Below are 57,671 nucleotides of genomic sequence, written 5' to 3' on the forward strand. Positions count from 1 at the left end.
TACAAACCAGAATAAAACCAAGATAAAAAGTGAATTACCTCTTCTTTAGAGGAAAATAGCCGAGCGTTTGATGACCTAAATGCAATTTGAAATAGCGAAAGGAATGCACCATTGAAAAAATTTTTTTATTATTTATTCACTGTTTTATTTACCCTTATCCATTTTAAAGTGACAGGGTTTGCTGCATGTACCCTCTTCAATTCATCGGGTCAAATGATAAACGCAAACCATGATTTTTTAGCAATGTTACTTGCATCCAATCCATGTCCCGCCAATGTTTTTGAATTTCGGCAAATGATTAAAAACTCGAAATTAGGATTGAAAACGACCATGGTAGCAAACCGAGGTTTTCACAATCCTAATCAAGGAAGTTTTAGTTTGTTTGAAATGGTGTTCGGGGAATTTAAAACATTGGATAATCAACTAAGCATTAACCCGGGTGATGTTTTCTTTGGACATTTTACATCAATCAATACAGAGGGTGATTTGATCGCAGATCAAAACAAAGAATTAAACTCCCTTATGATTGAGGCCTTGGCTTGGGATCACCGAAAAGAAGTTTTTAATTTCTATGAATTGCGTGGGACTGGTTCTGGTAGCCAATGGTTTTATCGAGGAGATTCCCATGATATTGTAGCGGATAATGAATTGCTTCATCGACAGAAAGACCCCAATAACCCTAAATTCGGGAGTAGACTTCGTTGCTCTGGCTGCCATGGAGCCGGTGGTCCGATTATGAAAGAGTTGGATACTCCTCATAATGATTGGTGGGAACCCAATAGAGGTTTGGATTTTGGAGGACGAAAACCGAATCTTGCTTTAAAGGAAATTATGCAAAATTTGGTTTCTTCGGAAGCTTTGGCTAAAAACGTTCTCATTGGAGTTAAAAAATTAGAACCAAGTAAGGCATTACATCAGATACAAACCCATTCTTTTCAAGAGTTAATTCGTCCTTTGTTTTGTCCTGTAGAACTCAACTTAATGTCTGATGTTTTTCCAAATGACTTAGTTCAATCTGAAATTAGTATTCCGGCTGAGTTTTTCGTTGATTCAAGATTTTTGAAAGCCGAAGAAAAGCAAACAATAAGCATTTCGCGAACATTTTATCAAATGGCTTTAAATAATGTAGGCAGTTATTTTCCAGAAACCGCTTTGAATGATGCAGATCATGCCTGGCTTACCCCAGTTAAAGCGAAATCCGACCAAATTGCAATCGATAATTTAATCCAAAGACGTCTAATAGATAAAAAATTTGTATTTGATGTTTTAGACGTAGATAGTACAAATCCCATCTTTTCTTATGAACGTTGTGCCCTATTGAGATTTGTTCCGAATACTATTACTTCAGATTGGAAAGCATCCTTCATGAAAAATCTCGCTCAATCTCAGGATTCTGCTGCTAAAAAACTTCTAAAAAACCTCAACTCACCGCAGCAAGATGCTGAGTTTTATAGGCAGAAAACTAGAAATTTTCTCCACCATTGTCAAGTGAGGGCACAAACGGATGAATATGTTTTAAAACTATATCAATTACTAATGCAAAGAAGGGCCGAGGTACGTACCTCGGAAATTTCTAAGAATCCTCTGGGACAAATATTAGAGCCAGGATTTCGCATTATTTTTCCAGAAAGCATGGGAATGCCTCCTTCAGAGCCGTTGAAGCTGGACACAAATTGTGAATTCGTTGAGGAGAAAGGGTAAATTACTGATTTTTATGCGCTCCATTCACATTTGCGGAGGAGGCTTGTTGGTGCATCTTGTTCAAACTTGAGGAGGAGTCTTTACCAATACTCCAATAAAGTCCTAAATATCCTAGTAAATGCTCTTGACCGGCAATACTGTGGCCTACTGAAAATTGCAAGGCAAAATTCTTCGTGAAATTATAGATTCCCCCTGCGTTTAAAATGAGAGAGGCTGCCCCATCAAAAGTCATAGCTTCTTCATAAAAAACCTCGCCACCCAATGTCAGATTGTCTTTCACTTCTTTTTGTAAGAGCAAATTGGCATAAAAAAAAATGAAGCATACCTGGTGCTGAATTATAGACATAACCCCCTCCACCATAGGTTGTCCATTTTCCCCAGCTTTTTTGCGCCAAAATAGGAATTTTGAACCAAGGTATTCCATTTCCTAAGTTTTGATCGGCATTTCCAGTCGGGATCCAAAGAACAGGTGCAGTCCCTATTTGAGGCATTGTCTTTGTTTCTTCAATAAACTGGAATTTTACTCCCAACTGCATATCTCCAAATCCCTTGGAGAAGGGAGCTGCATCCGGTAAAGCCATTGCATAGGGCAATATGATATCGAGTTCTACTCTTTTAAAAATTCCGTAATTGACTTGTATGGTTGGAGCATAGAGATAAGGTTCTAAAAAAAGATCATTGTTTAAGTCCAATGCTGAAAAAAGAAAAAGTTCCCATTTTTTTTGTTCCAAAATTACAGGATCATCTGTAAGAAAGGGCGCTCCAGCCTGAGCTGATGGACCTATTAAAAATAAAATAAGGCCGATAACCTGATGTTTCTTATTTTTAATATAGGAATTTTTAAGCAATAAGCGCATTAAATAATTCGTTCCGCTGCTTTTATTTTTATTACTTTTAATAGTAACTATTAGGTTGAAAGTGTCAACTTAAATACTTTCTTCATCATTTCTCTTTGAGAATAATAATTAGAAGATTGATTTTGGAAAATATTGGGAATAAGGCCTAATATAAATAACTATATATCTCCTATTTTATAAAAAATAAGTAATAAACTGATACAAGTAATTGAATATTTATTATAAAAAATTTTGCTTTATTTATAATAAAACATAAGGAAATTTTGCATGGAAAAAGCAAATGTTTTCAATAATCAGATGATAATCATTGGATTTGGGTGTATTGGCCAGGCTTTATTACCCTTACTTATGAACCAATTGAATATTCAACCTGCACAGATCACTATCATAACAGATGGCGAAGAATCCATGCACTTGGCTCAAGAATTCGGAGTCAATTTTCTTATTCAAAGAATTACCCGCAATAATTATATTGAAATTCTTGGGGGGCAAATTCAACCTGGGGATTTTGTTATCGATGTTTCAATTACTCTTTCCAGCTCTAACCTGTTGAATTTATGTGACCTGAAGGGGGCGATGTACATCAATGCTTCTACTGAACGATGGGGCGAAGAATTTATATTGGAAGATATGCCTCCAGACTCTCGCACGAATTATCTTTTACGAGAAGAGATACTCAAATTAAAAGGTAAAACCTCTAAAACCGCTATTCTAACCCATGGTGCTAATCCTGGTTTGGTATCACATTTTGTCAAACAAGCTTTATTAAATATAGCCAAGGACAATCAGCTCGAAATTGATGTGCCTGAAACACGTACTGAATGGGCCCAATTGGCTTATTCACTGGATATAAAAGCCATCCATGTTGCCGAACATGATACTCAAAATGCCTTGCCCTTTAAGACCGTGAATGAATTTGTTAATACTTGGTCTATCCAAGGATTTATTGAGGAGATAAGACAGCCTGTTGAGATTGGCTGGGGAAGCCATGAGCTTCATTTACCTGAGGGAGCGAAATCACACACAGTTGGACCAAAGTGTACCATTTATCTTGAGCGTCCAAGCGCCAGTGTTAAAATCAGATCATGGACACCTAGTTTTGGGGCTTATCAGGGTTTTCTTATCACCCACCCAGAAACAACCTCCATTACTCAATATTTAACTCTGACTAAAGATTCAGATGTAATTTATAGACCTACTGTACTCTATGCATATTGCCCATGCCCAGATGCAGTTCTTTCTGTTTACGAACTTTGCGCAAGGGAATGGATTCCTCAAGAAAAAAGCCGTTTAATTGTTGAGGAAGTAAAGCAGGGGATGGATGAATTGGGTGTATTGTTGATGGGGAATCGGAAAGGGGCTTATTGGTATGGTTCCACCTTATCTATTGAAGAAGCACGCACCTTAGCACCACATAATAATGCGACTAGTTTACAGGTTGTAGCAGGCCTGTTTGCTGGTATTGTTTGGGCATTGAGGCATCCAAACAAAGGCATTGTTGAACCTGAAGAGATGGATTTTGAACAAATTATGGAAGTGGCATTACCCTATCTTGGTCGAGTACAAGGATACTATACGGATTGGACTCCGCTACAAAATAGGGGGTGGTTGTATTCTGAAAAATTGAATCACAATGATCCTTGGCAATTTACAAATATGCAGGCCTGAACTTATTAGGAAAATATTTGTGTAGAAAGTCTTGATAAAATTATAAGTTACTATCTCTTCTCTCTGGATTAATACCTCAATTAATTGTAACCTTAATGCGATGTCCGATTGGCATTAATTTAATTTTTAAATGATTTAAATTAGGAAAAATATGGTTATATACGAAGTTAATTTAGCCATTCAGGGAGAAATATACCCCCAGTTTCAATTGTGGTTAAAAAGCCATGTCAAAGAAATGCTCCAGATCCCAGGATTTATTCAAGCCAGTATTTTAAAACCCGAAAATGAAACAGCTGCTGATCAAGAAAAATTAACCGTTCAGTACCACGTGGAAAATAGGGAATTTTTAAATGTTTATTTTACTGAATTTGCAAGTAAGATGCGTGAAGAAGGGATAAAGAATTTTAATGACAAGTTTTCTGCACAAAGAAGAATTTTTGAGGTTCAGAGCAATATTTTAAAATAAAAAAGACACCTTTGTACTTTTTGAAACTCAAGAGTTCCGTTAAGTTATAAAAAGTAACATTGCCTGGAGTCGATGTAAAAATTTGCCTCTGGAGTATGTTTTCAGATAGCCTTTCAGCTTGCAGGAATGATTGTATCAAACTTGCAGGTATGATTTTATAAAGTCCTTCGGATTAATATAGGATATAGAATGAGACAGATTATTAAATTGGGATTTATATTAGGTTTGGTCGCAAGTCACAATGCTTTTAGTACCGACAGAGTCGAAGGGCTTTATTTTGGATTGCTGGCACAACTTAGCCATCCCTCAAGTCAAGATTTAAATTTTACCATTAATGGGATCACCTCATTGGGAACAATACAATTGCAACCAATAGGGGGAGGGATGGGTGCTTCACTGGGCTGGCGAATACGAAATTTTCGAGTAGAAGCTGAAACCCTTTTTAATTTTAATAATTATGGATCCATGCAGGTGGGTTCTTGTAAACTCATAAGTCCACAAGTATTAGGTCCTGAAGGAGTATGCGATCCATTTTTTGTGGAAACAGGTTTAGGCTTTAAAGGATATACTATAGGGGCTTATGAATTTATAAATGGTTTCTATGATTTTATATCCTCGGATCCTGATAAGAATTTTTTCCCCTATATCGGCGTAGGTATCGGTGGCGCCTATCTGTCTAACACTGCTATATTCCATAGTAACAGCCAATGTATTTCTTTAAATACTTGCTCTCCAATCATCGACAATGCAAATTTCAGTTCCTCAAGCACTGGTTTCGCAGCACAAGGAATTCTTGGCTTTAATTATTTTCTTGATGATTTTACGAGTATTGGCCTCGATGTACGCTATTCTTCAACATTTAATTTCAACAAGAATAATAATACTACGACGACTACTTCAAATAATTCTGCAAGTAATTTTGGGATAGCTACCATCAATCTGACTGGAAATTTCGCGCTCGCCAAGGCTGATTGATTTTAAAGGTACTCAAAAAATTTCGGCCGCGCCCTGGCGCGGTCTTTGTCGCAGTAGTTTAATTAAAAGATTTCATAGAACTGATTCCTAGCAAATCACTTACTGGATATTTCAAAATAAGTTAATTTGATTCTATAGTTTAATATAAATTACTTATGTTTTCTTTTAGGGAAAGATTATGGCCTTAAGATATGATGTAATTGTTTTGGGAGGCGGGAAAGGAGGTAAAACTTTGGCTGTTGATTTAGCCAAATCCGGTCTACGCGTCGTCATGGTAGAAGACAATCAAATTGGAGGTACATGTATCAATGTCGCCTGTATTCCTACAAAAACGCTCGTACAATCTGCCAAAATTGCGCATTATTGCCGCACAGCAAGCAAATATGGCATTGAAGCCACTTTAAACCCAGTTGATTTCAAAGCGGTTCGTGCCCGCAAAGAGTCCGTAGTAAACGTCATGCGAGAAGCAAATTTAAAACAATTTTTAGATTCAGGTATGGATTTTATGCTGGGTCGTGGGCACTTTGTTGGACCCAAGACAATAGAAGTGAAGTTAACTTCACCAAGGGACAACCAAAATATATTGGAAATTACTGCCGATAAAATTTTTATAAATACTGGAGCATTACCGTTTATACCTCCTATTCCGGGGCTCGATAAAATAAAATATCACACGAATGATAGTTTAATGAATGTTGAGCAAGTGCCGAAACATTTACTTATTGTGGGCGGCGGATATATTGGCTTGGAGTTTGCCCAACTATTTCATCGCTTAGGATCAGAAGTTACTGTGATCGAAGCGGATAACAGATTTTTGGGACGTGAGGATAGAGACATCGCGGAGCAGGTATTCGATGCTTTGAACCAGGAAGGCATCCATTTTGCTCTCAATACTAAAATTACGAGTATTCAAGAAGATCATGGCGATATTGTCATTAACGTCAATCAGAATGGAAAGATGAAAACTATCCAAGGAAGTGACGTCCTTCTTGCTGTTGGACGAACTGCGAATACTGCAACATTAAATTTAGATAAAACGGGAGTGGAACTTGACGAACGTGGTTTTATTAAGGTCAATGAATATCTGGAAACAACATCTGAAGGCATTTGGGCTTTAGGAGATGTCAAAGGAGGGGCTCAATTTACCCATTTATCTTTAGATGATTATCGAATTGTAAAGCATAACCTTGAAAACCCTCAGAACAAACAATCAGCGCAATCCCGGCTAATCCCTTATACAGTATTCCTTGATCCGGAGTTGGCACGAATTGGGATGACTGAAGCACAAGCCAACACTTTAGGTTATTCGATTAAAATTGCAAAAATACCAGCCGCAGCGATCCCCAGGGCTAAAACCCAAGGGGAGACCACGGGTGTTTTGAAAGCCATCATTGATGCAAAAACAGATCAAATTTTAGGGGTGTCAATTTTCTGTGCTGAGGCCGGTGAAATTCTCGGGGCCATTCAATTGGCTATGGAATTAGGTATGTCTTATAAGCAATTACGGGATGTCATGTTTGCTCATCCAACCTTAGTTGAAGGCATAAATCTTTGGTTTGCAGCAGTGACAAATAACCACTGATCTGGATTATTTGAATGACTAAATAATGCGCAAATAGTTATAAATTATTGCACCCATTCCGTCCATCCAAGACCCGAAAGCAGGGTCTTTTTTGTTCTTAATTTGAAAAAATTGTATAAATAAAGATTAATAAGACTTCAGATTATACCAAAAATGACAAAAAGTGTTGATTTCAATTTCATCTTATGTAAACCTTGCGCACATGAGTAGGAAATTAATTTATATAATAATCAGCATTAGTTGTCTTACATTCGGGGTTGTAGGGGTGTCACTGTATCAGCATTCGAGTGACGCGAAATTCCTAAAGCTTATGAATGAGGTGATTCAAACTGAATCAGCACGAAATACAACTGAAAAAAATACTAACTCACCTGTGCGTGCTGGAAAAATAGCAAACACCGTCCATAGGAGCGCTGGAAATGTCATTACTTTAGCGCATCAAAGTGCTACAAAAATAGCAACCACAGCACCTAAAGGAACAAATCAAATCACATTAAGAAAGTACTATCGGCCAAAGTTCAGCCCAAGAGAAGTGATTTTAAAAAGCAGAAATATTGCTTTAACCAAAGTTTCTTTTGAAGAGTTGCCTGGATGGGATACAGCAGATGTTAAAAAATCGTTACTTGCCTTTCAAAAATCATGTGACACTTTTTTAAAGCAATCCCCATCGCATACAATTAGAACCCAGCATATCAAATTAAAAACTAAAGATTGGCATCCAGCTTGCAAAGCGGCTATAGCCTTAGAAGAAATTTCAGAGGATTCCGCCAAAGCGTTTTTTGAAAAATGGTTTCATCCAATTGAATTTACACAGAAGAAACCCGTCAATGGCTTATTTACCGGCTATTACATGCCTAAAATAAAAGGCACCTTAACCAAAAGCGCCCAATACAATACCCCCATCTATGGATTACCTAAAGGCAAATATTCCACTTCGTTCACTCGCGAGCAAATAGATAATGGCGCGCTACAGAAAAAAGCTCCTGTTATTGCATGGATCCATAGTCCTGCGGAACGATTGTTTCTAGAAATAGAAGGTTCAGGGGTGATTCAACTGCCTAATGGCGAAAACAAATATGTCAGTTATGCAGGAGAGAATGGTGCTCCCTATACATCTATTGCCAAGGTGATGATAAATAAAGGCATTATGACCCGACATAATGCATCCAAAACTGCGATAATCCGCTATTTAGAGAATCATCCTGAAAAAGCAAAGACAATAATTCAAAAAAATAAATCTTTTGTGTTCTTTGAGGACATGGGAGAACCTATGGCTCTAGGTGCTCAGGGGATGGCGTTAACTCCTGGTTATTCTTTAGCAGTAGATAAGAAATGGATTCCTTTAGGAGCCCCCCTCTGGCTAGATACGAAACGCCCTGCCAAAAATCAATCTAGCGAGAAACAATTCCAGCGTCTTATGATAGCCCAAGATACCGGCGGAGCCATACGGGGATTTATGCGGGGTGATATTTATTGGGGCTCAGGAAAGTTTGCTGCGTTTCTTGGAGAACACATGAAAAATAAAGGACATTATTGGTTGCTTTTGCCTAAAAATATCTTAAATCGGTTGGCAAAATAACAAACTAGGATGAACGAATTAACCATTATTAAGCAGGCTTGGTTGATCCTATCCATCACTCATAGATGGATGCTAAGGATATTCACAACCAGGACAAAGCGCGCAGTCTTTCACTGCTTTCTGGCTATAAGCTTTCGAATGAACTCATATGTTACGGAATAATTTCATAAACAAATTAAATCGGTATCAAAAGATGCTTATACATTGGGGAATACTGTTCTCAATTAACCTTTTTAAAATCAAGCGAATTTTTATTTTAAAAAATAAAGTTTTAGAACTTCTTATCTAATCATAATTTTTTATAAATACCTTAAATATCCACAAATCCATCCTTTAAGTAAGGTTTTATTTAACTAGACAAGACCTTTCTCGTTTACTTTATTATGATACAATTTAAAAACTGTTTATAAATGAATAGTATTAAAACAAAGGGAAGATGAAACTCCATTTAAGGATAAAACAAAATGCTGTTTTTTTATCTTAATAAAATTAATTCCGATCATGATTTAATTTATATAATTATTCGAACAATAATTATTTATTTTTATGCAATTTTTTTGATCCGCTTTGCTAATACACGATTTAATATAAAAACTTCATTCGATTTTGTTCTGGTTATTATATTAGGTTCTGTAGTAAGTCGGGCCATAAATGGTTCATCTACGCTTTTGCAATCAATGGTAGGTAGCGGAGTATTAATACTCTTACACTGGCTCATTGCCTATTGGACTTTTAAAAGTCATCGTGCGGGTAAAATGTTGAAAGGCGAATCTACAAGAGTCATTTGTAACGGTAAAGTAGATTGGGAGGTTTTACGCAAAAATCAAATTACCATAGATGATATAATGGAGAGTATAAGAGAAACAATTCATCATGACACATTGGATAATATCAAGGAAGCACGTCTTGAAAGAACTGGAAAATTAAGCTTTGTTTTGCAAAAGTAATCCTTTCAATAGCTTATATCAAATAATACCGTTATGTCTGTATTAATTAAGTAGTTAGTTCTGAGTGAGATCCCTGGCATTGGATGTGAGTGTGGTCATTGAGATATTACAAAAATAAGGTCAAAGCTGCGGAACCTTGCGGTACATTGTTTTCAGTTCGACACCTGCTTCCCCCCAATTATGGCTGACTATAAAGGAAGATTTTTTTTACCTTCGGGAAGTGGCGGTCCAGAGTTGAGAGTATAAACAATAAGTAAAACACAAAAGGCCAATAAGGAAAAATAAAAAAGAATTCTGGCGATTACCCTTAGTGTAGGATTGGTTCCTTTAAAACGGTAAAAAGCCATTAAAATAGCGATAGCAAAAAAAACTAAAGCGCCTATAAGCATGATTATTCCTTTAAAGGAGTGCACTCTCTTTAAAAGAGTACGATGAGATATTCCTTTTCCTCACTAAAAATCATCTTAAGTGTAGCTTAAAAACAGGAAATTGCTTCATCAAAAAGTAACCAGTTAATTAAAATTGGATGAATCTAAAAGCGAATAAAATTCTGAAAATTCCATTCGCTGTTTTTGATTCATTCGAATTATAGACAGTCTTTTCATCCAAATTTGTTTAATTACTAACTTGATTCTACTTCGGGTTGCCTTCAAAGCAATCATCCATAAATAAGCAACATAGGCGCACCCACGGGTCTTGCAATCTACATCCAACCAATTTAGCGCACTTTTAAATAATCTCAACTCCTCTTTCTTTAATAAATAAGCAGTTCTACTATTGGATTTGATTAAGTTGTTTTTTCTTAGATAGCTTGAAATGAGATAATGAAATTGAGCGGAATCCCTTCTGTGTCTCCCGTAAGCTAATGTGACTGATTTAAAATATATTTCTAGAGAATTGCCATTTGATTTTTGTTCCAGTTCATGGAGTATGGTCCAAACGTCTTTTTTCAAATCCGTGATAATAAGTTCTTGAGGTGGAATGAGATATTCTAATGTGTCATTTAATAACATGTATTGAATGACAGGAAACCGACTTTTCCCTTTAATAAGCCATCTTAAAGCAGCACGATTAGCCATATAATTGTGTGTTCCTAAATTTTGATTTGTTGTTCAACAAGTATTATGTGAATTGTTTTTAAGGTTTTTTTACCAGTACTATATAATTTTAGCACGAATAGTTTAAATTAAAGCCACCAAATCAGCCTTAATTAAAAGGTTTGATTTAATAATCCACGAGAATTGGTCTAAAATTATACAGTGCCCACCCATTCTTTTATAATTAACTGTATTAGCAGTCATTTTGCAGTAACTTAGAATAATTAGGAGCTAAAAATGGCGCGATCAATTTGGAAAGGAGATATTTCATTTGGATTAGTTTCGATACCGGTTTCGTTATTTTCTACAGAAGAAAATAATGAAATCCATTTTCATTTATTGAATTCTAAAACAAATTCTCGAGTTCGTTACCAACGTGTCGACGAGGAAACGGGTAAAGAAGTACCTTGGAACGATATTGTTAAAGGCTATGAGTATGATAAAGGCAATTACATCATCGTTAATGAAGAAGCCTTTGAAAAAGCAAGCCCAGAACTCTTTAAAACCATAGACATTGAAGAATTTGTGGACAGCAAAGAAATTGACAGCTTGTACTATTCAAAACCTTATTATTTAGTTCCAGAAGGGAAAAACAAAAAAGCCTACGTACTTTTAAGAGAAGCATTAAAAAAAACAAACAAAGTAGGCGTTGCAAAAACCATACTACGTACAAAAGAATATTTAAGCATTATTCTTCCTCATAACCATACGCTCCTCCTTTATTTAATTCATTTTAAAGATGAACTCCGTGCAGAAGAGGAACTTAATGTCCCGACAGAGGGTATAAAAAATTTTAAAATTTCCGATAAAGAAGTAAAAATGGCTGTCGATCTCATTAATGATATGAGTACAAAATGGGAACCAGAAAAATACCATAATGAATACCGGGAAACACTCCAAAAATGGTTGGATGACCAGATTCATGAATTAACCCAAAAAGGTAAAAAAGTGACTAAAGCGGTTCGAAGTCACGATGCTGTCGTTGATTTTGTGTCACTATTAAAAGAGAGCATGAAGAAGAAAAAATTAAAGCAAGCACCGGCACCTAAAAAAAGGACGCAAGCTAAAAAATAAGGAGAAGGGCGATGGGGTTATCACAATATTATAAAAAAAGAGATTTTAAAAAGACACCAGAGCCAAAAGGAAAATTGCACCAAGAGCACTCTCGTCTTTATATTATTCAAAAACATGCCGCAAGTCACCTCCATTATGATTTTCGTCTGGAATTACATGGGGTGTTAAAAAGCTGGGCAATACCTAAAGGACCTTGCCTTGACCCTCATGTCAAACGTTTGGCGATGCATGTAGAGGATCATCCAGTAGAATACGGTTCATTTGAAGGAATTATTCCTAAAGGAGAATACGGGGGTGGTACCGTCATGCTCTGGGATAAAGGCACTTGGGAACCTTTAGATGAAAATGCTTATAAGGCTTATGAAAAAGGTCATTTACGATTCAAAATCCACGGTGAAAAATTAAACGGCCGTTGGGATTTAATTCGCTTTAAAGATGAGAAGCATTGGTTTTTAATCAAGTATCAAGATGAATACGCAGAAAGTGAAGAGAATTATGATATTACCCGTGCGCAAACTAAAAGTGTTGTTTCAAACTACAGCATGGATGAGATCGCAGAAAACTATACTCATGTTTGGCGAGACTCAGGGGCGCAGCCGGTTAAATCTAAAAAACCAAAAAAGAAAGCGATTAAGAAACCTACCATTATATTACCTGAAGGATTAGATAAATCGAATTTCCCCAAGTTCATTCCCCCCCAACTTGCAACCTTAGTGGATAAGCCGCCAGAGGGTGCTCAATGGGCACATGAGATCAAATTCGATGGATATCGAATTTTAGCTTTTAAAAATGATGAAAAGGTCGAATTAAAATCGCGCAATAATAAGGATTGGACTGCTGATTTACAACCCATTGCGGATGCGGTCCGGCAATTACCTTTCAAGCAAATTATTGTGGATGGTGAGGTGGTTGTTTTGGATGACAGAGGACGTTCTAATTTTCAACTTCTCCAAAATTCATTAAAAAATGGGAAGCAAGCACCATTTACTTATTTTCTCTTTGATTTACTTTATTTTGAAGGCTATGACCTGCGTAAGCTCCCATTATTAGAGCGCAAAGCAATTTTAAAAAATGTTTTAACAGCTGAGGTCCCTCACCTCCATTACAGTGATCATATTGTAAAAGAAGGGAAGGAACTTTATGAGTATTCTTGCGATTCTGCCTTGGAAGGGATTATTTCCAAACGTATTGATGGAATCTACCAATCAAAAAGAAGTAGAGATTGGTTAAAAATTAAGTGCATCAACCGTCAAGAATTTGTAATTGGCGGCTATTCTCTGCCCAAAGGGGGGCGCAGTCATTTCGGATCTTTATTTCTTGGTGTGTATGATAAAAAAGGTAAGCTTAATTATGCAGGTAACGTGGGTACAGGATTTAATGAGCGTTCATTAAATGAAATTTATCAACTTTTGTTAGATAAGGAAACTCAATCCAATCCGTTTACCTCTAAACCACCTGGTTCTAATAAAGCACATTGGGTAAGGCCTGAGCTGGTATGTGAAGTAGAGTTTACAGAATGGACTAAAGATGATCATTTGCGTCACCCTAGTTTTAAGGGGATGCGTCTTGATAAAAAAGCAACGGAAGTAGTCCGTGAATTGGAGATACCTTTAGAAGAGGCAAAGGAAGAAAAAGAGAATTTGCCTGAACCAAAGTCAAAATCAAATATTGTACTCACTAATCCTGACAAGATTCTTTATCCTGAGGATGGTATTACAAAAAGCAACTTACTTGATTATTATGAAGCAGTCGCTGATTACATTCTTCCTTATTTAAGATTAAGACCTTTAACCCTGGTGCGCTGCCCTTCCGACTATAATCGATGTTTTTACCAACGCCATTACAATAAAAGCACACAAAAAGATCTTTTACCAATTGAAGATCCCATGGATGAAGATCATGAACGCTATATTTATTTAAATAATAAAGATGGATTATTTGGCTTAGTGCAAATGGGTGTTTTAGAAATACATCCTTGGGGAAGTACCATTCAGCATCTGGAACAGCCCGATATTATTATTATTGATTTAGATCCAGCTCCTGATGTACCTTGGTCAAGAGTGGTTCAAGGAGCGAAGGAAGTGCGTGATTATTTAGCGCAATATGAGTTGACCTCTTTTGTTAAGAGCACGGGAGGAAAGGGATTGCATGTTGTTGTTCCTATTATTCCGGAATACGATTGGGAAGAAGTCAAAGAATTTACTCATGTATTTGTACAATTTTTAGAAAAATTAAAACCCAAGGAATACATCAGCACAATGACAAAATCCAAAAGGAGTAAAAAAATCTTTGTAGATTATTTAAGAAATCAACGAACTGCGACTGCTGTAGGAGTCTATTCTACTCGTGCCAGGCTACATGCACCGGTATCTACCCCGCTTTCCTGGGATGAATTGGGCGACGATATAGAAGACAACAGTTACACCATTAAAACCTTGCCCAAACGTCTGGAGCAGTTAAGAGAAGACCCCTGGAAAGATTTCTGGACCGTCAAGCAATCCTTAAGGCTCGATAAATTAGAATGAGTGAATGAATGCACACCTTTATCCCATCCTCTAGATAAAGGCATCCTGTCTCTTATCAAGGGTGAAAACCATCCTCAGAGGTGGTGTCGGAATCCAGTTTTTCGGATAATTCGGATTTGTACTTATCAATTACTTCTTTTTTATTTTGGGCATTGAGCACTTGGGAAGTAACGCCATATCCTGTTTTTGTGGCACTATAAGCCAAACTGACTCCTTTAGTTGTTGTACTAAATGCATGACTCACTGCGCCAATTTTAGCAGCAGTAGAAACAACTGGACCAACACCAGCAAATAGGACATTAGTGGCATATAAACTGGTATTGATTATCTCATTAGGCGTGGGCTGCGCTCCATATTTTATAAAATTATAAATCATGGTCCCTATATTTTTGAATGCTAAAGGGGTGCTAATTCCTAATGACGTCATGGATGCAATGAAGGCAATTGGCGCCATAACTGGTGTTAAAACTGGAATAAAAGAAAGCGCGGTAGCACCAACGGCAATAAGGGAAACAGCCAGCCCTAACCTACCTCCATATTTCTCGCAATGATTCACAAAAGTAGAATAACTTCTGGATGGTTTATTCGCATATTTAAAATTCAAATCATTGGCTTGATAATAAAAATGTTGTACTTTTTCCAAATCAGACAAGCTGTCTTTTAGCTTGGTTTTTTCTCCTTCAATTTGTGTCAATTTCATCACTTGGTTTAAATCCGTCTTTATTTCATTTAAACCATCAATAAATTTTCTTCTTCTTATTAAAGTATCTCGCTTAGAGTATGCATCTTTTTGTATTCCTTCCTCTTCAATCAGACCTTCCAGCTTTTTTATTTTTTCCTGAAGATCAGGGTATGCTTTTTTGATTTTATCCAAAAAATGAAAACTCGCTGATTGGGCAAATAATAATTGGCCAAACAAAATGGTACTTTCAACTAATTGTTTTTTTTCCTTTTTTACTTCAGGTGGATCATCATTCTTATCAATTTCTTCATAAATCTGTTTTACATATTCTAATTGATTTGTTTCTACCGCAAATTTTGTCGTGGGAGTAAATGCACGCAATGGTTTTGCGATAATTTCTGGCCCAAAAATAAATTCACCGTTTTCTACAAACTTTTCCGTAACAAAATCTTGCCCTTGAAACAGTCTGCCCAATTGTCCTTTTACCCTAAGTGAAATATCCTTACAATCCTGATGCGACAAAAGAATTTTCATGGGGAACTCAGCAAATAAAGAGATATTGATAATTATAGATGAATTAAGACAACGTCCAAAATGTTAAGGGCAATTCATTTAGACTAGCGGACAAACTATATTCTTTCTGTTATTGGTATATACCTTGACTACATCAATATTTTGCTGTGCTGTCGCTAGCAGGAAAAGTATCTTTTAATGCTTTATCGAGCTCTTTATCCGCTGCTTTTTTATTCCTTTGTTTGAGAGCCGATTTCCCTTTTTTAGATCTACTCATAGCGATCTCCTTATAAATGAAAACAGAATAGTGCGTTTTAATTATTTAGGAATACACTAATATAAGTATAGCCTGTAATAAGTAATTCGATACCAGCATTATTCTTTTTTTAAAAACCTAATTCATGGGTGATTTTAATAAAGTAATCCTATATTCCATTAACATATTTTGCTACATGTAAGTAATTTTAGAGGTATCTGTGAAGGTGTCGAAACATACAAGAGCCGGATCATTAAGAAAAATGGCTAAAGACTAGCATTGCAGACTCAGAAAGTTACGAATCAAAAATATTCACAAAATAAATTTTATGTTACAAAAAACATGCAGTTTTGCAGTTTTGTTTCTCTTTTTATACTGTATTTTCCTTCTTTTTGTAGCAATGATTTTAAATATCCTTTATAAGCATCACTCTTTAATTTGCCTATCCTGCATACCGGTGTTTTCAGGTTTTTGAAGCTGCGTATTAGGGTATCGCTCATGAAAAAATTCAATATCTGTTTGGAGACATGTATATGAAACCAGAAGAGTTTTTAGAGAAGATCAATGAATTACTTAATGCCATTAATCTTCTCGCGCCCACCACAAAAAATAATTTGGTAAATCAATTAAAAATTTTTCAGATGCAATTGCTTGATCCTTCCTACGATACAATTGATGAAAAAGTTGTTCAACAATCTATGATTCTCGGTGAGAGGTTACTCAACAATTTACATTTCGCTCAGGAAGCAGTGAAATATACTTCCGATAGAATGAAATCCACCAATTATGACTTTTATGACATCAAAAACAACACGGAATTGGAACGGTACCGGTTTCAATTTAATAATCTCGATGTAAAAAACCTATTTGGTTTTTTTCAGAGAAGAAGGGAAGAAATCGCCAAAAATTCCCCACCCGCTTTAGACTTTGAACAAAGTGCATATCGTAGAAGCACAGGTATCAATATGTCACAATGGTATCGACATGCGCATACCCCGCCTCGCGGCAAAAAATGGGGTAACTGCACGGAGCAATCTAATATTTCGTTTGTTTACTTATATACTCGTGTGCGAGAAATAATAAGCGCAGGCAAGGCTTCTCCAATTCGTTCCCTCCAACGTATTGACGTGGATAATAAACAGGGCGGTCACTGTTATATTTTAATAGATGGCATGAATGAACCGTTATTTCAGATTAAGAAAAATTTTACAGAAAATGAGCATCTAGAACTCATTTCATCCTTGCAACATACAGAAGTCATTGTCGATCCATGGAATACTGCGCACCCTTTTTACCCTGCTGCAGACATATTACAGTATCTTCCTGAGTGCGGATTTGAAGGCAACATGAATGTTGAATTTGGGTTGGGATGTGCCGATCATGAGGGCTCACCCAGAAGGAAAATCACCTGTAAAATGTGACATCAAGTGAAAACAGTAATGTAGATCAGAATACCACCAAACAGGGAGGTTTGCCCTATCGTTATGTTGTTTAAATCATTTAAAGGTTAACCCTGAATTTTAAAGCCGTTTAAAGAACATCTCGATGTCTCTTTATCTATGATCCGGACATTAATTTTTAAAATATCTATAATAAAAGTAATAAAAAGTGAATAATTTTTGGAAGGATCTAATGGTATGTGGGGTATTGTAGGTGGAATTGCTCATACTCGCAGGGAAACACATGGGATTCCAAGTGTGGAAAACGCCCATCCTCATATAGCGGGGAATCAAATAGCATTGGTTCACAACGGAATTATTGAAAACCATAGGCAAATTCTCCCTCAATTTGAAGAAACATCTTGTCTTATCTCATCGCAGACAGATTCTGAGCTGATTAGCCATCTTTTTTATCTAAAATTCAAAGGAAAAATGTGGACCGGCCAAGGAACCTGGCAAAATCAGTCACTGTAGAATAAGATCGTTTGGAGCAAAAGATGAAGTCATCAAAAAAATATTTTGGTACTGATGGAATCCGTGCACGTGTGGGTGAATTTCCTATTACTATCGAATTTTTACCAAAATTGGGATGGGCTATAGGACGAGTATTAGGTGCTGAACCAGGCGCCAAAGTAGTCATTGGAAAAGATACACGAATTTCTGGATATATGATTGAATCCGCACTGCAGGCCGGCCTTTTGGCGGCGGGAACGCGTGTTTTCCTGTTAGGGCCTATACCCACATCAGCAATTGCTTATTTTACACGGACCTTACGCGCCAATGTAGGAATAGTAATTAGTGCATCTCATAATTCTTACGAAGACAACGGCCTCAAATTTTTTTCTAAGGAGGGGTACAAACTCTCTGATGAAATAGAAAATAAAATCGAAAACCAATTGGATCGCCCTATAGACAACATATTATCTAAAAATTTAGGAAAAGCTCAGCGCGTTCATGACGCAGCAGGTCGTTACATTGAATTTTGTAAGAGTTCAGTGCCGCATCACACTTCTTTTAAAAATATCAAAGTAGTTGTTGATTGTGCCAATGGCGCAACTTATCACATTGCTCCCAATGTGTTTATGGAGCTGGATGCGAATGTTATTCCGATTAATACAACACCAAATGGAATGAATATCAATCTTCATTGTGGCTCCATCTATCCTGAGGCTGTGCGGTATGCCGTACTCCATAATAATGCTGACATCGGAATTGCTTTCGATGGTGACGGGGACAGGGTCATTATGGTGGATGATAAAGGAGAGATTCTAGATGGAGATGATATTCTCTATATCCTTGTAAAGGAGTTGTTGCATAGAAAGAAGGCTTTTGGGGGTGTGGTAGGTACTTATATGAGTAATGTAGGATTGGAAATTGCTTTAGGCGATTTGCAAGTTCCTTTTACACGTGTACCAGTAGGAGATCAAAATATCATACATGCTTTGAGAGAAAAAAAATGGGAGTTAGGCGGTGAACCATCAGGGCATATTATTTATTTAGGCACCAATACGACTGGGGATGGCATTATCGCAGCATTGCAAGTGTTGCAATTTATGTTAATTACCGGGAAATCGTTGCATGAGTTAAAACAAGGTTTAAAAAAATATCCTCAAAAAGTCGTGAAGATTCCTTATACAAAAAAAATAGATCTCAACCATGCAGATATTGAAAAAGCGAAGGAAGAAAATGAACAAAAACTTGGGGTAAATGGCAGGGTACTGATTCGATACTCAGGAACAGAACGAGTAATTCGATTAATGGTTGAGGGTGAAAATTTAGGAATTGTGGAGGAGGTCATCCTCACTTTAAGAGAAGTCATTGCAGGATTGGTCCGAATCTGATAGACAAAAAAATGCCTCCATCTTTGCTTTGATGAAGGCATCTCTTAAATTATACCTTAGGTAATTTGATTACAACTTTTTTCCATTTTATTGAAATCTGCTTTAATTTTCATTGCTATGGATTGAGGTATAACACAACGTTGGTTAGCAGCGTTCATGTTGAATCGTCTTTTGCATCGATTTACTTGATGAGCATATACTTCATTCTTGTGTAAAGGAGAAAAAGTATAAGCATAATAGTCTGCCATTGTTTTCGCATCATCCAGACAATTATTGTACTGTTTCATGATATGGTCATTTTGAGTAGTACAAGCTTCAGCCAGTGATTTCTTTTGCATGTTTTCTACAAGTTTATGGCAAGTGGCTACAATTAATTTACGTTCTTGCTCCTTAGAAGCTCGAACTTCTTGTACCGGATTGATTACTTCTTTTTTTTCATTAACCTCAGGATTTGCTTGCATTTTACTCCATATTAGAGAAACATCCACAATCAATACTGCCAGTGCAAATGCTGTAGCATAGAGAATATGAAGGATATATTTTGGTTTATTTGGGGTACTTTTAGTCATTTTTAACCTTTCAATGGATCATAAATTCGAGAGTAATATTCTGTCATTCGGTGCTAAAATTTGATGCTTGTGAGTATATATTATGCATGTCATGCCATCAAATAATTATAAATTCTTAAAACAGAAGTTTATGACTATTTTGAAGAAGGCTAGGAAATAAAAGCTTTTGCTCTGCCCTATTAAAAACACAGCGGGGTTGTTTTTGATTGGCTTATTTGTGAAATACAACTATTGCTAGAATAATAAACCCAATAATTGCAATAATTCCATGCCCTAAAGCTAAAACTTTAGGAATCTTTTTCCCGCAAAGATCAAGATAAAATAAAACTCCTCCACCTATAGCTGCAGCTATAAAAATGATTAAAATATAAAAAAGTGAATGATAAAAAAAAGATGCTATTAATAAGGAGATTATCCCTAATGCGCCAGCGCTTCCATGGATTATTGCGACTCCTTTAGGCGTATTTTTTTCTGCCAATATATAGGTTAGTAAGTAAACTCCCCCCATGATGGTTAAAGCGAAAAGAATTACTGCTACAATAGCCATATTATGCATCCTTATCTAAAATTTTTATACTCTGTTCTTTCAGGGAGCAAGTTGCAGGTCCCTCTATAACTTCTCCATTGGGAGAGAATCGACTGCCATGGAGTGGGCAATCCCAAGTTTGTTCCGCATTATTCCAAGATACAATCCCCTTCATATGAGGGCAGACTGCCGTGACCACGTGCAACTCATTTTTTTCATTTTTCGATACAGCATATTTTATGCGATTCACCTCAACTATTTTTCCTTCGCCTGCTTTTAAATCTTGATATTCGTTGGGGGTAAAGAGAGGGAGATCTTTTAAGTATTGTAATAAGACATTACCGTTTTCTTTGAATAAGAATGCAGATGAATCGAGAAGATCCTTACGTTGGGCATCATAAATTTTGAAGAATTGATTCATTTTACTGCTGAGTAAATCTCCCAGGATAATCCCCGCTAACGTTCCATAAACCAAACCATCTGCAAAATATCCAGTTGCCATATAAACATGTTTTGACGAAGAATGAGCAAGACCGATATAAGGAATACTGTCTGCCGCATGAAAATGTTGTGCAGACCATTGGAAAACAATGTCCTCTACATCAAATTCATGTTCTAAATAATGGCTTAATTCTCTAAAATGGTTGTTCATGTCGGTACCCTGTCCCGTTTTATGGTGACTGCCGGCGACCATCAATAATTCGGGATCATTACCTGTATGAGGATGTGTACATAAAATAGGAGCAGAATCATCCATATTGCGAAAGTGGCCTTCCGGATATTCTTTATTTTTTAAACTCACAGCGACCACATAGCTTCTATAGGGAGCCAGATAAAGTTGTGTGGGATTAATTCCTATAGGTGTGTGCGTCGCGATAATTACTTTTTGAGCTTTAATTTTGGCTTTTTCCGTATTCACCGTACATAGATTGTCTTCGTTTATTTTTAATGCTCTTGTATGTTCAAATATATGGCATCCTTTTTTATGTAATTCATGAGCCAAACTGGTAACATATTGTAAAGGATTAAATCTCGCCTGATTGGCCATCACCACCGCTTTTTTGAATTTTAAATTAAGAGGCAAATTTTGGGTCTCATCTACTGCCAATTCCATCCTTTTCCAAAGCTCAATTTCTTTTTGATAGCTATCATTATCTGCTTTGTTCGTATAGGCATACCAAGGTCTTTTTTTAAAATGGCATTTTATATTATATTCATGAACGGTACTTTCAATATAATCAATTGCCATCTGGCGTGAATGAGCTACTGTTTTCGCAGTGTTAAAATCAAAGTTACTTTCGATGCTTTGAAATAAAGGTTGTACTGGTACATAAAGATTGCCTGTAGAAGCCCCGGTTGTTACACCGCCTATTTCCTGTGCGTCTATCAATGCCACTGTTTTTCCTGCATCGATGAGTTGTTTCGCTGCGGTAATTCCCGTTATCCCTCCACCGATAATGACGACATCCACCTCAAGATCGGAATCAAGCGAGGGGTATTTATGCTTTATTTTAGTGATGTCTCTCCATAACGAAACCATTCTTAATCCTTTGTCAGTGTTGAATGTAAAACACGCGATTGTTTTTAAATGAAGGTTTTGATGCCCTAATCTTTACTGTGATTGTTCTTAAACAAATATAGATAACTTATTTTTCTTTCGCAACTGGGAATGACCCTTAGTAAAAAGAGATGCGGTTATCGATACTGATCTCGTTTTTATTCGCCAAGGGATAGTTAGCCATGAAATGATATCTATCGATTCATGTAACATTGAAAGATTTATTTTTGAATGTCTTCAAATTTACTCTATATTACTGCGAATGTTGGATGCTTTTCTGGGTGGTTTAAAGCATTTAGAAATAAGCCCAGTACCATGATAAAATTGAAATATTTTTTCCACCGGTGGGTATTCTTGATATGATCAGTAGTGCGTCAAAAGGGTTTCGCTTTAGATTCAAACCCATGGTGAAATCACAACTGCATTTAATTTTGAAATGGATTCAACAACCGCATATTAATGAATGGCTGCATGGTAAGGGCTTGAGCAACACCATTGAAGATATTGAGCAATTCCTCAATCAGGGTGAAGCATGGGCTACTCATTGGATTGCTTACGATAGCGAGATTCCATTTGCTTATTTGATCACTTCTGAAGTTGAGAAATCAGCAGAATATCCAGGGGGTGCCATCACTTTAGATTTATTTATTTGTGAACTGGATTACCTAGGTAAAGGGTTATCAGTACAAATGATTCATGAGTTTATTTTAAGTCAATTTTTTGATGCCAAGATGGTGCTTATCGACCCAGAAGTTTCCAATAAGCGTGCGGTTCATGTATATCAAAAAGCAGGCTTTAAAATTACTGGTGAATTTATAGCTCCGTGGCATCCAGTACCTCATTTTAAAATGGAGTTGTCTGTTGCGGAGTTAAAAAGTAGATATTTCTCTTCTCCAGGAGAGGCCTTTAATTGAAAATGATCCTATTAATAGTTGCATCAGCAGGGAAATAAAAATATGAAATAAGTTGGGTCCTTTGACCCAACAAACAATATAAATTAACTAAAGGTATCAGATAATAATTAGAGTATGAGTTAGAGAATCGCAAACCTACTTACTGACCGCTGGTAAAAACCATACCAGTTGGACCTGCAGTTTTACCTCCAGCATCTCCAAACATGGTAACTTCTGTAACGCCCAAAATGGATGGTAGAAACAGTAAAGCAGCAGATATAAAGATAAGCGCAATTGGGGTGCCGATTGGAATTTGAGTGGGGTTATCTTTGTGCTGTTTAAACTTCATGATAGCCCCGATAGAAAATCCCAAGCCAGCCAAATAAGCACCTGCAGTGATCAATTTTGCCAGATTCGTAAAAGATCCAGTAATTGTTTCTGCCATTTCTCCTAAAGAGAGTACCCCGCTTGCTGCAACATCCTGACTTACTAATGTTAGAAATGTAAGACAAGCAATACTGCTAAACCAGCTACTAAAAACAGTTTTATTTACAATGTTACTTCCCACGACTTCTTCTCCAAAATGAACAAAATATTTGAGGATAAAATAAAGATATTATCTTACAAAATTATTCAATCAAAAATCTACCTTTACTGTATAACAGGTATGATTTATAGGGTCTAAGCCATTGCTAATTCCTTTTAAGTCAGTGTAAATTTATTTTTTTGTTCTGAAACTTCACGCTCAATTTTGTCTGGGGAGCGACCAAATAAGGTTACTCTATTCCCACTTATCACATGCATCTTCTTCTGAACATTCTCTAATGATGATTCGATATCTTTAGTCATTGCATAACAGGCTCCGGCATAATGCATGACTGAATCATCGCTACTCACCTTTGGAGGAATGCCTGCATGCGCCTCATTTCCAGGGAAAGATAAAGAATCCCCGCATATATGTGTCGCTAAGTTTTTGTCGGATTGTGCAGCCAGAGGGGCACCAACACACGTGTTAATCTCAATGGTCCTTCCATGCACATTGATTGTTCTCGTATTACTGATATGGCCTACTAATAAAGCATATTCGCGATCATCAGGATCTCTAAAGTGCTCCAATGCGGAAGGAAAATTGATAAGATTTATTTTTTTAATTTTGGGCAAATCAAGTTCAGCGAGCGTTTCTTCCAGAGCTGAATAAAAAATGCTTTCCATTGGATATAATAACTCCTGGATTGCAAATGCTCCCAAACTCATTCCTTTCACTGTAATCGTTCCTTCTTCATTTAAATTGAGATTAGCAAGAAGAAATAATTGATGAAGGTTATGTTTCAATCTGTTTTTATAGGCATCGACATAAAATAGGCCCTTACCAAAGATCGGGCTATGAAAAGTTATTGTATTCGATGTTGTATTATCGGAATTTGATAATGCATTGTCATTACCGTAAATAGCCGGAAGAACAGTGCTAAATCCTGGTTGTTGCACAGCTATAGCTTGACGAGATACGAAATGTTCAGCCTCGCCATTCAAACTTTTAAAATGGACACAAGCTAATACATCATATTGTAAACTCAAACAGTTCCGGAACTCTGGTGCAGCAAGATAACTTATCGACACTGGGTAGGGATGCGCATGATTCCACTCATCAAATAAATTTCCCCCTTGTAAATTGAGACCATGAAGAATGGGTGAGAACTCTATTCTTCTTCCGTCGGATAGAGGTAAAAAATACGCGTGCGGTACAATTAAAGGACTTACAGACGCCTCTTCCAAGGATAAATATTCCTTATAGAGTAAATCATCTTCAGTCGTACCGATCGTTTCTAATAACTTTCGGGATGATTTATATTTTTCTTTTCTTTGTTGGTATGTTTTGGCGAACTCTTCAGTATGGTCACGCGGCATCACGAGACGGCCATCAGAGTAAACCGCTTTGAATTTTTTGGTTACCAAACGGGATAAAAATTCAGAATAGTCCATATTTTGATACAAATGCCCAAGAGGTGTATCTTCATTTTGCTTTGCAGAGAAAAATTGTTTTAGTATCTTGTTATGATCTTCAAGAATATAAAATTTATTGGACTCATGAAGTTGTTGAATTAAATTGAATTCCTCTTCTTCAATATGCATGGAACTGAGTTGCGATCGTTTAAATGATCCTTGCATTACAGAAGCTAAAGGATGTTGAAACGGTGTAAAAGGAAAAAACTTTTGAAGGGTTTGAGGAATCGCTTTAGTCATCCTAAGGTTTGCTCCCAGCTTCGTTCTTAACGAAGCAGCTGTTTTGTTTATCGCGCGCATATCTCAATCCTTGCCTGTAAGTTTTGGCACTTATTTTATCATAATAAAAAGGGGTGTGGATGAAAAATAAAAGCCTTGAGGAGGCTCAAGGCTTGGTAATCATTATCCCCTCTAAGCGAACATTTGAATTTTTGGAGTACTGTCTTCTATAATGCATTTTTCTAAACCAGCCTGGCAAATTAAATCCTTGTTTTTCCTCAGTATACATTCAGTGAGGTAATTCAAAGCACAAGGAACCTGCCCGTTTTTTATCTGATCTAAGGTGAGAGATGGATCCTTTTCAAATAACGGAGCAAGACAGATTATTGCTTGGATGTTAGAGATATCTATAGTAAGCACCCCACCGTTTTTTGCCGGCACTTCAAGAGTAAAACCATCTTCATGAGCAGAAATACAAGTATACCTTTTGGGAGCCACTTCACTTGCTACACTCACCCATAAATCTCTTTCATATTGGGATAAGTGGATTAATTTAGCTTGTTTTTTCAAAATGTTCTTGTACTTATCATATAATTCTGCTGCTTTCACAGGATCTAATTTTTCAGCATCGGTACCTTCACTAACATAGGAAACAAAATCATCAAAAACGAGTACTTTTTCAATTTCTAATTGCTGATATTCTTTCATTTTCTCCAATGGGATGATGCTTAGCTCCGGTAATGAATCCCCTATGACATCAAGCCTTTTTGCTTGAGTTAAATCATCTAAGTGGATTATATCCGAGGATTTTTGATTGATAATAATACAATGATTAATAGGGAAACTCAGATGGGGCACTATAGTCTCACATTGATATGAAAATATAGAAGTACCAAATTCTTCTCCTTCTGAAGTGAGGGGATCATATTCCACATCCCATGCATGTGTGCAGATCTCTTTGTATGCTGCACCGATTAAAGTAAAGCCAGGAAAATTGGATTTTTTAGCTGCATCAAGCCCGAATCCCAGTGCAACAGTTGGGCAATAGGTAAATGAATGGGCTACTTTCGTATTCCCCTTTGTCAGAGAGTAACCAGTAACATGGGAATCGATGATCTCTTTTTTCTGCTTAGGAGTTAAATCATCAGTACAAGTAAGTCCTTTTGCTTTCAATAAACGAGCAAGGCTGACACGCATCGCTGATAAACCTAAACCAGGGTAATCTAAACTACCTAGGCAGTGCTCAACTGAGAGTCCTCTATAGATTGTTGGCTTATTTGTTACAAGAAACTCAATTTTATGTTTTTGTTTAAGATGCCTTAAAGCTGAGACAGTGTGTGAATCATAAGCAGAACCAGCAATTCGAACAAAATTTTGAGTGGCTCTACGAGCAAAGAATCCACCCAAACTGAAACATATTTTTTTATTCATTTAAAACCCTCTTAATCTACGTTAGCAATCTGAATCGTAGATGCGGTCAGTAAATGAACACTTAACGATTCGTGTTGCTAGCTTACAAAATCAACATTAAAGAAATATTAAAGACAATAAGTAAAAATATTCGTCAGGGTATAAATTAATTTATGGCTTGTGCTTAGGTTGATAAATGTAGTTAAAGAAAAATCATTATGAAAATCAATTCATCAGATGGTTCTAGGAGCTCGATTAACCGTAGTGGTTTTTTTATGTTATAGTTTTGGTACATTCGAAAAGGAAAATTTGATGTATGTATAAAAAATACCCTGGGGTGGTCACGCGATTCCTTCGTCAAGATGAGCGACTTATTCTATCCGAAGAAAAAGAAATGCCTTTGGTGATCGAAGCAGAGGGTGCTTCAGATTTTGAATTTCTGCAACACTTCCTAGTACGCAATTCCCATCATATTCTGAAAGATCTGACCTATTATGGTGCTGTACTTCTTAGAGGTTTTAGCCTTGAGACTGATGAGCAATTTGAAAAACTCATTTTAAGCATCCCAGAGTTTCGTGGCATAAGTGAAGCATTTATGTCTGAAAACGGGCGCGATCATCTCAATAATCTTGATTATGTTTTACATACAAATTCTGTTTATAAAACAGGAGGAACACTTTATCTTGGGGGATTTCATACAGAGAATTATTATTCCGCGGATGTTCCAGGTTATCTTTGTTTTTGTTGTTTCCAACCTTCAGAATTAGGTGGGGAAACCGGCTTAATTAATTCGCAAAAAATTTACGCTCATTTGAATGATGAGTTGAAACAAAAATTAGAAGAAAAATCTTTTTTTGTTTGTAAATGGACCATTGCAGAAATTGCAGACCGATATAAGATTACTCCGTGTGCAGTAGATAAAATATGTCATCATTTTAAACTTCCCGTAGTTGGTGAAGGCGAGGATCGATTTGTTTTAATGTATAAACCCAGTGTTTTAGAGCATCCAATTACTCATGAGAAAGCTTTGCAAATCAATATGTTTGAGCTGGAAACGTTGAACTATGAATTAAGAAAATGCTTTATGAAAGACTATAAAGGGAAAGCTTGGTTTTGGCATCGTTTTTTTTGGAAATTACCCACTCCTGTTTTTAATTCAGTTGAGAAAATTGCTGTTATTGTTATTTCTTTTTCTAAATCACCCAAAAACTCTTACAAAATTTTGCGCAATAAACTATTTCGCTTTAAACAAAGTAGAAAGGTAAAGCATTTCCCCATGGATACAGTGAAGGTAGGAAGTTGCTTCGATGATAAGGAGGTTAAAGAACTCGCGCTATCAATGCGTCAATTTTATTCATCCTGTTTGTGGAAAAAAGGGGATGTATTGCTCATTGATAACCGAAAAGTAATGCACGCAGGGATGCCCGGGTTTGGAAATAGACTGATCCGGGCCATGATTTGTAACCCCTTGGATATGAGCTATTCTGAAGCAGAAACAGGTATTTTAATTGCAAAAGAAAGGATTACTGATACGATTGGAGCTTATATGGAGAAAGGAAAAATAGAAACTAAAATAGAGCCAATTTCCGGAAAAACAGCGGTTATGGATTGTTTAGGAATGGATCAGGAATAGTCACAGTCCTTTCCAAATGAAGCCTTGTCCATTAGAATAGTTCTCTTTTTTACTTTAAGAGCATCAATGCAAAGGAAAAGGATTTTAAATTATATATTATTAGGAGCGCTTATTTTTTGTTGGTCCACCCAGGGGAATTGTGCTTTGGAACGTGATTTCCAAAGCTGGTTCAATATTACAGCGATTGGTAAGACTCACAGTGATGACAAAATTTTAGGCCGTCTCAGATATTGGTTGGAGGATCAAGAGCGTTTAGGGGCGGACAGCAGTCGTTTTTCGCAGATTTTATTACGGCCAGGATTAGGTTATGCATTCACTGAGCATCTTAGCATTTGGTTGGGATATGCCTGGATTTATACGGGAAGACCCAATACGTCTAATCCATTTGAAGAAGATCGTATCTGGCAACAATTGTTATGGACTAAAAAGACTAAATATTTGACATTTACCAGTAGGACTCGTACAGAACAGCGCTTTTTGGAAAACAATCCTAAAACAGCATATCGTTTGCGACAACTGATTAAAGTTTCAGTACCTTTAAAGCATTTTAATAAAATGAGTTTTGTTACAAGCGATGAGCTTTTTTTACATAAGAATAATTTTGTTGGTACAAACAGCAGTGGTTTCGATCAAAACCGTTATTTTGTTGGCATAGGGTATAAAATAAACCCGGTAATGAATACAGAAATTGGCTATATGAATCAGTATATTAGGCGTTTAGGAGCTCCAGATTTTTTAGGCAATATTTTTTCTCTAAATTTTTACCTCAATTTATAATTGTCTTTTTAGGATAAAATTTGAGGACTGGAACCGCTAGATTGAACATTTTCACCTACTTAAAAGATGGAATTAGCGGTTGCCAGTGAACTATAGGGTCTGTGAATCCCATTGAAAATCACAGTCGACGTTACACTAAAAAGTGTTCAAACGATGAGTAAAATCTGCATCATGATTTCTGTCCTCATTAACTATGCTATTGACTTGTTCCGACACGTATTCCAAACATCGCATAAATTCTGCATGGGGATAGTTTTTGCAAATATACTCAAAAACTTCCTTACTTCTTTCGGGTTGTTTGTATTTTATTGAAATTGTCGAAGCGTCATATACGCTTTCATAATCATAAGGAGAATTAGCTAAATATTTATCCCTTTTGATTTGTTTAGTGTAATTCACTTGCTCTCCTAACTCATGGTGGATAAATGAAGATAAGTAACTGCTCTTTTGAACAGTGATATCCATTTCATCTTCATTAATTATGTCATACAGGATTTTTTGTTTGCGGATGCGCTTAATCAAGTGATCCTTTCCGTCGGCAATAAATGTTTTATCAACAATCAATATTTCTTCTTGAGTATTGCCGCTAGATAGAAAATAATTATTTAAAGCAACTGCACCTCCAATCGTAGTCCAAGCATCCACTGCGAGTAATCTATGAAGAAGGAGGTCATTTAAATGGATATATTTTTTGTTGGGTAGATTTCCCACCACAACAAAGGTATGGGGTATGCTTTCCTGGGCTACGTCTAGCCCACAGATATGTATCGCAGTTCCCTTCGGTAATATAGCTCGTAATAAAGTAGCAAGTACAAATGCATGCTGGTCACATGCTCCAGTCAAGCTTAAGACCGCTGCGGCAGCATTGCGCGCAACATAATTTTTATGGGTTTTTGATTCTGTTTTGGGTGTGTAATAAAAGAGCGTTTGAGGTATTTCACTGAGAAATGCTTCAGAACTGTCCGATTTCTTTTCTAGTTTAGGAGGGTCAGTATACTCACCACGGTCATGGCGACTCAAATACAACCAATTACTTCGATACATTCCCGCCAACATAGATCGTCCCTGGCTTTGTTGTATGTCTTCCCAATTATTTTCGGCGCCAAGGGCAAGTAATATTTTTGTAATTCGTGCTGTGGCATCACATAATTCAACTAAATTATAGGCTACATGCCCGTGAGAAGGCATATGCCCTGCAGAATGTATGCGTGTTGGTTTTGCTTTTTCTTTACATTTAGGATTGAACATTATTTATAACCATAAGAAACAAACAGGAGAAGACCTTTTTCTATCACAAAGTAAATTTTTTGCCTAATTCTATATACTCAATCGACATACAATGCTTAATTGAGGAGGATAATGACATAATTTGCTCTATATCATCCAATAGTCATGCTTAAGACCAAAAGAGTTTCAAAAATTTATGAACATCTAGAATTTAAGCGCTCGGTAAAATCCCCTTTGGGATTTTCATCAGCAGAAATGATTTTTCTGACTTGTTCTTCAACATACTCCAAACAGCGCTTAAACTGTTTGTGTGGATAATTTTCACATATATATGAAAAAGCTTCTAAATTTTTTGTGGACTGGGTATATTTCTCTGAGATGGTAGGTGCGCAAAACATCCCTAAATAATCCGAAGGAGATTGGGTTAAATACCTATCTCGCTTGATCATTTGAGTGTAATTTGCTTGTTCTAATAAATCATGATGTATACAAAAAGATACATTACTGCCATTTTCAACATTAATATCAGGATCCTCATTTTTAATAATATCGAGCAGGATTTTTTGTTTACTCACCCGCTTAATCAAATGATCCTGACCATCCGCTATATAGGATTTATCTACAATTAAAACCCCCTCTTGCAGTGCTCCGGCGCAAACAAAAAAGTCTTTTAGTAATACAACCCCTCCAACCGTCGTCCAAGCATCTAATACTAATAATGAACCTGTAGGAAGAGCAGTTAAAGGTACTTTCGAATTTTCTCGTAGAGAACCGATGACTACAAAAGTATGGGGGAAGGGTTTATCTCCCATTTTTAGACCACAAATATTGATTGAAGTTCCTATAGGTAATATAGCTCGTAATAAAGTAGCTAATACATACGCATGTTGGTCACATGATCCTGTCAAGCTTAAAACAGCAGCCGCCGCGTTTCTTTCGACATAACTTCTATGTAATATGGATTCAGTCTTAGGGGTGTGATAAAAGAATGTCTGGGGTGTTCCGTCCAAGAATGTTCTAAACCAATCTGCTTTTTCCTTTTTAACAGACTCTTTGCTTGTGCCATGATCTGTACGGCTCAAATATAACCAATGATCTCTATATTTCCCGGCTTCTAGGGAGCGACCTTGGCAGTGTTGCACATCATCCCAATTATTGTCTGCACCAAGAGCAAGTAATTTTTTGGTGATTCGAACCGTAGCATCACATAAATCAAACAAGCTTAAAGGTGTTGATCTGGCTTTTTTAGTTTTAGCGTCTCGCAACAGAATATTATCATTGCTCTTACGTTTCTGAGAAAGATCTGCTTTTACTATATCTTTTGAGGTGGCCATTTTGTGAAGAAAGAGAATAAAGCGCATATTGTACAGGAATAATCCTGGTGGTCAATAAATTGATCTAATGAGTGGAACTACTTACAAATATTTAATGGTACATGTCTTTAGTATTAAACTCTTCACCAAACTCCCTATTATCTCCTACAAAATCACCTATAGAATAGTCGATGCTATTAAAAAAATTTTTAATAGCATATAACCAAAACTCCATCATTCCAGGATGAATTTTACTCTCCAAAGTTAGTTGTCGCATTAAAAGGGTGGTTTATTGAAACATGCCCCCGTTGTACTTTGAGAACTAGCAAGGATTATCCTCACATTTTTGGCGTCTCAATTGATTGATAAGGCTATCTTGCATAAGTTATTGTTTTGACTTGAAAAGTCAGGTGATTGAGAGAAGTTCAAGAATCCTTGACTTTGTTGATCGGAGTGACAGGAATTGAACCTGCGACCCCTGCCTCCCGAAGGCGAATTAAATAAATTCTCAGTGTATTCCCATGTATCTCTATACATGAAATATTATTTTATTTCATTATGTTATATAAATTTATAATGCACTAGAATTTATCATGATGTTATACTCTACAAAAAATTTGCACTCTATATGCACTCTGTTTAATTTAGTCAGGCGGTGCCTGACTAAATTACTGAGATGATAATCCGAGAAAAGAATATTATGTATCCTCAAATTCGGGAGGCACTGAATCTCAGATAATATGAAACGCGATTTTTTATATCCCTCTATCAACTGAAGCTATCCCTACAGATTGATATGGAAGAATTTATTCAGCGAGCAAAGGGTTAGCTAGGCGTTAGAGGGAGTAGTGAAATGCTAGTTAAAATTAGTAATTCTATTATAAAGCAATTGCTTCCAGGTGAAAAAGAATATGATGTTAGAGATATTAACTTAAAAGGATTTTTAATCAGAGTTCAGCCTTCAGGAAATATGATTTACGTTTGTCAGTATAAAAGAGGGAGACGGGTTAATCTTGGTAAAGTAGGTGTTATCTCTGCAGCGCAAGCACGGGAAAAAGCTATTGAAGTATTAACAATTTTCATAAAGGGATTGAGCCGACAGTCAAAAAGGGAATTAACAAACCAAAAACGCTTCAAGAATTTATTGAAAACGAATATAAGCCTTGGGCTTTGGCTCATCAAAAACGAGGAGAGGAAACACTCGCAGCCCTCAATCGATGCTTTAAGAGCCTATATTCTAAACCTCTTGCTGAAATCACCCCTGCTGTTCTAGAGCAATGGCGTGTTAAGCGTCTAAATGAAGGTACAGCACAAGCTACTATTAACCGAAATATCACTACTCTTAAATCTTTAATAACGAAGGCAACAGAATGGGGATTTTTAAAGGAGATACACTCAGGAATTTAAAACAATTCAAAGTGGATCGCTCACCAAAGGTACGGTATTTATCTTTAGAGGAGGAAACACTGTTGCGCCAAGCTCTTTTAGAGCGAGAAAAGCAATTGAAGCAAGAAAGGATAAGTGCAAATGAATGGCGAAAAACCTGAGGATATCTTTTAAAGCCTGAGTTTGCTGATGATGAGCTTTTTGATTATCTAATGCCAATGGTGCTTATTTCCATCAATACAGGCTTACGACGCGGTGAGCTATTTAACTTAACTTGGGAAGTGATTAATCTTTCGGAGCGATCGCTTATCCTTGGCGATGGAATAACTAAAAATAGTAATTCTCGTTATATTCCATTAAATGACGAAGCATATAATCTTTTAAATCAACTTTACGACAAAAGCGCTCTTAAAAAAGGACTTGTTTTTCCCAGTAAAAATAATCAACCGTTTAATCACATGAAACGTTCTTGGGCTTCCATTTTAAGCAAAGCTGAAATCACTCAATTTAGATGGCATGACTTGCGACATCATTTTGCGAGTAAATTAGTGATGGCTGGAGTTGATTTAAATACTGTTCGTGAGTTATTAGGGCATTCTGACATTAAAATGACACTAAGATATGCTCACTTAGCACCAGAGTATAAAATTAACGCAGTTAAGAAAATTGACTGGCCATTTAAAAACAATTCAGAACAAATTTAATCCATACTATTTGAATTGATCTATCAAGCAGACTAGTGAATATTGATAGTGACAATATGTACCTATCGATATGCACAAAATGTCCTCACGGTAGGGATAAATAGTACCTACGGTATGCACAATCTGCTCCTACGGTAGGTGCAAGTTGCACCTAGCAATAACATAGATTACATACATAGATTACTTACAATAATTACACACATAAAATGGATGTAAAATTTTTTTGCAAAAGATAATTTTAAGTTTTTTAATAATGTTCGGAACTTTTTACTCTATAAAAATCTTATGTTTAAATTTTTTATTTATGTACATATAAATTCCATTGTTACCCACAAATTGCCCCCAAGTTAGTCTCTTGATCATATTTAAAAAACACATTATATTGTTATTTAATGTATTAATAATGCCATATGTTGTGTTTTTTGTTATTGATATATAAAGATAATATCAAACTTATATGGCTATTGTGACTTGAGGTATTACGATATGACTAAATGTACAGCGCCAGTACGCGGGCATAGCTCAGCGGCTGCGGCTTCGACCTGCCCTGTATGCCGTTACCGCACTAGCTACCGCTACGGCGGCTACAACAGCCCGTCTTACTCTTCACCAGACAGCAGCAGAGCTAACTATAGCAGCAGTGGTGGCAGGTCAAGTAGTTCAAGACCGCGCTGGTCCAGAGCGGGTTCGTCCTTGTCATACACGTCTGCCCAAGTACAGTCACTTACACCAATACGCCAAACAGTTGAAACGCGAGCAGCGGAGCAACCTGACCTTCGTGACGTCTTCCTGTGTCACGCCTGGGACGACCGTCATGGTCCAGCCAAAGAGCTGCACGACTTGCTCGTGGAGGCTGGTGTCAAAGTTTGGTTTAGTGAGAAGGATCTTGGCCTTGGGGTGCCGATGATGCGCGCCATCGACAAAGGGTTAGCGAATTCGCGGATCGGACTTGTACTGGTGACCCCTGCGCTGCTGGCCCGTCTTCCCAAAGAGAGCGTCGCCGACAAAGAGCTTTCGGTACTCCTGGCGGGCAACCAGCTCGTTCCTATTGTACACAACACGACGTATGAAGCTCTCCGCAATGTCAGCCCTTTGCTTGCCTCTCGAACCGGCCTCGACACCACAGAAGATTCAATGGCGGTGGTCGCGGCAAAAATTTCTGAGCTGGTTGGTCTCTAGCCTTTTTGCCAACATAGTCGCTTTATCTGGGCTTCAACGTATAGGGCTTAGTGTACATTTTAAAAAATAATTTTGGAGAAGCATTTCGGTAAACAAAAGCCCCGTTTTATTACCTATTATCCAGTTTACAATTACAACTAATCCTCAGACATTAGATGGAGAAAGAAATGAATAGACTCTTAACATAATCAAGAGTAGTTTTTCAATGATTAATAGACATCTTGATACTTTAAATTTACCTCTTTTGAGCGTATTAAAAATTTATTTATAAGAGGTTCATGCAATTTTGAAGTGGCATATACCTCTAAAGGTTGGTTTGAAAATAATAATTTATTTTGAAATTTAACTATGTTACTGATATTTAAGGGTTCACCAACAATTAAACTTGCAAAAAAACATGAATATGGAGTTAAAGCAAAAGATAATATGTATCCATTTCTCAATAAATCATCTAAATGAATACATACCGATTTAACAGGTCCTTTATATGGTTTGAAAAAGCAAACTGGTCGTTCAGATGTTAATAAGTCAAATTTTGTGTCTTCAAATTTAATCACATACCACTTCAAATTCAACAGCATAGGCAATGCGTTAATAGCAATACCTTTATTGTAAGTGGATGCATGCCCACTTCTAGCGGCGATAATTTCATTAGCGGCTATCTTCTCGAATTTTTCAATTTCATTATTGGCTTCAGGGAACCATTTCCACTTCCTTTTTAGTTCCTCAACATTTTGAGTTACTTGTCTTTGTGCTCGTATAATGTCACTCTGTTGCCTAGTAGTTAATGAACTTAAGAATTGACAAAAATTTTCACGTAAATCTTGAGATAAAATATCATCTAATAGTATTAATGCATTTTTGGAGTACCTTATCTCTTCCTCTATAATTACCATAATATTTGCAGCGTTACCGTCTAAGTTAGCATAATGCTTAATCTCTAAATCTCCATATAAATTTTTTACTTGTCCAATATCTATTGTGGATTTTTTTTGAAAACTAACTAATTTGTCAGAAATAACATTATAGCAATGTAAATATCCTTTGGGATTTATCCATTTTTTTAAATAGAATTGCGGAATATAATGGTGTCTAGTCATAAAATACTAATCCTGTATTTAATTGCTATCTCCATAAAATAAGATTTCAGTAAAGTCATTAAATAAATTATAGCGGCTATCCGATTCCCCGTTTTTAGTAATCCTGTTCTTGCGCTCATCTAGATCAATATTTACCCCATTTTGAGTGGGTGACCGTGAAGACTCAAAAAAAATTAGAATTAATAATAATCATTAATATGTGGTGACAAAATAAACATAATCATAATTGGATAATGGTACTAGGGAAGTGGGGAATATTTAAAAGTATGTACTTTACAGCATATGTATTTAATGCCATAATTTGCTAATGAACTGGGAAATAATATTTCAAGAAGATTTTAATTTAGAATTCGATGAACTTAACGAATTAGTTCAAAACGAATGTTTAGCCCATTTGAAAGTTTTAGAAAAATTTGGCCCAGAATTAGGACGCCCTCACGTAGATACATTAAAAGGTTCTAAACATTCAAATATGAAAGAACTTAGATTTAATGCAGATAATGGGGTATGGAGATTGGCGTTTGCTTTTGATCCCTCCCGGAAAGGAATTTTGCTGATTTGTGGTGATAAATCTGGCGGGAGCGAAAAGCGTTTTTATAAAGATTTAATTAAGAAAGCAGACCAACGATTTGATAAGCACTTATCTACTTTAAAAAAATGAGGTGAATTATGACTAGATCAATTAATGACAAAATGAACTCTCTCTCGAAAGAGAGACAGGATCTTATTCAAAAGCGAGCTAATCAATTAATTGCCGAAGAAATGACTTTGCGGGATTTACGTTTAGCTCTTGAGAAAACTCAAGAAGACCTTGGTGCAATTTTGCATATGAAGCAAGATGGAATTTCTCGTTTAGAAAAGCGCTCTGATATGTTAATTTCAACTTTGAATAAATATATTTCAGCTATGGGGGGATCATTAAAGTTAATGGCCGAATTCCCTGATAGAGCTCCAGTAGAAATTCATGGAATTGCTGAAATTAGATCTCATTGAATGAAAAAGCAGAGAAGGGTAGCAGTCTCTCAATAGTAGGTTATTAGAACGAGATGGAATTGATTCAACATATCGCTAAGTCTGATTACTGTGAAAAGCAGACTGCGATAAAAAGTAATTTAATTAAGGACAAAGACAACTATATAGAAACTATTTATCAATCACAAACGTGCGATTGTCTGCACTTAAAATTTTGATAATTTTTAAATTAAAAAAGGCGAAACAACAAAATAATTTTTTAATAAATATCAAGATAACACACCTTTCGCATGTCATAAATGTTCATTTTAACTTATTAATTATTATATCATTAATTAAAAATTCTATGAAAATTTATGCAATAAATGCGGTGAGTTTTTGGTGAATGGAAAATAAATGAAAATGCCTTTATTTTCCTATGGTTAAATGGTGCTTTTTTTGTGTATTTCACCATTGGCTCATCATGGTTCACCACAATTATATAGAGATTTGCCTCAAACTTAGATTTTTTGGTTGTCGAATAAATTATGGCAATGCCTTTAATTGTATGTTTGTGGTTGACTTTTCCAATGGGTTTTCAATAGTTGTGGTATTTATTTATACCCTCATCCGCCCTTCTCCCAAGGGAGAAGGGAGCATATTCTGATTTAGAGGAAATGATTGCTTCTGACGTAGGTTACAGGAATTAATTTTAATATTACCTACGAAGAAAATATTTAATTAGGCAAGGTCCTTAAATTTTTTTATAGTTTTCGAATTTTTTATGCATCAAGACTCATTAAAATAGCACTCTGTATGCACTCTATAAAATTATTTAAAATTAGGGGAATTGCATAACCCCTTGCTGTCATTGATCGGAGTGACAGGAATTGAACCTGCGACCCCTGCCTCCCGAAGGCAGTGCTCTACCAGTCTGAGCTACACTCCGTGTCCCGAATAGGTATCCAGGTTATAGTTTGGTGCTTAATTGGTGCTGAGGTCTTGGAATTCCCACATCAGTAACCCATGCTAATAGCTTCTTTGCAACGCAAACAGGGCCAAATTAATTAGCGCTTCTTTATATCTGGAATCAGGTAAGATCACCAAAGAGGACAATGCTTTGTCTATTTCCTCTGCCGCTATTTTTTTGGTATATTCTATGGCTTTGGTTTCCTCTAAAGCCCTAAGAATCTCGGGTAAATAATCCAGGCTTCCTTTTTTTAAGCTTTCCATAATTTGCTGTTTCTGTAGATCGGTTCCATGCTGTATTGCATAAATTAAAGGAAGGGTCGCTTTGCCATCTGCCAAATCGTCTCCTATATTTTTACCGATAGTTCGTGCATCAGAACAATAATCCAAGGCATCATCGATGAGCTGAAAAGCATTTCCTAGATGGAGTCCGTAGGCATAGAGGCCATCTTGTAACTCCTTGGAGGATTTGCTGATAATTGGTCCAATGCAGGCAGCAGCCGCAAATAGAAGGGCTGTTTTTGCACGAATTACATCAAAATATTCTTCAAAGGTTAATGCCGGATTATGACGGTTTGTGAGTTGTTTCACTTCACCGCAGCTAATTTCAAGCGCTGTTTTAGCAAAAAGCTTGAGTACCTCGAGATTTCCAGAATCAACGATCAACTCAATGGACTGTGTAAAAAGATAATCCCCTACCAGAATACTTGCTTTACTGCCCCAGATGTCATTTGCTGTTTGACGGCCTCTTCTTAAAGTCGACTCATCGATGACATCATCGTGCAGTAACGTCGCGGTATGGAAAAATTCAACCATAGTAGCCAGAGTAATATGATCCATACCTTGGTAACCACAGGCATTACTTGATAGAAGAACTAAAAGTGGACGTAATCTTTTTCCGCCACTTTCAATGATATGGTGGGACATGTCATCAATTAAGCCAATTTGCGATTCAATTTTATTAACAATTAATGTATTAACTGCTTTAAAATCGTCACTCACTAGCGCGCGTATACTCTCAATTGGCATTGTTTGTCCTCTACGTTCAATCAGCAAATGCTAAAGTTGGACCTATGAATTGTCAAGTAAAAGAAGGCTTATCTTAGTTTATACGTTAAACCGGAAATGCATGACATCCCCATCGCATACGACATAGTCTTTTCCTTCCAATCGTAATTTTCCAGCCTCTTTGGCTCCTTGTTCTCCTTTATGCGCGATAAATGCTTCATAGGCTATGACTTCAGCACGAATAAAACCTTTCTCAAAATCTGTGTGTATGACACCTGCTGCTTGTGGCGCAGTAGCTCCTTTAGGAATTGTCCACGCTCTTACCTCTTTTACTCCAGCTGTAAAATAGGTTTGTAGGCCCAATAATTCATACCCTGCACGTATGACACGATTTAATCCAGGTTCACTTAATCCCAAATCATCCATAAATTCTTTTCTATCGGCTTCCTCCAATTCGACCAACTCTGCTTCAGTAGCTGCACATAAAGCAACAATGCTTGCTTTTTCTTGTGCGGCTAAATTGCGGACTTGATCTAGTAATGGGTTGTTTTCATAACCATTGTCATCTACGTTTGCGATATAAAGAACGGGTTTTGCCGTAAGCAGAAACAGACGGCGTGCAATGGGCTCTTCTTCAGCATTTAAATCCAGAGTGCGGACAGGGTGGCCTTCATCGAGGTGAGCCTTAATTTTTTCCAAGGTTTTCATTTCGAAAATGGCTTCTTTATTTCCGCTTCGACTGTTTTTTCCTGCCTTTAATATAGCTTTTTCGAGAGTTTCCATATCCGCTAAAGCCAGTTCTGTATTGATTACCTCGATGTCGCTTAAGGGGTGAACATTGCCTTCCACATGGACCACATCGGTGTTTTCAAAACAACGTACCACGTGCGCAATGGCATCCGTTTCACGAATATTAGCCAAAAACTGGTTGCCTAAGCCTTCTCCTTTGGAGGCGCCCTTAACAATACCTGCGATATCCACGAACTGCATGGTGGCAGCGATGACTTGTTGTGGTTTGACAATCTCACTCAACGCATCAAGACGAGGATCAGGAACAGTGACGATCCCTACATTGGGTTCAATGGTGCAAAAAGGGTAGTTTGCTGCTTCAATACCTGCTTTGGTAAGCGCATTAAACAAGGTTGATTTACCCACGTTGGGTAATCCCACGATGCCGCATTTAAATCCCATGTGTAGTACCTCTTAAATTATTTAGAAACCAAAATTAACTGTTACCTACAATCTAAATCCAAAATGAATATGATGCGGGTAAGCAGTCCCTTAGACGTTCAATTGATTCATTGCTTTCGCTAAATCCCCTGAGAAGACTAAAGGCATTACAGCAATACCTCGAGCAATTGCGTCATAAATTAATTGTCTGTCTTGAACGGAAGGTTTTCCAAGAACAAATTGATGAACTAAATCTCTATGTCCCGGATGGCCAATTCCAATTCGCAAACGATGAAATTCTTTGCTGCCTAGCTGGGCGATGATATCTCTTAACCCATTATGGCCTCCATGACCTCCGCCTGTTTTAAGCTTAATCCGGCCTGGAGGCAAATCCAATTCATCGTGTACCACAAGTATTTCTTCCGGATGAAGTTTATAAAATTGAGTGATGAGCCGAGTAGGCTGACCGCTATGATTCATAAAAGAAGTGGGTAAAACTAATTTACTGACATGCTGGTTTATTTCCAAATCAGCTAATTCGGCTTGCATTTTTTTATCTAATTTAAAAAAAATACTATGTCGCTGGGCTAAGGAAGTGACTAACCAACCACCCGCATTGTGGCGGGTATTTTCATATGCTGATCCTGGGTTTCGCAAACCGATGATAAGTTTTATCGCCATGATTTAGTTCTATGATAGGTAGTTGTTGCATTGTAGCCTGGGTAAAGGGAAACGTAACCCAGGTTCCGCTTCGCTTTACCCAGATTACGTTATTATTTTTCAAATTAAAGGATTATTCTTCATCTTTCTCAGCGCTAACAGTTGGTACATCAGAGGCCGGAACTGTCGTTGTTTCTGATTCCTCTTCTGCTGCACTCACTCTTGACATGTGGATGCTTACCACTGGAGCGTCATGACTTCCATCTGTAACATCAACAGTCAATTGTACGCCTTTAGGTAATTTTAAGTGAGATAAGTGAACGATATCATCCATTTTTACTTCGGACATATCTACTGCAATAAACTCAGGTAAATCTTTTGCTTGGCAGCGTACTTCCACTTGAGTCATTGTATGGTTGATGATACCGCCAGCCTTAATACCAGGTGCTTTATCTTCATTGATAAAGTGTATAGGTACCAATTTAACCAGAACGTCAGTTTTGGAAACGCGTTGTAAATCCATATGCATGACTAGAGGCTTGTAAGGATGACGTTGCAATGCCTTTAAAATCACATGTTCTACTTTACCATCCACGGTAATATCAAAAACACTGGAATAAATACTCTCAGTTTCCAACGCTTTAATTACTTTATTGTGTTGGAAATGTATTGACATTGGCTTTTTGTCCCCGCCATAGATTACAGCAGGTACTTTATTTTCAAGACGACGTAGGCGGCGGCTCGCACCTTTCCCCATATCCGTTCTTGCTTGTGCTTCTAAAAGAATATTTGACATTGTATACTCCAAAAATTTATAAAGTCCCTCAAAATTTAATCCGCGACCAGATCAAACATTGGATAATTTGACATAAAAATCCAGAAAGGGGTGGCGAAGTATACAATATTTTAAAATGAACTTGAAGTCATACTCATAATTTCATAGAATATGCGACTTTATTGAATTTGTGACAGCCAATCAGGCGAATTGGAGAAAAATTATGTATGCGGTAATCAAAACTGGCGGTAAGCAATACACCGTAAAGGAAGGTGATGTGTTAAAAATTGAATTACTGCCTGAAGATGTTGGCAATGAAATACAATTTAAAGAAGTATTAATGTTGGCTGATGGCGATAAAGTTACTTGTGGATCTCCATTAGTTGACAAGGCAATTGTGAAAGCTGAGGTGCTTGATCACGGTCGTCACAAAAAAGTTAAAATCATTAAATTTCGTCGTCGTAAGCACCACATGAAACAAATGGGGCACAGACAATATTATTCGCAAGTTAAAATTACTGCGATAAGCAAGTAAGAGAGGATAGCAATGGCTCATAAGAAAGCAGGTGGTAGTACTCGTAACGGCCGCGACTCGAATCCCAAGTATCTTGGCGTGAAGCGATATGGCGGACAATTTGTTAATGCGGGTGAAATAATTGTTAGACAACGTGGTACACGTTTTCATCCAGGACCTGGTGTAGGATGTGGACGTGATCATACCTTATTTGCCTTGGTAGAAGGCTTGGTACAATTTGTTGTCAAGGGTGATAAAAACCGTAAGTACGTCACTATAGTTGCAGAACAAAAAGAAGAAGCTGCAAACTAAATTGAAGATTGTAGCATATGCTGCAATGATGTATTTGATTTGACTGATGTATGTCTCTTACTTTAAAAAATTGTTAGAGGCTGCATGGTTACGCCTATGCAATGTTATATTAACCCCGGGAACGGGGTTTTTTTTTGTACTTTTAGCACTCCTGAATCAGTACATTTAGTGCATCTTGAGAGAATGATGCCAATGCATCCCAATTTTTATCCTGGGCTTTGCAAAATTCTTTCAACTGTGCTCAATCTGGCTATTCCCGAATGATAGGGGTAGCTTTTTAAATTTGAGGTCGGTTATGAAATTCGTTGATGAGGCAATAATTAAAGTAGAAGCAGGCCATGGTGGAAATGGTTGCCTAAGCTTCAGACGCGAAAAATTTATACCGAAGGGTGGACCTGATGGCGGTGATGGGGGTGATGGGGGCAGTGTATATTTTGAAGCCAGTACCGATTTAAATACTCTGGTTGATTTTCGATATAAGCGTCATTATAAAGCTGGCAATGGTCAATCAGGCATGGGTGGAAATTGTACTGGAAAAAAAGGGGACGATTTAACGATAAAAGTACCAGTTGGAACCTTGATTTATGATGTAGATACTGGGGAATTGCTAGGTGATATCAAAGAGCCTGGCGTTCCTGTATTAATAGCCCAGGGTGGGTTTCATGGTTTAGGCAATACTCGCTACAAAAGCAGCGTCAACCGTTCTCCAAGGCAAACTTCTCCAGGCAGCCCGGGAGAGTCACGACATTTACGCTTAGAATTACGTGTTCTAGCCGATGTGGGTTTATTGGGATTACCCAATGCTGGAAAATCAACATTAATTCGGGCAGTTTCTAGTTCGAAGGCTAAAGTAGCCGATTATCCCTTTACCACCCTGCATCCGAGCTTGGGTGTGGTGAGCATTTCATCACACAAGAGTTTTGTGATGGCTGATATTCCCGGCCTTATTGAAGGAGCTTCTACCGGAGCTGGGCTTGGGCATCGTTTTTTAAAACACCTTTCCCGTACCTGTATCTTACTTCATGTGATCGATATTGCCCCGTTGGATGAAAGTGATCCCGTTGCATCCGCCAAAGCCATTATTCACGAATTAGCAGAGTACAATCCCGAACTCTTGCAAAAACCGCGATGGTTGGTGTTGAACAAAATAGATATGATACCTGATGAGATCATCCGGAACGAGAAAATAAAAACCATAATAGACGGTTTAAACTGGAAAGATAAAGTATTTACTATTTCAGCAATCAGTGGGGAAGGGACACAACAATTATGCTATTCACTGATGCAACTGATTGATGAGATGAGAGAGTCTGAAGCATAGCCATTCTACAGCATGCTCCAGAACTGAAGCACTGCGATAGGGTATGCTATGGGTTTCATTGCCTTTCTGATCATGATATTTATATTCAATAATTAAATGAGCTGTTCCTTTTGCGGTTTGTTGTTGCCAATATTCCTCTAAGCCCTTTATATGAAATCTCAATGGATTTTGGTGCATCTCGGTAAATTGCAGCAAATGATAGATATTGGGTTTCGTGAGCATCGATTGGAGTAATCCACCAGTTGCTTCATCAATAATGGTAACGGGTTCATTAAAATGAGAAATCAATTCACGTAAGTATTCGGAAGCTTTTTTTTCAACAGTACTAATAATATGAGGTTTTAAAAGAGGATCTACAATTGTTTGTATTTGAGCAGCAAGGTTGGGCTTACAACGTACTTTAAATTCGATATAAGGTGATTCCCAGCGATAGCCTGTTTGGCAATCGATGTTTTGCAGTGCATTTTCTAATTTTTCAGCTATTTCGCTTTCGGCCAATCCAAAAATTTTCCATTTAAGTATTTGTTTTTGACTGTGGGCAGTTTGTTGTAACACAGGGAGAACATCATGATGAAACATTGGCAAACATTCACGAGGTGGTCCAGGTAATAGGAAAAAGGATATATTATTCCAAAAATAATAACATCCTAAAGCACTACCTGAGGGGTTGGGTAAGAGCTTTGCTTTTTCTGGAAATAGACATTGCTGCAAATTACCTTGACTCAGGGATAAATTGGCATTTTTTAATCTATTTTTAATGTGTTCTAGCGCGACAGTGTGTTTGATCAATGCCTCGCCAGTAAATTTTGATAAGGCAAAACGCGTCAGGTCATCAGTCGTTGGCCCTAGCCCACCAATGATGATAATGATATTATGGCCTTGAGTCAGAAAGCTTAGACAGTTGATGATATCCACTTCTTTATCGCTACAAGCAACGTGCAAGCCTAATGATAATCCTTCAGAACTCAAAGTATGGGCAATATCACGGCCATTCGTGTTGAGCGTGTCACCATGAACTATTTCGTCCCCTGTAGCTAAAATGGCTATCGTCATTTTTCATTTTCCCCACGTCTTTGTAAATTGATTTTATAGCATAATTTGAAAAATCTGTAATAGTTATTGACATTTATTCTCAAATTGCCTAATAACTAAAAAAGGTGGTCTTTTTAATGATATTTAAGTCTCTTGCCCATCAAAGTTTTATATTAAGGTATGTGAGGAGAATTTATGGAATTTGCAAGCCGTTATGTAGCGCATATCCCAGACGCTCAAGGGTTTGTTGATTATTCTGCAGAAGAAAATAAAATTTGGAATATTTTATTTGAAAGACAAATAAAATTGATTCCAGGACGAGCTTGCGATGAATTCATCTCGGGATTAAAAACTTTAGGAATAAATTCTAAAGTGATACCACAAATTCCGGATTTAAACCAAAGATTAAAAGCAAAGACGGGATGGCAAGTGTCTGCTGTTGCTGCCCTAATCTCAGCTCGGGAATTTTTTGAATTGCTGGCAACAAAACATTTCCCTGTAGCCACATTTATTCGCAATGAAGAAGAACTAAACTATGTGAAAGAGCCTGATCTTTTTCATGAAGTTTTTGGTCATTGTCCCATGTTGACGGACAAAATATATGCGGAATTTGTCTATGATTATGCCCGGAAAGTATTAACTTTCCCTGAATCAGACTGGCCTTTATTACAACGGATGTTCTGGTATACCGTTGAATTTGGTTTAATTCAAGGCGATAAAGGCTTGCGTGCATATGGTGGGGGGATATTGTCTTCGATAAGTGAAACGGTATATAGCGTGGAAAGTGATATTCCACTTCGTGTTATTTTTGATCCCATCGTGGCATTCCGAATGCCCTACCGTATTGATATGTTGCAGCCGGTTTATTTTGTAATTCATAATTATCAGGTTTTATACGATTTTGTTTTATCCGATATAGGTAAATTATTAGCTCGAACTCGGGAGCTTGGCGAATTCCCTCCATTATTTAAAGTGGATCCCAATAATCCGAATATTCATATTCGTGCCTGCTAGTCTTTACTTTTTTGAATAAGTTGATGCTGGGAAAGCAAAGTCCGTCTAAAATTTAAAATATGTAGGAAAAGTATTTGTATTGTAATGATCAACTAGTCTTGTTAACATCGGGCAACCTAGTTTGTTCATTGGCTGTTTGAAGTCAAGGAGCATTATTTGATTAAAGTACTAATTGTTGATGACCATGCATTGGTTCGAATGGGTATTCGACGATTACTCGAAGATATGTCGGACGTAGAGGTAGTTGCTGATGCAGAAAGCGGTGAACAAGCTTTAGCATTGGTAAAAAAACATTCCCCTGACGTGGTCCTTTTAGATATGAAAATGCCTGGAATTGATGGCTGGGAAGTAACACGTCGTCTAAAAAAATCTAATCCGCATGTTAAGGTTATTGCTGTAACCGCAATGTGTTCCGATGTGCTGCCTACTCGCGTCTTGCAATTAGGTGCAATGGGTTATTTAACGAAAGAATCCGGTGCTGAGGAAATGGCTGCCGCCATAAGAAAAGTGGCCAAAGGGGAAAAATATCTAAGTGCCGAGATCGCTCAGAAAGTGGCGATCAATAGCCTGGAGGAAGTACAAGGTTCACCTTTTGATGTTTTGTCTGAACGGGAAATGCAAGTGATGCTGATGATTACAAGTGGCATGAACGTTCAAGAAATTAGTGACCGGCTTTTTCTTAGCACGAAAACAATTAATGGTTATCGGTATCGAACGTTTGAAAAATTAGGCATCAAAAATGATGTAGAGCTTACCTACCTGGCTCTAAAACATGGAATTATTGAAAACCCCATCGACCTGGCATCTGAAGATCAAAAATCCTAGAGTGAAAAAATTTTTCATGCAGCGCAATGGAATAAAAAGTTAAAAATTTTCATTTCCTGGTTTTCGTTGCCAGCTAAGATTTTTTTTTACATTCAGAATTATTGCTATGATTAATACATGAATATCTCAACCGAATTAGCTTTGTTTCTTAGTCAATTACCAAATGATCCTGGTGTATATCGTATGTTGGATGTAGCAGGTCATCTTTTGTACGTAGGTAAAGCCTCCAATTTAAAAAAACGGGTAACAAGTTACTTTAACAAACAAAATACTGGAATTAAAACCCGTTCTTTGGTGAATCAAATCGCTTCTATAGAAATATCTGTCACACGTAGTGAAACAGAAGCCTTGTTGTTGGAAAGCAATTTGATTAAAACTTTAAAACCTAAATATAATGTTTTATTACGTGATGATAAATCTTACCCTTACATTCATCTATCTAACCATGCAGAATTCCCGCGGATAGAGAGCTATCGTTCTAAGAAAAAACCTCTTTCCGGAGATTTTTTTGGTCCATATCCCAGTATGGCCGCTGTAAAAGAAACGATAGTGACCATACAAAAAGTATTTAAAATAAGAAACTGCCGTGACAGTTATTTTAATGCGCGCTCAAGACCTTGCCTCCAATATCAAATCAAACGATGTACAGCACCTTGCGTCAACTACATAACCCCTGAAAATTACAAGCTTTCTTTGTATGACGCCATGCGGTTTTTACAAGGCAAATCACAGTTAATCCTTGATGAACTGGCCAAGCGCATTGAAAAAGCGGTACGCGATTTAAATTTTGAAGAAGCAGCAATTTTGCGCGATCAAATCAAAAGTTTACGATTGGTTCAAGAACAACAAGGTATATTACAATTACGTGGGGATGCAGATGCCATTGCTATTGAAGTAAGTCCAGGATTTGCTTGTGTTCAATGCGTGACAATTCGAGAGGGACAAGTATTGGCAAGCCGTAGCTATTTTCCTTCTGTACCACAAAAAGGACCGGATGCTGAGCTTAGTATGGAAGACTTATGGCAACAAACCTTTGAAGCGTTTATCGGCTTTCATTATTTGGATACTCCAGAAAAAATTCCGGCTTTAATTATTACCAATCATACATTATTGGATCACCAATCATTACAAGAAGTCCTATCCCAGCAAAGAGGTAAGGCATGTAAAATCCAAGTAAATCCTCGAGGGATCAAGTCGCGTTGGATGGATTTTGCACTAAATAATTTACGTGTCTCCGTAGCTGAATATGTCACAAAGCATTCTACAATGAGATCTCGTTTTCAGGAATTAGAGCAGTGGTTACAATTAAATAAACCAATTGAGCGAATGGAATGTTTTGATATCAGCCATACTCAAGGTGAAGCAACCATTGCATCCTGCGTGGTATTTGATCATGAAGGTCCTTGTTCATCAGAATATAGACGTTTTAATATCGAAGGGATTACTCCAGGAGATGATTATGCAGCAATGGAACAGGCAATTACCCGGCGTTTTAAACGCCTGGTAGAAATTCAATCCTTACCGGATGTATTAATTATCGATGGAGGCAAAGGCCAGGTTGGCGTGGCTCAGAAAGTTTTGGCATCATTAGGGGTTTCAACCGTCACATTACTTGGTGTGGCTAAAGGACCTTCTCGCAAAGCTGGATGGGAAAAATTAATTTTAGTACATGAAACGCAAGAGGTGACTTTACCTGAAGATTCTAAGGCATTGCATCTATTACAGCATATTCGAAATGAAGCACACCGTTTCGCCATTACGGCGCACCGGAAAAAAAGGCAGAAAAAGAGATTAGATTCAACTCTTGAGGATATAGAAGGAGTTGGGGCAAAACGTAGGCAAGCATTATTACATCGTTTTGGCGGAATTCGCGAGCTGTCCAAAGCACCTGTAGAAGAAATTGCCAAGGTATCTGGCATCAGTGAAGAATTAGCCAAACGTATATTCCAATTTTTTCATCGGGATAGTCTACTCGTATAAGAATACTAATAAGTAGCATTCTTAAATCGAAAAAAGTTTTGGAAAAACAAACCCTCGTCATTTTTATTTATGCCCTAATCATAGGGTTCAGTTCATCTCACCAGGGATTTCTATTAGAAATAAAAGAATATTATTGATAACGCTAGCAAAATTTCAAATATTCGTACTAAACTTATTTTAGATATGCTCGAATAATAATTAATAAGAATTGATATTTAAGCACAAATCTTGCATGTAATAATAAAAAAGTAAGGTGAGAGGGGGGCATATGTATAGACTACTTTCTGCTGCATTGATGATGCTGATGGCTTCCGTGGGTATTGCGAATAATTTTTATGGCACGGGATTATGTGGCTACCCACAATATGATTGTATCAAGGTGGAATCGGGACAAACTTGGGACTCTTTATTTCCTGATGAAAACCAACGGGATATCGTACAAAGAGTCAATCGAACTTATAATCCGTTGTGGGCGGGTAAAATCATCGCGGTACCAAAAAATCTTGCTTATCTTAATGTGTTCGATGTATCTCCATTCCCATTAAGAATCCCAGAACATCAAAAGCAAATCATTGTTGATCAAGACAAATTAGCTTTCGGAGCATATGATGTGAATGGCAATTTGGTGAAATGGGGTCCTATTTCTTCCGGAAGAGATCGGTGTCCTGATGCAAATCGCTCTTGCCGAACTTTGACCGGAATTTACCGGGTTTTCAGTAAGGAAAATGAAAAATGCGTCTCCGATGTGTTTCCTATCGGCAAAGGTGGGGCTAAGATGCCTTTTTGCATGTTTTTCCATAAGGGCTTCGCATTGCATGGATCCGAGGATATCCCAGGAGTAAGAGCAAGCCATGGATGTGTCCGCATGTTTACACAAGATGCCAAATGGTTAAATCTAAACTTCGTTGAATTATCAAGTGAGCGCAATAATTTTATGGGTACGACAATTATTGTACGTCCAATAAATGACAGTGAGTGAGAAAGATGATGAAAACATTAAAAATAGTCACTTTGATTCCAATGATGTTTTTCTTAGGGTTACTGTTTACTCACCTGGAAGCCGCCAAGCCCAAAAAACTAGATCCAATTGAAGCACAGGCTAAAGCCGAAAAGGAGGAAGCCAGGTTTCCTATAGGATGCAGGGCAGTGGGATATAAGGAAAGTTTAAAGGTGCTGACTCTTTTCCCTGGAAAAGAGGGTGCCCTGCAGTCATTATATTTTTTCTTTAATAAAACGTCACAAACGGTCAGCTTGTACCAAATGCGAGATGAAGACAGTGAATATACTACCCGATACAATCATACAATAGGTGGTCGTCAATGGGCTGCGTTAGCAACCGGTGAACCCTTGGTTAAATTTATTTGTACTTTAGGCGATGGTAAAACTTCTTATGGAAAAATCATTGACTGCGCTGACACGATAAAAGTATGTGAATATGTTAATGTTAGATTTGGTTTGAATAATAAAGGCAATTTTTGGATAGTAGATGGCACTACACGAAATGGAGCCGTGAATGAGGTAGTGCATTACGGCATAATACCTGGGGTATAAATCTGAAATAACGATAATCAATTCAGGTTATTTGCCATACTAAGAGGGAGAATGTCATGAAATCGCTAGTACCTTGGGTATGTTTGTTTGTGGCGTCAGCAGGTCAGAATGCGTTTGCTGATAATTTTAGCGCTTATCGAATGGGGAATTACAATAGCGCGATTGAGCCATTGATGAACCAGTCAGGAAAAAATGCTGTCGCTGATTACTACTTAGGACGAATTTATCTTTATGGATATGGTCAATTTAAAAATACCCTATTAGCGATTCGTTACTTTACCCGATCTGCAGAAAAAGGATATCTCCCTGCTATCCAAATATTAGCTAAATACACTTTATTACATGATAAGGATCCACAACAAGCTTTTGTTTGGTTTAAAAAAGCGGCAGATGCTGGTGATGTAGAGGCCCAAATGTTTACAGCAGCTGCTTATATGTATGGAGTTGGCGTCAAAAAAAATGCAGATGCAGCAACCCGGTATTATATTAATGCAGCTAAAAATGGAAACGCCCTTGCACAATATACCTTAGCGAAGAACTTTATTGATAGCCGCAATTCATCCAATAAAAAACTTGGATTGATTTGGTTAAACAAGGCAGTTATCAATGGCAATATCCAGGCAAAAACAAAACTAGGAAAGCTTTACCTTGAAGGAAAACTGGTCGATAAAGATGAAAAAAAAGGGGAGGAATTATTGAATCAGGCTGCAGCCCAAGGATATGCGCCGGCAATGGTGGCTTTAGGCGAATGGGCTTTGGCGCATGATCAAAAAGACCAAGCCTTGGAATGGTTTAAACAAGCAGGTAATCATCAAAGTAATGAAGCCTATTTAGATTTAGCTCAGATTTATTTACAGCAGAAGAGTCCCATTTATGATCCCAAAGCAGCATATATTTGGACTTTGAAAGCAGCTCAAAATGGAATGCCACAAGCCAAACGCGAACTTGCTGAAATGTACCAAAAAGGAATAGGTGTCGAAGCGGATCCAGAGATAGCAAAGCAATGGCTCAATCAAGCAAATCAAGATGAAAGCGCAAAAAATCAGGAAGCTGCTTTGGCTCAGGCAGCACTTTGGTTAAGTAATGGCACGACAGATAAATTAGAGCAAACTGATTTTCAAATGAAAGGAATTTTGAGTGCCTGGCATAATCCCACCGTATTGGGGGATTTTGCTTATAATCAATCTCCTCAACTGAAGAAGATAATGCGTCATACCATTTTTCAGCCCCAATTTGAATTGGTTAAGCCCAATGATGTGCCGATAACCAGTTATTATGATGCAATTTTGAACAAAACACCTGGATTTCAAGCAAATCAATGGACTTATCCTCATTATCCCTTGGATCACCAGATTTCTGTTTTAGAAAGGACAAATACACCAATCTATTCGCGGATCAATCTACCGGTGCCTTATATTGACGCCAATTATTATGATTATGATGATTATTCGCAAGCAAACATTATGGATTTATGGACGAAAGATTGGCAGGCACAACTGAATTATATGTCTGTATTCAATCATTTATATTTTAGGGCCATTCTGGGTGATGCCCGATCTCAATTTCAAATAGGACAAATGTTTCAGTATGGAATTGGGGTGGCACAAAGTGATTCTTCAGCCATTATTTTTTATCAAAATGCGGCGCAACAACAACACTTGGGCGCGGAATACAATTTAGGTATTTTATATTTGCAGCATGCAAAAGATAAAAAAGATTACCAGCTTGCGTTAAGTGATTTAACTGATGCTGCATTTAAAGGAAATAAAAAATCTCAATACGTATTGGCCCGTATTCTGTCACAAGGAATAACTGGTCCCGACGGCACAGTCTACATACAACCCAACCCAGATCAGGCAACGTCTATGTTGTATCTCGCTGCAGCCAACAATTATGGTCCTGCAGAATATGAATTAGCAGATAATTTAGCACGACAAAATGACAGTAATTTAAGTGTGAATATTCGGGAACATAAAATCAATATGATTCGCCAGTTATATCAAGGCGCAGTGGATCGAGGAGTCTCCCAGGCCTTATTGCCTCTAGCATTTTATAATGCCATGAGTGAGGACCAGCAAAAACAGCACAAGGCTTTTCAAATTGCTCGAGAGCAGGCAGCAAGCGGTAATGAAAATGCAGCCTTATTGCTTGGGTTACTTTATGATCGAGGCATCGGTATCAAAGCCGATCCGGGTCAAGCCATTGCTTGGTATCAACAATCAGGCCAAAATGCAGTCAGTGATTTTATCTTGGGAACTTATATGGCTCAAGGAAAAGGGGTAGCTCAAGATAAAACTAAATCGATGGAAAAATTACAACAATCCGTCGAGGATAAATTCTCTTATGCGGACTTTAATATGGCTGTATTACAAAAAGAGCAAGGACAAGATTTTTTACCTAATTTAATCCGTTCTTATAAGTTAGGGAACAGCCATGCTGGAATTGTATTAGCCGATTATTATTTATCCGAAGGTTCTAGCCTCGAAAAAATGCAAGAAGCCAAGCAAATATATACTGGTTTGGCTGAAAAAGGAGATCAGCATGCTCAATTAAAATTAGCTTTCATGCTTGAAAAAGGTTTAGGTGCTGAACCCAATCTCGCTGATGCCCAACGCTGGTATACCGCTTCTGCGGATCAAGGGAATCCCTTGGCGCAATTTCTATTGGGTCGATTTTACCAGTTGGGCGAGAATGGCGAACCGGATTATACTTTAGCGAAGCAGTGGTATCAGAAAGCTGCAGCTGTTTTACCTGAGGCTTCAGTTGCTTTAGGTTTTATAGCTGAGACAGTGAATGACAATTATGTTGATGCCTTAAAAGCTTATGAACAAGCTGCTGCGAAAGGAGATGCTCTAGGATTATATAATTTGGCTCTGATGCATTTATACGGTAAAGGAGTACCTGTCAATTATCAGAAAGCCAGGGACTTATTTGTTGATGCGGCAACCCACAAGGTCCATGAAGCAATGAATCAATTGGGCGCAATTTATTTCAATGGATGGGGTTATCCTCGAGATACGCAGCAAGCCTTATCCTGGTATAAAAAAGCAGCCGAACTTGGGGATGCTAATGCACTTTATCAATTGGGATTACTGTCTGAAACAGGTATCACTACCAAGATAGATTTTTCCAATGCGATTAAATACTACGAACAATCTGCAGAAAAAGGCAATGAGAAAGCAATGTTGGCTTTAGCAAGAATGTATCATTATGGGTTAGGGGTTGAAAAAAATCCAAAATTGGCCGCAAACCTGTATGAGAAGTTGGCTGCACGACAAAATGCCTATGCCCAATATCAATTAGGAACTTACTATCTGGAAGGTACTGCAGGGGAGCGTTCTCTTGCTAAAGGGAAACAATTGCTGCAGCAAGCCAGCGAAAATGGCAGCGTACAAGCACGTAAAGTTTTACAAAGAATGGAAGCTCAAACTCAAGCGCGAGTTAGTTTTATTGAGCCTATCTTCATGAATAGAGCTCCCGTTATAGATGGACAGGAAGCGGATTTTATGTATTTACAAGCATTAAATGAATGGAATCAAGGTGATGAAATTCTATCACGGATGATTTTGCAGCATTTAGTCACACAGTATCCTAACTTTATACCTGCCAAAAAAGCTTTTGATCAATTGAATCAGGTACAAAGACTCAGCATTTACGGATAATTCTTCTTTCAAACCGGGTGGAGGTGCCTAACCCCCACCCGGTATCATTATAAATTATCGTGCTTTTCCTATCTCCCAGTTCTGATAGATACAAATAATGTTATTTTCCTTGGGACAAATTCTTGCATATTTTATAAATTTTACCCAAAATAACCTTTGATTTATCTCGTTTCACAAGGAAGTCTCAAATCCAAATAAAAGGGGCGATGAAATGGAATATTCAGTTACTTTTTGTGTATTTGATCATACTGTAGGCGGGAATCCATTTTGGCATGGTTCTTTTTTTTTATCCAAACTGGATAAAAACAAAAACATGCTTGAAGTTGTTGATACCTGGGGGTTCTACGGGGTAACCAGTACTGGAGATAAAAGTGGTCGCTTTGAACAATTCAAAAGAGAGTATCATTTAGATGTTGATCTCCAAGGCAATCACGGCATGTTAACCCACGAAGAACTTCGCTTTATGGATTTAGGACATGGATTACATGGCTATACTTTTGAACTAATGCAACAACAATTCGATGAATTACGAAGAAGATGCGTTCAAGCTGTAGAGGAACAGGAAGCTGCGATAAGGGAAATTATCGGCGATGGCCAAAATTTTAAAGTGGACCCTCAAAGGGAAGGCCGAATTTATAGAGAAGAAGCTTATTCACGACAAATTTACGAAATAGAACAAATTAAAGCAAAAATTGAGGGGCGTCCCTCTAGGCTAAAACCTTTTGATTTTCAACTGTCTTTAGGTTATCAGAGAGTGGCATTCTTTGGGTTCGAGTTTTGGTTGCCCTTTCCCAGCGTCGAAAAATCAAATACATGTAAAACTAGGGCGGTTTCTCTTTTAGAAGGCATTCTCACTGAAAAACAATTAGCCCCCTTCAAAAATTCTTCTTTACCTCGATTTATTCCGGGATTAGAGCCTATTTTGTTGCATAGCGAAGGAACATTACGTCCGCACACCAAAACCTCAGGAAAACAGGTTTTTTTTCGAAATTGGAAAGATAAAGATGTTAAGTTATATTGGAGTGTCCCCCCTCAAGCCTTTGATCCCTTATCGCAAAGCTCCTACAATCTTTGCCATATCGATGCAGATTATCAACATGAAGTGAAGAAGATTGTCAGTCAACTTCAACGTTTGGAATGGGCCATAAGAAATGCTTCCCTGGATGAAATGTATCAAAGCGCCAAAGATAATTTGAATCAATATAAAAATGATTTAGCTGATCGTATCATGAACTGTTATAGGAAATTTTCAACGATTGAGCCTAAAAGTGAAGTAAAAATTTCCGGATGGCAAGGGTTTGCTCTCTCATTGTTTGCTCTCCCCAGAAGTGAAGAGGGAGCGAAGCTACAATTCAAAATTTATGAAGCTAAAATGCTTTTAAATTCTGTATACATGGCTATTGTAGATAGATGGGAAATTTTTAATGATTATCCTTCGGAAACTTCTACGGTTGAAGATGCAAAAGACTATAATGCGCTTGAAGCGCTCGCTTCTTATTTATCCTCAGAAGATAAGAAAATATTATGTGAAATAATAGGTCGGAGCTATTTGGAATCCGAAGAATTAAATTTAATGCATCCTACGACATAAGTTTTATATTCATACCAGGCAAGAGAGCTCTGACGATGAATTTTTCTGTTGATTTTCAACGAAAACAAAAATTTATTTTAAGAGATAATCAATCACATTTGAACTGGCGATTCGCCAGTTCAAATCTTTTGAAGAATTAGGCGCTCATTGATTTGAGACGGGCTACAAGGCGACTTTTAATACGAGAAGCTTTATTCTTGTGAATTAAGCCTTTTACAGCAGCTTTATCAATGACAGGTTGTGCTTTGGTGTAGGCAGCATGAGCGGCTTCTTTATCACCTGATTCAACAGCTTTAATTACATTTTTGATGTAAGTGCGGAACATTGAACGTGCACTGGCGTTATGTTGACGTAATTTTACGTTTTGGCGAGCACGTTTGATCGCTGATTTAATATTTGCCACTTAAAAATCTCCACTCATTCAGATGGTACAAAAGATGATGATCATGCACAATGAGTTAGAATTTGTCAATAGACTTCTTTGTTTATAAAGTATAAATTTGCTTCTACCTGTTGCTTTGTGTATTATTTATGACCAAAAAGTATCTGATCAAATTAATACCAATTTATGCGACGCACCTCTATGGATGCTAAAGGGTATCATTTAGAATTAGGACAGATACGGTATTTAGGTATATCATAAACTATTTTACTTTTGTGCATAAAAAAAATGTCAGCAACCGACTCAGAAATTATGATCCCAAAAAAACAAAGCTTACTACGTTCCACATCACTCGTTTCAGTGATGACTTTTATATCGCGAATTGTGGGTTTTATACGCGATATGGTGCTTGCTAATTTTTTTGGTGCCCAGGCTGGAATGGATGCTTTTTTTGTTGCTTTTCGTATTCCTAATTTTATGCGTCGCCTTTTTGCTGAAGGAGCTTTTGCTCAGGCTTTTGTTCCAGTGCTTGCAGAATATCAAAAAACACGTTCTGCAAGTGACGTGCGCATTTTCATAGCTCGTATTTCGGGGTACCTTGGTTCCATACTGAGTATCGTGACTTTAATTGGAATTTTTGCTGCACCGGTCATTATTTTTTTATTTGCACCAGGTTTTAGCCAAGACAGCAGCCGCGCTCTATTGGCTACAGAAATGCTGCGCATTACTTTCCCATTTTTAATGTTGGTTTCATTAACGGCTATGGCCGGAGCGGTATTAAATACTTACGGATATTTTGCCATTCCTGCGTTTACCCCGGTATTGCTGAATATTAGTATGATAGTTGCAGCAATTTATTTATGTCCCCATTTACCCCGTCCAGTAGTGGGTTTGGCTTGGGGGGTCCTTATAGCAGGTATTGCACAATTGCTTTTCCAAATTCCTTTCCTGCATCAACGTAATTTGCTTGTAAAGCCTCAGATCGTAAGAAATGACGCCGGAGTGAATAAAGTACTTAAGCTTATGGTGCCGGCATTATTTGGCGTTTCAATAGCCCAGCTTAATTTAATGGTGGATAGTATTTTTGCTTCTTTTTTAAAAGTTGGAAGTGTTTCGTGGTTGTATTATACAGACCGCCTTACCGATTTCCCCTTAGGGGTTTTTGGTGTGGCGATTGCAACAGTGATTCTTCCGCATTTATCTCGTAGACATGCAGAACAAAGTATCAGTCAATATTCCAGCGCATTAGATTGGGGGCTTCGATCTATTCTGCTTTTAGGGATTCCTGCTGGTTTAGGATTGTGTTTCTTCTCCTTGCCTTTAATCGCAAGCTGCTTTGCCTACGGAAAATTTACCAGTTATGATGTCATTCAGACGCAAAAAAGTTTAATCACATTGGGAGCAGGTGTCCCTGCTTTTATGATGATCAAAGTATTGGCTTCAGGTTTTTATGCCCGACAAGATATTAGTACCCCAGTTAAAGTGGGTGCAATTTCCATGGTTGTTAATACGATATTGTGTTCTCTATTTGTTTGGCATTTTGCCCATGCAGGATTAACTTTAGCGTCTGCAATAGCGGGCTATGTCAATTGCGGTACTTTATTATTTTTGCTCATCAGGCGAGGCGTTTTTAAGCCCTCCCCAGGGTGGTTAAAGTACAGCATACAATTACTTTTTGCCAATGGAGCAATTAGTGTTTATTTAATTTTAATGAGTGGTACAGTAAGCTATTGGCTTAGCTTTTCTCCTGTTTCCCGATTAAGCCTATTATCATTCCATGTTTTGGTTGTGATAATTATCTATTTCATTGTACTGGGGATAACAGGACTCAGACCTGCTCATTTTCGTGGCCAAGTGAAGGAATAAACCATGCAAGCAAAGATATTTTACGAAACCAAAAGTGATAACGCGATTTCTCTTTATTTTATTTCGAAAAATCAATGGGAAGAAGATATCAGCAAATTCACTTCTTTAGAGCAAAATTCGCTGAGCATGCACCAATTTAAAGGCAAACTAGGTGATTCTTGCATCATTCAGAATGCAGACGGGCTCATTGATAAGGTTTATATCGGAACAGGTGATGGAAATCAGGTCCAGGCATTAGCTCATGCAGCAATAATGCTTCCGCCCAATATCTATAAAGTTGAGGGTGAGTACTCACAAGAAGCAGCAATGAACTGGGCTTTGGCTCAGTATCGGTTTGAGCGCTATAAAAAACAGGAAATACAACCTCGTCTTTTAGTTGTGGACTCTGATG

General features: G+C 37.4%; 55 protein-coding genes and 1 tRNA gene (1 of these 56 only partly in view). 33 read left to right on the forward strand and 23 right to left on the reverse strand.

The window, feature by feature from the left end:
* Positions 1 to 111: 111 nt before the first annotated feature.
* Positions 112 to 1,701, forward strand: coding sequence for a hypothetical protein (locus BU07_RS0103355; protein WP_031563699.1), 1,590 nt, complete (start codon positions 112 to 114; stop codon positions 1,699 to 1,701).
* A 1-nt stretch (position 1,702) separates the two neighbouring features.
* On the opposite strand, the gene BU07_RS17160 is transcribed toward BU07_RS0103355, so the two are convergent.
* Positions 1,703 to 1,933 (reverse strand): hypothetical protein, encoded by a 231-nt coding sequence (locus BU07_RS17160; protein ID WP_084157783.1) that lies wholly within the window; start codon positions 1,931 to 1,933, stop codon positions 1,703 to 1,705.
* A 7-nt stretch (positions 1,934 to 1,940) separates the two neighbouring features.
* Positions 1,941 to 2,558 (reverse strand): hypothetical protein, encoded by a 618-nt coding sequence (locus BU07_RS16640; protein ID WP_084157784.1) that lies wholly within the window; start codon positions 2,556 to 2,558, stop codon positions 1,941 to 1,943.
* Positions 2,559 to 2,825: 267 nt separating this feature from the next.
* Between BU07_RS16640 and BU07_RS0103365 the strand changes: the two genes are divergently transcribed.
* The 6 genes from BU07_RS0103365 to BU07_RS0103390 all read left to right on the forward strand — a co-directional run bounded on the left by BU07_RS0103365 (position 2,826) and on the right by BU07_RS0103390 (position 9,775).
* Complete coding sequence (locus tag BU07_RS0103365) at positions 2,826 to 4,226, forward strand: saccharopine dehydrogenase C-terminal domain-containing protein (RefSeq protein WP_031563701.1); 1,401 nt, start codon at positions 2,826 to 2,828, stop codon at positions 4,224 to 4,226.
* Positions 4,227 to 4,377: 151 nt separating this feature from the next.
* Entirely contained in the window at positions 4,378 to 4,692 is a 315-nt protein-coding gene (locus tag BU07_RS0103370) for a DUF4286 family protein (protein WP_031563702.1), read from the forward strand.
* A 189-nt stretch (positions 4,693 to 4,881) separates the two neighbouring features.
* A complete protein-coding gene (locus BU07_RS0103375) occupies positions 4,882 to 5,667 on the forward strand; it encodes an outer membrane beta-barrel protein (RefSeq protein WP_031563703.1) in 786 nt (261 codons plus the stop codon).
* A gap of 178 nt (positions 5,668 to 5,845) precedes the next feature.
* Positions 5,846 to 7,249: a mercuric reductase gene (locus BU07_RS0103380; RefSeq protein WP_031563704.1), complete on the forward strand. Its 1,404-nt coding sequence runs from the start codon at positions 5,846 to 5,848 to the stop codon at positions 7,247 to 7,249.
* A gap of 265 nt (positions 7,250 to 7,514) precedes the next feature.
* Positions 7,515 to 8,828, forward strand: coding sequence for a murein transglycosylase A (gene mltA, locus BU07_RS0103385; protein ID WP_242601878.1), 1,314 nt, complete (start codon positions 7,515 to 7,517; stop codon positions 8,826 to 8,828).
* A 464-nt stretch (positions 8,829 to 9,292) separates the two neighbouring features.
* Complete coding sequence (locus BU07_RS0103390) at positions 9,293 to 9,775, forward strand: DUF421 domain-containing protein (protein ID WP_031563706.1); 483 nt, start codon at positions 9,293 to 9,295, stop codon at positions 9,773 to 9,775.
* Between the two features lie 188 nt (positions 9,776 to 9,963).
* On the opposite strand, the gene BU07_RS0103395 is transcribed toward BU07_RS0103390, so the two are convergent.
* Together BU07_RS0103395 and BU07_RS0103400 are read right to left on the reverse strand one after the other, a co-directional pair.
* Complete coding sequence (locus BU07_RS0103395; protein ID WP_031563707.1) at positions 9,964 to 10,164, reverse strand: DUF1328 domain-containing protein; 201 nt, start codon at positions 10,162 to 10,164, stop codon at positions 9,964 to 9,966.
* Positions 10,165 to 10,287: 123 nt separating this feature from the next.
* Entirely contained in the window at positions 10,288 to 10,854 is a 567-nt protein-coding gene (locus tag BU07_RS0103400) for a hypothetical protein (protein WP_242601877.1), read from the reverse strand.
* A gap of 255 nt (positions 10,855 to 11,109) precedes the next feature.
* Between BU07_RS0103400 and ku the strand changes: the two genes are divergently transcribed.
* Positions 11,110 to 11,946 carry a non-homologous end joining protein Ku gene (gene ku / locus BU07_RS0103405; RefSeq protein ID WP_031563709.1) on the forward strand — a complete coding sequence of 279 codons (837 nt, stop codon included), beginning with the start codon at positions 11,110 to 11,112 and terminating at the stop codon, positions 11,944 to 11,946.
* Between the two features lie 11 nt (positions 11,947 to 11,957).
* Positions 11,958 to 14,471 (forward strand): DNA ligase D, encoded by a 2,514-nt coding sequence (gene ligD, locus BU07_RS0103410; protein WP_031563710.1) that lies wholly within the window; start codon positions 11,958 to 11,960, stop codon positions 14,469 to 14,471.
* A gap of 55 nt (positions 14,472 to 14,526) precedes the next feature.
* On the opposite strand, the gene BU07_RS0103415 is transcribed toward ligD, so the two are convergent.
* Positions 14,527 to 15,687: a hypothetical protein gene (locus tag BU07_RS0103415; RefSeq protein WP_031563711.1), complete on the reverse strand. Its 1,161-nt coding sequence runs from the start codon at positions 15,685 to 15,687 to the stop codon at positions 14,527 to 14,529.
* Between the two features lie 133 nt (positions 15,688 to 15,820).
* Positions 15,821 to 15,943: a hypothetical protein gene (locus BU07_RS17785; RefSeq protein ID WP_278030600.1), complete on the reverse strand. Its 123-nt coding sequence runs from the start codon at positions 15,941 to 15,943 to the stop codon at positions 15,821 to 15,823.
* A gap of 512 nt (positions 15,944 to 16,455) precedes the next feature.
* Here BU07_RS17785 and BU07_RS0103425 point away from each other — a divergent pair.
* The 3 genes from BU07_RS0103425 to glmM all read left to right on the forward strand — a co-directional run bounded on the left by BU07_RS0103425 (position 16,456) and on the right by glmM (position 19,202).
* Entirely contained in the window at positions 16,456 to 17,343 is an 888-nt protein-coding gene (locus tag BU07_RS0103425) for a hypothetical protein (protein ID WP_031563712.1), read from the forward strand.
* Positions 17,344 to 17,559: 216 nt separating this feature from the next.
* Positions 17,560 to 17,835 carry a class II glutamine amidotransferase domain-containing protein gene (locus BU07_RS0103430; protein WP_031563713.1) on the forward strand — a complete coding sequence of 92 codons (276 nt, stop codon included), beginning with the start codon at positions 17,560 to 17,562 and terminating at the stop codon, positions 17,833 to 17,835.
* A gap of 23 nt (positions 17,836 to 17,858) precedes the next feature.
* Positions 17,859 to 19,202: a phosphoglucosamine mutase gene (gene glmM / locus BU07_RS0103435; RefSeq protein WP_031563714.1), complete on the forward strand. Its 1,344-nt coding sequence runs from the start codon at positions 17,859 to 17,861 to the stop codon at positions 19,200 to 19,202.
* Between the two features lie 56 nt (positions 19,203 to 19,258).
* On the opposite strand, the gene BU07_RS0103440 is transcribed toward glmM, so the two are convergent.
* The 3 genes from BU07_RS0103440 to BU07_RS0103450 form a co-directional block, all read right to left on the reverse strand.
* On the reverse strand, positions 19,259 to 19,771 hold the full coding sequence (locus BU07_RS0103440) for a hypothetical protein (protein WP_031563715.1): 513 nt from the start codon (positions 19,769 to 19,771) through the stop codon (positions 19,259 to 19,261).
* Positions 19,772 to 19,982: 211 nt separating this feature from the next.
* Positions 19,983 to 20,318 (reverse strand): hypothetical protein, encoded by a 336-nt coding sequence (locus BU07_RS0103445; RefSeq protein WP_031563716.1) that lies wholly within the window; start codon positions 20,316 to 20,318, stop codon positions 19,983 to 19,985.
* Between the two features lies 1 nt (position 20,319).
* Positions 20,320 to 21,837, reverse strand: a complete 1,518-nt coding sequence (locus BU07_RS0103450; RefSeq protein ID WP_031563717.1) for an FAD-dependent oxidoreductase — start codon at positions 21,835 to 21,837, stop codon at positions 20,320 to 20,322.
* Between the two features lie 377 nt (positions 21,838 to 22,214).
* Here BU07_RS0103450 and BU07_RS0103455 point away from each other — a divergent pair, with 377 nt between their 5' ends.
* Complete coding sequence (locus BU07_RS0103455; protein WP_031563718.1) at positions 22,215 to 22,769, forward strand: GNAT family N-acetyltransferase; 555 nt, start codon at positions 22,215 to 22,217, stop codon at positions 22,767 to 22,769.
* Between the two features lie 139 nt (positions 22,770 to 22,908).
* On the opposite strand, the gene BU07_RS0103460 is transcribed toward BU07_RS0103455, so the two are convergent.
* The 3 genes from BU07_RS0103460 to BU07_RS0103470 form a co-directional block, all read right to left on the reverse strand.
* Complete coding sequence (locus BU07_RS0103460; protein ID WP_031563719.1) at positions 22,909 to 23,316, reverse strand: hypothetical protein; 408 nt, start codon at positions 23,314 to 23,316, stop codon at positions 22,909 to 22,911.
* A gap of 134 nt (positions 23,317 to 23,450) precedes the next feature.
* On the reverse strand, positions 23,451 to 25,049 hold the full coding sequence (locus tag BU07_RS0103465) for a hypothetical protein (RefSeq protein WP_031563720.1): 1,599 nt from the start codon (positions 25,047 to 25,049) through the stop codon (positions 23,451 to 23,453).
* A gap of 111 nt (positions 25,050 to 25,160) precedes the next feature.
* On the reverse strand, positions 25,161 to 26,399 hold the full coding sequence (locus BU07_RS0103470) for a hypothetical protein (RefSeq protein WP_031563721.1): 1,239 nt from the start codon (positions 26,397 to 26,399) through the stop codon (positions 25,161 to 25,163).
* A 295-nt stretch (positions 26,400 to 26,694) separates the two neighbouring features.
* On the opposite strand from BU07_RS0103470, the gene BU07_RS0103475 reads away from it, so the two are divergent.
* Entirely contained in the window at positions 26,695 to 28,011 is a 1,317-nt protein-coding gene (locus BU07_RS0103475; protein ID WP_084157786.1) for a TauD/TfdA family dioxygenase, read from the forward strand.
* Positions 28,012 to 28,077: 66 nt separating this feature from the next.
* The gene (locus tag BU07_RS0103480; protein ID WP_031563723.1) at positions 28,078 to 28,788 is read left to right on the forward strand and encodes a DUF2490 domain-containing protein; all 711 of its coding nucleotides are present in this window, start codon (positions 28,078 to 28,080) and stop codon (positions 28,786 to 28,788) included.
* A 135-nt stretch (positions 28,789 to 28,923) separates the two neighbouring features.
* Here BU07_RS0103480 and BU07_RS0103485 read toward each other — a convergent pair whose 3' ends face one another.
* Together BU07_RS0103485 and BU07_RS0103490 are read right to left on the reverse strand one after the other, a co-directional pair.
* Positions 28,924 to 30,036, reverse strand: a complete 1,113-nt coding sequence (locus tag BU07_RS0103485) for a hypothetical protein (protein ID WP_031563724.1) — start codon at positions 30,034 to 30,036, stop codon at positions 28,924 to 28,926.
* 173 nt (positions 30,037 to 30,209) lie between these two features.
* Positions 30,210 to 31,376 carry a hypothetical protein gene (locus tag BU07_RS0103490; protein WP_031563725.1) on the reverse strand — a complete coding sequence of 389 codons (1,167 nt, stop codon included), beginning with the start codon at positions 31,374 to 31,376 and terminating at the stop codon, positions 30,210 to 30,212.
* An 805-nt stretch (positions 31,377 to 32,181) separates the two neighbouring features.
* Here BU07_RS0103490 and BU07_RS17660 point away from each other — a divergent pair.
* A complete protein-coding gene (locus tag BU07_RS17660; protein WP_242601876.1) occupies positions 32,182 to 32,601 on the forward strand; it encodes an Arm DNA-binding domain-containing protein in 420 nt (139 codons plus the stop codon).
* Entirely contained in the window at positions 32,499 to 32,735 is a 237-nt protein-coding gene (locus BU07_RS17850; RefSeq protein ID WP_423202580.1) for a phage integrase, read from the forward strand. The genes BU07_RS17660 and BU07_RS17850 overlap by 103 nt, the downstream gene beginning before the upstream one ends.
* A gap of 6 nt (positions 32,736 to 32,741) precedes the next feature.
* On the opposite strand, the gene BU07_RS17855 is transcribed toward BU07_RS17850, so the two are convergent.
* Complete coding sequence (locus BU07_RS17855) at positions 32,742 to 32,933, reverse strand: hypothetical protein (protein ID WP_423202579.1); 192 nt, start codon at positions 32,931 to 32,933, stop codon at positions 32,742 to 32,744.
* Here BU07_RS17855 and BU07_RS17670 point away from each other — a divergent pair.
* Positions 32,927 to 33,418: a site-specific integrase gene (locus BU07_RS17670; protein ID WP_242601874.1), complete on the forward strand. Its 492-nt coding sequence runs from the start codon at positions 32,927 to 32,929 to the stop codon at positions 33,416 to 33,418. The two genes, BU07_RS17855 and BU07_RS17670, sit on opposite strands and share 7 nt — an antisense overlap.
* Positions 33,419 to 33,904: 486 nt before the next feature.
* Complete coding sequence (locus tag BU07_RS0103505; protein WP_031563726.1) at positions 33,905 to 34,597, forward strand: toll/interleukin-1 receptor domain-containing protein; 693 nt, start codon at positions 33,905 to 33,907, stop codon at positions 34,595 to 34,597.
* 209 nt (positions 34,598 to 34,806) lie between these two features.
* Here the strand turns inward: BU07_RS0103505 and BU07_RS0103510 are convergent, their stop codons facing one another.
* On the reverse strand, positions 34,807 to 35,697 hold the full coding sequence (locus tag BU07_RS0103510; protein ID WP_031563727.1) for a DUF4238 domain-containing protein: 891 nt from the start codon (positions 35,695 to 35,697) through the stop codon (positions 34,807 to 34,809).
* Positions 35,698 to 36,004: 307 nt separating this feature from the next.
* Between BU07_RS0103510 and BU07_RS0103515 the strand changes: the two genes are divergently transcribed.
* The gene (locus BU07_RS0103515; protein WP_031563728.1) at positions 36,005 to 36,358 is read left to right on the forward strand and encodes a type II toxin-antitoxin system RelE/ParE family toxin; all 354 of its coding nucleotides are present in this window, start codon (positions 36,005 to 36,007) and stop codon (positions 36,356 to 36,358) included.
* 8 nt (positions 36,359 to 36,366) lie between these two features.
* A complete protein-coding gene (locus tag BU07_RS0103520) occupies positions 36,367 to 36,690 on the forward strand; it encodes a helix-turn-helix domain-containing protein (protein ID WP_031563729.1) in 324 nt (107 codons plus the stop codon).
* Positions 36,691 to 37,523: 833 nt separating this feature from the next.
* On the opposite strand, the gene BU07_RS0103525 is transcribed toward BU07_RS0103520, so the two are convergent.
* From BU07_RS0103525 to BU07_RS0103545, 5 genes are all read right to left on the reverse strand, one after another.
* Positions 37,524 to 37,597, reverse strand: a tRNA-Pro gene (locus tag BU07_RS0103525).
* 80 nt (positions 37,598 to 37,677) lie between these two features.
* Positions 37,678 to 38,646 (reverse strand): polyprenyl synthetase family protein, encoded by a 969-nt coding sequence (locus BU07_RS0103530; protein ID WP_031563730.1) that lies wholly within the window; start codon positions 38,644 to 38,646, stop codon positions 37,678 to 37,680.
* A gap of 78 nt (positions 38,647 to 38,724) precedes the next feature.
* On the reverse strand, positions 38,725 to 39,816 hold the full coding sequence (gene ychF, locus BU07_RS0103535; protein WP_031563731.1) for a redox-regulated ATPase YchF: 1,092 nt from the start codon (positions 39,814 to 39,816) through the stop codon (positions 38,725 to 38,727).
* 90 nt (positions 39,817 to 39,906) lie between these two features.
* Positions 39,907 to 40,476, reverse strand: a complete 570-nt coding sequence (gene pth / locus BU07_RS0103540; RefSeq protein WP_031563732.1) for an aminoacyl-tRNA hydrolase — start codon at positions 40,474 to 40,476, stop codon at positions 39,907 to 39,909.
* Positions 40,477 to 40,588: 112 nt separating this feature from the next.
* Positions 40,589 to 41,251, reverse strand: a complete 663-nt coding sequence (locus tag BU07_RS0103545) for a 50S ribosomal protein L25/general stress protein Ctc (RefSeq protein ID WP_031563733.1) — start codon at positions 41,249 to 41,251, stop codon at positions 40,589 to 40,591.
* Between the two features lie 202 nt (positions 41,252 to 41,453).
* Between BU07_RS0103545 and rplU the strand changes: the two genes are divergently transcribed.
* From rplU to cgtA, 3 genes are all read left to right on the forward strand, one after another.
* Positions 41,454 to 41,765, forward strand: a complete 312-nt coding sequence (rplU, locus tag BU07_RS0103550) for a 50S ribosomal protein L21 (protein ID WP_031563734.1) — start codon at positions 41,454 to 41,456, stop codon at positions 41,763 to 41,765.
* Positions 41,766 to 41,777: 12 nt separating this feature from the next.
* A complete protein-coding gene (rpmA, locus tag BU07_RS0103555; RefSeq protein WP_031563735.1) occupies positions 41,778 to 42,056 on the forward strand; it encodes a 50S ribosomal protein L27 in 279 nt (92 codons plus the stop codon).
* 295 nt (positions 42,057 to 42,351) lie between these two features.
* Entirely contained in the window at positions 42,352 to 43,377 is a 1,026-nt protein-coding gene (gene cgtA / locus BU07_RS0103565) for an Obg family GTPase CgtA (RefSeq protein ID WP_031563737.1), read from the forward strand.
* Here the strand turns inward: cgtA and BU07_RS0103570 are convergent.
* Entirely contained in the window at positions 43,333 to 44,430 is a 1,098-nt protein-coding gene (locus BU07_RS0103570) for a competence/damage-inducible protein A (RefSeq protein WP_031563738.1), read from the reverse strand. The genes cgtA and BU07_RS0103570 overlap by 45 nt on opposite strands.
* A 174-nt stretch (positions 44,431 to 44,604) precedes the next feature.
* Between BU07_RS0103570 and phhA the strand changes: the two genes are divergently transcribed.
* The 7 genes from phhA to BU07_RS0103605 all read left to right on the forward strand — a co-directional run bounded on the left by phhA (position 44,605) and on the right by BU07_RS0103605 (position 55,032).
* Positions 44,605 to 45,423, forward strand: coding sequence for a phenylalanine 4-monooxygenase (gene phhA, locus BU07_RS0103575; RefSeq protein WP_031563739.1), 819 nt, complete (start codon positions 44,605 to 44,607; stop codon positions 45,421 to 45,423).
* 156 nt (positions 45,424 to 45,579) lie between these two features.
* A complete protein-coding gene (gene letA / locus BU07_RS0103580; RefSeq protein WP_031563740.1) occupies positions 45,580 to 46,248 on the forward strand; it encodes a two-component system response regulator LetA in 669 nt (222 codons plus the stop codon).
* A 117-nt stretch (positions 46,249 to 46,365) separates the two neighbouring features.
* Positions 46,366 to 48,228, forward strand: a complete 1,863-nt coding sequence (gene uvrC, locus BU07_RS0103585; protein ID WP_031563741.1) for an excinuclease ABC subunit UvrC — start codon at positions 46,366 to 46,368, stop codon at positions 48,226 to 48,228.
* A gap of 268 nt (positions 48,229 to 48,496) precedes the next feature.
* On the forward strand, positions 48,497 to 49,207 hold the full coding sequence (locus BU07_RS0103590; protein WP_031563742.1) for a L,D-transpeptidase: 711 nt from the start codon (positions 48,497 to 48,499) through the stop codon (positions 49,205 to 49,207).
* Positions 49,208 to 49,215: 8 nt separating this feature from the next.
* Positions 49,216 to 49,779: an endopeptidase IV gene (locus tag BU07_RS0103595; protein ID WP_084157789.1), complete on the forward strand. Its 564-nt coding sequence runs from the start codon at positions 49,216 to 49,218 to the stop codon at positions 49,777 to 49,779.
* A gap of 56 nt (positions 49,780 to 49,835) precedes the next feature.
* On the forward strand, positions 49,836 to 53,441 hold the full coding sequence (locus tag BU07_RS0103600) for an SEL1-like repeat protein (RefSeq protein ID WP_031563744.1): 3,606 nt from the start codon (positions 49,836 to 49,838) through the stop codon (positions 53,439 to 53,441).
* A gap of 211 nt (positions 53,442 to 53,652) precedes the next feature.
* Entirely contained in the window at positions 53,653 to 55,032 is a 1,380-nt protein-coding gene (locus tag BU07_RS0103605) for a hypothetical protein (protein WP_031563745.1), read from the forward strand.
* Positions 55,033 to 55,168: 136 nt separating this feature from the next.
* On the opposite strand, the gene rpsT is transcribed toward BU07_RS0103605, so the two are convergent.
* Positions 55,169 to 55,435, reverse strand: coding sequence for a 30S ribosomal protein S20 (gene rpsT / locus BU07_RS0103615; RefSeq protein ID WP_031563746.1), 267 nt, complete (start codon positions 55,433 to 55,435; stop codon positions 55,169 to 55,171).
* 267 nt (positions 55,436 to 55,702) lie between these two features.
* Here rpsT and murJ point away from each other — a divergent pair, with 267 nt between their 5' ends.
* Positions 55,703 to 57,280 (forward strand): murein biosynthesis integral membrane protein MurJ, encoded by a 1,578-nt coding sequence (murJ, locus tag BU07_RS0103620; RefSeq protein ID WP_031563747.1) that lies wholly within the window; start codon positions 55,703 to 55,705, stop codon positions 57,278 to 57,280.
* Positions 57,281 to 57,283: 3 nt separating this feature from the next.
* Positions 57,284 to 57,671, forward strand: partial view of a M17 family metallopeptidase gene (locus BU07_RS0103625; protein WP_031563748.1) — the beginning only. The gene runs 980 nt beyond the window's last position; only the first 388 of its 1,368 coding nucleotides appear in the window; the start codon lies at positions 57,284 to 57,286; its stop codon lies beyond the right edge, outside the window.

This window comes from Legionella wadsworthii DSM 21896 = ATCC 33877, from assembly GCF_000701265.1.
Lineage (GTDB): Bacteria > Pseudomonadota > Gammaproteobacteria > Legionellales > Legionellaceae > Legionella > Legionella wadsworthii.

Coding starts and splice junctions, on each gene's coding strand:
- BU07_RS0103395 (WP_031563707.1), bottom strand. CDS start 10,164: ATGCTTATAGGCGCTTTAGTTTTTTTTGCTATCGCTATTTTAATGGCT.
- BU07_RS0103485 (WP_031563724.1), bottom strand. CDS start 30,036: ATGTTCAATCCTAAATGTAAAGAAAAAGCAAAACCAACACGCATACAT.
- rpmA (WP_031563735.1), top strand. CDS start 41,778: ATGGCTCATAAGAAAGCAGGTGGTAGTACTCGTAACGGCCGCGACTCG.
- BU07_RS0103375 (WP_031563703.1), top strand. CDS start 4,882: ATGAGACAGATTATTAAATTGGGATTTATATTAGGTTTGGTCGCAAGT.
- BU07_RS0103490 (WP_031563725.1), bottom strand. CDS start 31,376: ATGCGCTTTATTCTCTTTCTTCACAAAATGGCCACCTCAAAAGATATA.
- BU07_RS0103430 (WP_031563713.1), top strand. CDS start 17,560: ATGTGGGGTATTGTAGGTGGAATTGCTCATACTCGCAGGGAAACACAT.
- BU07_RS0103415 (WP_031563711.1), bottom strand. CDS start 15,687: ATGAAAATTCTTTTGTCGCATCAGGATTGTAAGGATATTTCACTTAGG.
- BU07_RS0103465 (WP_031563720.1), bottom strand. CDS start 25,049: ATGCGCGCGATAAACAAAACAGCTGCTTCGTTAAGAACGAAGCTGGGA.
- BU07_RS0103380 (WP_031563704.1), top strand. CDS start 5,846: ATGGCCTTAAGATATGATGTAATTGTTTTGGGAGGCGGGAAAGGAGGT.
- BU07_RS0103455 (WP_031563718.1), top strand. CDS start 22,215: ATGATCAGTAGTGCGTCAAAAGGGTTTCGCTTTAGATTCAAACCCATG.
- BU07_RS0103470 (WP_031563721.1), bottom strand. CDS start 26,399: ATGAATAAAAAAATATGTTTCAGTTTGGGTGGATTCTTTGCTCGTAGA.
- BU07_RS0103390 (WP_031563706.1), top strand. CDS start 9,293: ATGCTGTTTTTTTATCTTAATAAAATTAATTCCGATCATGATTTAATT.
- BU07_RS0103505 (WP_031563726.1), top strand. CDS start 33,905: ATGACTAAATGTACAGCGCCAGTACGCGGGCATAGCTCAGCGGCTGCG.
- ligD (WP_031563710.1), top strand. CDS start 11,958: ATGGGGTTATCACAATATTATAAAAAAAGAGATTTTAAAAAGACACCA.
- BU07_RS0103590 (WP_031563742.1), top strand. CDS start 48,497: ATGTATAGACTACTTTCTGCTGCATTGATGATGCTGATGGCTTCCGTG.
- glmM (WP_031563714.1), top strand. CDS start 17,859: ATGAAGTCATCAAAAAAATATTTTGGTACTGATGGAATCCGTGCACGT.
- BU07_RS0103600 (WP_031563744.1), top strand. CDS start 49,836: ATGAAATCGCTAGTACCTTGGGTATGTTTGTTTGTGGCGTCAGCAGGT.
- uvrC (WP_031563741.1), top strand. CDS start 46,366: ATGAATATCTCAACCGAATTAGCTTTGTTTCTTAGTCAATTACCAAAT.
- BU07_RS0103440 (WP_031563715.1), bottom strand. CDS start 19,771: ATGACTAAAAGTACCCCAAATAAACCAAAATATATCCTTCATATTCTC.
- ychF (WP_031563731.1), bottom strand. CDS start 39,816: ATGGGATTTAAATGCGGCATCGTGGGATTACCCAACGTGGGTAAATCA.
- phhA (WP_031563739.1), top strand. CDS start 44,605: ATGGAATTTGCAAGCCGTTATGTAGCGCATATCCCAGACGCTCAAGGG.
- murJ (WP_031563747.1), top strand. CDS start 55,703: ATGTCAGCAACCGACTCAGAAATTATGATCCCAAAAAAACAAAGCTTA.
- BU07_RS17660 (WP_242601876.1), top strand. CDS start 32,182: ATGCTAGTTAAAATTAGTAATTCTATTATAAAGCAATTGCTTCCAGGT.
- BU07_RS0103520 (WP_031563729.1), top strand. CDS start 36,367: ATGACTAGATCAATTAATGACAAAATGAACTCTCTCTCGAAAGAGAGA.
- ku (WP_031563709.1), top strand. CDS start 11,110: ATGGCGCGATCAATTTGGAAAGGAGATATTTCATTTGGATTAGTTTCG.
- BU07_RS0103530 (WP_031563730.1), bottom strand. CDS start 38,646: ATGCCAATTGAGAGTATACGCGCGCTAGTGAGTGACGATTTTAAAGCA.
- BU07_RS17670 (WP_242601874.1), top strand. CDS start 32,927: ATGCCAATGGTGCTTATTTCCATCAATACAGGCTTACGACGCGGTGAG.
- BU07_RS0103515 (WP_031563728.1), top strand. CDS start 36,005: ATGAACTGGGAAATAATATTTCAAGAAGATTTTAATTTAGAATTCGAT.
- BU07_RS0103570 (WP_031563738.1), bottom strand. CDS start 44,430: ATGACGATAGCCATTTTAGCTACAGGGGACGAAATAGTTCATGGTGAC.
- pth (WP_031563732.1), bottom strand. CDS start 40,476: ATGGCGATAAAACTTATCATCGGTTTGCGAAACCCAGGATCAGCATAT.
- BU07_RS17785 (WP_278030600.1), bottom strand. CDS start 15,943: ATGAGTAGATCTAAAAAAGGGAAATCGGCTCTCAAACAAAGGAATAAA.
- BU07_RS0103370 (WP_031563702.1), top strand. CDS start 4,378: ATGGTTATATACGAAGTTAATTTAGCCATTCAGGGAGAAATATACCCC.
- BU07_RS0103605 (WP_031563745.1), top strand. CDS start 53,653: ATGGAATATTCAGTTACTTTTTGTGTATTTGATCATACTGTAGGCGGG.
- BU07_RS0103510 (WP_031563727.1), bottom strand. CDS start 35,697: ATGACTAGACACCATTATATTCCGCAATTCTATTTAAAAAAATGGATA.
- BU07_RS0103450 (WP_031563717.1), bottom strand. CDS start 21,837: ATGGTTTCGTTATGGAGAGACATCACTAAAATAAAGCATAAATACCCC.
- BU07_RS0103545 (WP_031563733.1), bottom strand. CDS start 41,251: ATGTCAAATATTCTTTTAGAAGCACAAGCAAGAACGGATATGGGGAAA.
- rplU (WP_031563734.1), top strand. CDS start 41,454: ATGTATGCGGTAATCAAAACTGGCGGTAAGCAATACACCGTAAAGGAA.
- BU07_RS0103480 (WP_031563723.1), top strand. CDS start 28,078: ATGCAAAGGAAAAGGATTTTAAATTATATATTATTAGGAGCGCTTATT.
- BU07_RS0103595 (WP_084157789.1), top strand. CDS start 49,216: ATGAAAACATTAAAAATAGTCACTTTGATTCCAATGATGTTTTTCTTA.
- BU07_RS0103445 (WP_031563716.1), bottom strand. CDS start 20,318: ATGGCTATTGTAGCAGTAATTCTTTTCGCTTTAACCATCATGGGGGGA.
- BU07_RS0103425 (WP_031563712.1), top strand. CDS start 16,456: ATGAAACCAGAAGAGTTTTTAGAGAAGATCAATGAATTACTTAATGCC.
- BU07_RS16640 (WP_084157784.1), bottom strand. CDS start 2,558: ATGCGCTTATTGCTTAAAAATTCCTATATTAAAAATAAGAAACATCAG.
- BU07_RS0103365 (WP_031563701.1), top strand. CDS start 2,826: ATGGAAAAAGCAAATGTTTTCAATAATCAGATGATAATCATTGGATTT.
- BU07_RS0103400 (WP_242601877.1), bottom strand. CDS start 10,854: ATGGCTAATCGTGCTGCTTTAAGATGGCTTATTAAAGGGAAAAGTCGG.
- BU07_RS17160 (WP_084157783.1), bottom strand. CDS start 1,933: ATGACTTTTGATGGGGCAGCCTCTCTCATTTTAAACGCAGGGGGAATC.
- cgtA (WP_031563737.1), top strand. CDS start 42,352: ATGAAATTCGTTGATGAGGCAATAATTAAAGTAGAAGCAGGCCATGGT.
- BU07_RS0103475 (WP_084157786.1), top strand. CDS start 26,695: ATGTATAAAAAATACCCTGGGGTGGTCACGCGATTCCTTCGTCAAGAT.